The 57,671-nt window shown below is 59.7% G+C and carries 50 protein-coding genes (1 of these 50 running past the window's edge); 16 read left to right on the plus strand and 34 right to left on the minus strand.

Translation table 11 applies throughout. The features are described 5' to 3' along the window. Nucleotides 1–251: 251 nt before the first annotated feature. Nucleotides 252–2,393, plus strand: a complete 2,142-nt coding sequence (locus tag ACVZTU_RS11320) for an AAA family ATPase (protein WP_482400410.1) — start codon at nt 252–254, stop codon at nt 2,391–2,393. Between the two features lie 60 nt (nt 2,394–2,453). Further along, nucleotides 2,454–2,663 (plus strand): hypothetical protein, encoded by a 210-nt coding sequence (locus ACVZTU_RS11325; RefSeq protein ID WP_482400411.1) that lies wholly within the window; start codon nt 2,454–2,456, stop codon nt 2,661–2,663. Between the two features lie 1,085 nt (nt 2,664–3,748). Here the strand turns inward: ACVZTU_RS11325 and ACVZTU_RS11330 are convergent. The 7 genes from ACVZTU_RS11330 to ACVZTU_RS11360 form a co-directional block, all read right to left on the minus strand. Continuing rightward, the gene (locus ACVZTU_RS11330) at nt 3,749–6,715 is read right to left on the minus strand and encodes a type III restriction-modification system endonuclease (RefSeq protein ID WP_482400412.1); all 2,967 of its coding nucleotides are present in this window, start codon (nt 6,713–6,715) and stop codon (nt 3,749–3,751) included. A gap of 2 nt (nt 6,716–6,717) precedes the next feature. Next, nucleotides 6,718–8,607, minus strand: coding sequence for a site-specific DNA-methyltransferase (locus ACVZTU_RS11335; RefSeq protein ID WP_482400413.1), 1,890 nt, complete (start codon nt 8,605–8,607; stop codon nt 6,718–6,720). Between the two features lie 404 nt (nt 8,608–9,011). After that, nucleotides 9,012–10,316, minus strand: coding sequence for an MFS transporter (locus ACVZTU_RS11340; protein WP_482400414.1), 1,305 nt, complete (start codon nt 10,314–10,316; stop codon nt 9,012–9,014). Then, on the minus strand, nt 10,313–11,647 hold the full coding sequence (locus ACVZTU_RS11345; protein WP_482400415.1) for an MFS transporter: 1,335 nt from the start codon (nt 11,645–11,647) through the stop codon (nt 10,313–10,315). The genes ACVZTU_RS11340 and ACVZTU_RS11345 overlap by 4 nt, the downstream gene beginning before the upstream one ends. Nucleotides 11,648–11,683: 36 nt before the next feature. Next, nucleotides 11,684–12,895: a galactonate dehydratase gene (gene dgoD / locus ACVZTU_RS11350; protein ID WP_482400416.1), complete on the minus strand. Its 1,212-nt coding sequence runs from the start codon at nt 12,893–12,895 to the stop codon at nt 11,684–11,686. Next, nucleotides 12,877–13,491, minus strand: coding sequence for a 2-dehydro-3-deoxy-6-phosphogalactonate aldolase (locus ACVZTU_RS11355; RefSeq protein ID WP_482400417.1), 615 nt, complete (start codon nt 13,489–13,491; stop codon nt 12,877–12,879). Before ACVZTU_RS11355 ends, dgoD begins: the two co-directional genes overlap by 19 nt. Further along, on the minus strand, nt 13,484–14,464 hold the full coding sequence (locus ACVZTU_RS11360) for a 2-dehydro-3-deoxygalactonokinase (RefSeq protein ID WP_482400418.1): 981 nt from the start codon (nt 14,462–14,464) through the stop codon (nt 13,484–13,486). Before ACVZTU_RS11360 ends, ACVZTU_RS11355 begins: the two co-directional genes overlap by 8 nt. Before the next feature lie 76 nt (nt 14,465–14,540). Between ACVZTU_RS11360 and ACVZTU_RS11365 the strand changes: the two genes are divergently transcribed. Continuing rightward, nucleotides 14,541–15,317 carry an IclR family transcriptional regulator gene (locus ACVZTU_RS11365; protein ID WP_482400419.1) on the plus strand — a complete coding sequence of 259 codons (777 nt, stop codon included), beginning with the start codon at nt 14,541–14,543 and terminating at the stop codon, nt 15,315–15,317. Nucleotides 15,318–15,381: 64 nt separating this feature from the next. On the opposite strand, the gene ACVZTU_RS11370 is transcribed toward ACVZTU_RS11365, so the two are convergent. The 10 genes from ACVZTU_RS11370 to ACVZTU_RS11415 form a co-directional block, all read right to left on the minus strand. Beyond that, nucleotides 15,382–16,053 carry a GntR family transcriptional regulator gene (locus tag ACVZTU_RS11370; protein ID WP_410711320.1) on the minus strand — a complete coding sequence of 224 codons (672 nt, stop codon included), beginning with the start codon at nt 16,051–16,053 and terminating at the stop codon, nt 15,382–15,384. Between the two features lie 72 nt (nt 16,054–16,125). After that, nucleotides 16,126–17,814, minus strand: a complete 1,689-nt coding sequence (locus ACVZTU_RS11375; protein WP_482400420.1) for an ABC transporter ATP-binding protein — start codon at nt 17,812–17,814, stop codon at nt 16,126–16,128. Continuing rightward, entirely contained in the window at nt 17,807–18,604 is a 798-nt protein-coding gene (locus ACVZTU_RS11380) for a carbon-nitrogen hydrolase family protein (RefSeq protein ID WP_369864499.1), read from the minus strand. Before ACVZTU_RS11380 ends, ACVZTU_RS11375 begins: the two co-directional genes overlap by 8 nt. Before the next feature lie 12 nt (nt 18,605–18,616). Further along, a complete protein-coding gene (locus tag ACVZTU_RS11385; protein WP_410711317.1) occupies nt 18,617–19,423 on the minus strand; it encodes a creatininase family protein in 807 nt (268 codons plus the stop codon). 42 nt (nt 19,424–19,465) lie between these two features. After that, nucleotides 19,466–20,347, minus strand: a complete 882-nt coding sequence (locus ACVZTU_RS11390) for an ABC transporter permease (RefSeq protein ID WP_482400421.1) — start codon at nt 20,345–20,347, stop codon at nt 19,466–19,468. A 1-nt stretch (nt 20,348) separates the two neighbouring features. Further along, nucleotides 20,349–21,293 carry an ABC transporter permease gene (locus ACVZTU_RS11395; RefSeq protein ID WP_410711315.1) on the minus strand — a complete coding sequence of 315 codons (945 nt, stop codon included), beginning with the start codon at nt 21,291–21,293 and terminating at the stop codon, nt 20,349–20,351. Then, on the minus strand, nt 21,290–22,888 hold the full coding sequence (locus ACVZTU_RS11400; RefSeq protein WP_410711314.1) for an ABC transporter substrate-binding protein: 1,599 nt from the start codon (nt 22,886–22,888) through the stop codon (nt 21,290–21,292). Before ACVZTU_RS11400 ends, ACVZTU_RS11395 begins: the two co-directional genes overlap by 4 nt. A 1,350-nt stretch (nt 22,889–24,238) precedes the next feature. Next, nucleotides 24,239–26,299: a DUF262 domain-containing protein gene (locus ACVZTU_RS11405; RefSeq protein ID WP_482400422.1), complete on the minus strand. Its 2,061-nt coding sequence runs from the start codon at nt 26,297–26,299 to the stop codon at nt 24,239–24,241. A 68-nt stretch (nt 26,300–26,367) separates the two neighbouring features. Further along, on the minus strand, nt 26,368–27,249 hold the full coding sequence (locus ACVZTU_RS11410; protein WP_482400423.1) for a patatin-like phospholipase family protein: 882 nt from the start codon (nt 27,247–27,249) through the stop codon (nt 26,368–26,370). 17 nt (nt 27,250–27,266) lie between these two features. After that, the gene (locus ACVZTU_RS11415) at nt 27,267–29,282 is read right to left on the minus strand and encodes an ABC1 kinase family protein (protein ID WP_482400424.1); all 2,016 of its coding nucleotides are present in this window, start codon (nt 29,280–29,282) and stop codon (nt 27,267–27,269) included. A 152-nt stretch (nt 29,283–29,434) separates the two neighbouring features. Here ACVZTU_RS11415 and ACVZTU_RS11420 point away from each other — a divergent pair, with 152 nt between their 5' ends. Then, nucleotides 29,435–29,662 (plus strand): FitA-like ribbon-helix-helix domain-containing protein, encoded by a 228-nt coding sequence (locus ACVZTU_RS11420; RefSeq protein WP_482400425.1) that lies wholly within the window; start codon nt 29,435–29,437, stop codon nt 29,660–29,662. After that, nucleotides 29,659–30,084: a PIN domain-containing protein gene (locus ACVZTU_RS11425; protein WP_482400426.1), complete on the plus strand. Its 426-nt coding sequence runs from the start codon at nt 29,659–29,661 to the stop codon at nt 30,082–30,084. Before ACVZTU_RS11420 ends, ACVZTU_RS11425 begins: the two co-directional genes overlap by 4 nt. A gap of 102 nt (nt 30,085–30,186) precedes the next feature. Here the strand turns inward: ACVZTU_RS11425 and dctP are convergent, their stop codons facing one another. The 4 genes from dctP to ACVZTU_RS11445 form a co-directional block, all read right to left on the minus strand. Continuing rightward, nucleotides 30,187–31,464 carry a TRAP transporter substrate-binding protein DctP gene (gene dctP, locus ACVZTU_RS11430; protein ID WP_482400427.1) on the minus strand — a complete coding sequence of 426 codons (1,278 nt, stop codon included), beginning with the start codon at nt 31,462–31,464 and terminating at the stop codon, nt 30,187–30,189. Between the two features lie 141 nt (nt 31,465–31,605). Then, on the minus strand, nt 31,606–33,201 hold the full coding sequence (locus tag ACVZTU_RS11435) for a TRAP transporter large permease (protein ID WP_482400428.1): 1,596 nt from the start codon (nt 33,199–33,201) through the stop codon (nt 31,606–31,608). Further along, entirely contained in the window at nt 33,198–33,692 is a 495-nt protein-coding gene (locus ACVZTU_RS11440) for a TRAP transporter small permease (protein WP_482400429.1), read from the minus strand. Before ACVZTU_RS11440 ends, ACVZTU_RS11435 begins: the two co-directional genes overlap by 4 nt. Further along, nucleotides 33,692–34,729 carry a LysR family transcriptional regulator gene (locus ACVZTU_RS11445; RefSeq protein WP_482400430.1) on the minus strand — a complete coding sequence of 346 codons (1,038 nt, stop codon included), beginning with the start codon at nt 34,727–34,729 and terminating at the stop codon, nt 33,692–33,694. The genes ACVZTU_RS11440 and ACVZTU_RS11445 overlap by 1 nt, the downstream gene beginning before the upstream one ends. Nucleotides 34,730–34,839: 110 nt before the next feature. On the opposite strand from ACVZTU_RS11445, the gene ACVZTU_RS11450 reads away from it, so the two are divergent. Next, nucleotides 34,840–35,568 (plus strand): aspartate/glutamate racemase family protein, encoded by a 729-nt coding sequence (locus tag ACVZTU_RS11450; protein WP_482400431.1) that lies wholly within the window; start codon nt 34,840–34,842, stop codon nt 35,566–35,568. Between the two features lie 91 nt (nt 35,569–35,659). Here ACVZTU_RS11450 and ACVZTU_RS11455 read toward each other — a convergent pair whose 3' ends face one another. After that, nucleotides 35,660–36,646, minus strand: coding sequence for a LysR family transcriptional regulator (locus ACVZTU_RS11455; RefSeq protein ID WP_482400432.1), 987 nt, complete (start codon nt 36,644–36,646; stop codon nt 35,660–35,662). Here ACVZTU_RS11455 and ACVZTU_RS11460 point away from each other — a divergent pair. From ACVZTU_RS11460 to ACVZTU_RS11470, 3 genes are all read left to right on the plus strand, one after another. Then, on the plus strand, nt 36,627–37,862 hold the full coding sequence (locus ACVZTU_RS11460; protein WP_101596032.1) for a CaiB/BaiF CoA transferase family protein: 1,236 nt from the start codon (nt 36,627–36,629) through the stop codon (nt 37,860–37,862). The genes ACVZTU_RS11455 and ACVZTU_RS11460 overlap by 20 nt on opposite strands. A gap of 11 nt (nt 37,863–37,873) precedes the next feature. Further along, nucleotides 37,874–39,148, plus strand: a complete 1,275-nt coding sequence (locus tag ACVZTU_RS11465) for an SLC13 family permease (protein ID WP_482400433.1) — start codon at nt 37,874–37,876, stop codon at nt 39,146–39,148. 459 nt (nt 39,149–39,607) lie between these two features. Next, nucleotides 39,608–39,976, plus strand: a complete 369-nt coding sequence (locus ACVZTU_RS11470) for a hypothetical protein (RefSeq protein WP_101595282.1) — start codon at nt 39,608–39,610, stop codon at nt 39,974–39,976. Nucleotides 39,977–40,045: 69 nt separating this feature from the next. On the opposite strand, the gene ACVZTU_RS11475 is transcribed toward ACVZTU_RS11470, so the two are convergent. From ACVZTU_RS11475 to pheS, 5 genes are all read right to left on the minus strand, one after another. Further along, nucleotides 40,046–40,858 carry an aminotransferase class IV gene (locus ACVZTU_RS11475; RefSeq protein WP_482400434.1) on the minus strand — a complete coding sequence of 271 codons (813 nt, stop codon included), beginning with the start codon at nt 40,856–40,858 and terminating at the stop codon, nt 40,046–40,048. After that, nucleotides 40,858–43,314 (minus strand): aminodeoxychorismate synthase component I, encoded by a 2,457-nt coding sequence (pabB, locus tag ACVZTU_RS11480; protein WP_482401752.1) that lies wholly within the window; start codon nt 43,312–43,314, stop codon nt 40,858–40,860. Before pabB ends, ACVZTU_RS11475 begins: the two co-directional genes overlap by 1 nt. Nucleotide 43,315: 1 nt before the next feature. Continuing rightward, nucleotides 43,316–44,197: an SDR family NAD(P)-dependent oxidoreductase gene (locus tag ACVZTU_RS11485; protein ID WP_482400435.1), complete on the minus strand. Its 882-nt coding sequence runs from the start codon at nt 44,195–44,197 to the stop codon at nt 43,316–43,318. A 145-nt stretch (nt 44,198–44,342) separates the two neighbouring features. Beyond that, complete coding sequence (gene pheT / locus ACVZTU_RS11490) at nt 44,343–46,928, minus strand: phenylalanine--tRNA ligase subunit beta (RefSeq protein WP_482400436.1); 2,586 nt, start codon at nt 46,926–46,928, stop codon at nt 44,343–44,345. Nucleotide 46,929: 1 nt separating this feature from the next. Beyond that, complete coding sequence (gene pheS, locus ACVZTU_RS11495; RefSeq protein WP_482400437.1) at nt 46,930–47,973, minus strand: phenylalanine--tRNA ligase subunit alpha; 1,044 nt, start codon at nt 47,971–47,973, stop codon at nt 46,930–46,932. 180 nt (nt 47,974–48,153) lie between these two features. Between pheS and ACVZTU_RS11500 the strand changes: the two genes are divergently transcribed. From ACVZTU_RS11500 to ACVZTU_RS11515, 4 genes are read left to right on the plus strand one after another with little or no spacing between them, the layout of a single operon-like run. Beyond that, nucleotides 48,154–49,785: an acetolactate synthase large subunit gene (locus tag ACVZTU_RS11500; RefSeq protein ID WP_482400438.1), complete on the plus strand. Its 1,632-nt coding sequence runs from the start codon at nt 48,154–48,156 to the stop codon at nt 49,783–49,785. Nucleotides 49,786–49,830: 45 nt separating this feature from the next. Continuing rightward, nucleotides 49,831–50,244 (plus strand): hypothetical protein, encoded by a 414-nt coding sequence (locus ACVZTU_RS11505; RefSeq protein WP_482400439.1) that lies wholly within the window; start codon nt 49,831–49,833, stop codon nt 50,242–50,244. Nucleotides 50,245–50,287: 43 nt separating this feature from the next. Continuing rightward, complete coding sequence (locus tag ACVZTU_RS11510; protein WP_482400440.1) at nt 50,288–51,358, plus strand: DNA polymerase III subunit beta family protein; 1,071 nt, start codon at nt 50,288–50,290, stop codon at nt 51,356–51,358. Between the two features lie 21 nt (nt 51,359–51,379). Continuing rightward, a complete protein-coding gene (locus ACVZTU_RS11515) occupies nt 51,380–51,886 on the plus strand; it encodes a hypothetical protein (RefSeq protein WP_482400441.1) in 507 nt (168 codons plus the stop codon). A 22-nt stretch (nt 51,887–51,908) separates the two neighbouring features. On the opposite strand, the gene ACVZTU_RS11520 is transcribed toward ACVZTU_RS11515, so the two are convergent. Beyond that, nucleotides 51,909–52,568, minus strand: a complete 660-nt coding sequence (locus ACVZTU_RS11520) for a pentapeptide repeat-containing protein (protein WP_482400442.1) — start codon at nt 52,566–52,568, stop codon at nt 51,909–51,911. Between the two features lie 84 nt (nt 52,569–52,652). On the opposite strand from ACVZTU_RS11520, the gene ACVZTU_RS11525 reads away from it, so the two are divergent. Together ACVZTU_RS11525 and ACVZTU_RS11530 are read left to right on the plus strand one after the other, a co-directional pair. Then, nucleotides 52,653–53,024, plus strand: coding sequence for a hypothetical protein (locus ACVZTU_RS11525; RefSeq protein ID WP_482400443.1), 372 nt, complete (start codon nt 52,653–52,655; stop codon nt 53,022–53,024). Between the two features lie 38 nt (nt 53,025–53,062). After that, nucleotides 53,063–53,482 carry a VOC family protein gene (locus ACVZTU_RS11530; RefSeq protein ID WP_172174466.1) on the plus strand — a complete coding sequence of 140 codons (420 nt, stop codon included), beginning with the start codon at nt 53,063–53,065 and terminating at the stop codon, nt 53,480–53,482. Nucleotides 53,483–53,549: 67 nt separating this feature from the next. Here ACVZTU_RS11530 and ACVZTU_RS11535 read toward each other — a convergent pair whose 3' ends face one another. From ACVZTU_RS11535 to infC, 5 genes are all read right to left on the minus strand, one after another. Then, the gene (locus ACVZTU_RS11535) at nt 53,550–53,837 is read right to left on the minus strand and encodes a hypothetical protein (protein ID WP_482400444.1); all 288 of its coding nucleotides are present in this window, start codon (nt 53,835–53,837) and stop codon (nt 53,550–53,552) included. Between the two features lie 148 nt (nt 53,838–53,985). After that, nucleotides 53,986–54,807 carry a TrmH family RNA methyltransferase gene (locus tag ACVZTU_RS11540; RefSeq protein WP_370034751.1) on the minus strand — a complete coding sequence of 274 codons (822 nt, stop codon included), beginning with the start codon at nt 54,805–54,807 and terminating at the stop codon, nt 53,986–53,988. 190 nt (nt 54,808–54,997) lie between these two features. Next, nucleotides 54,998–55,387 carry a 50S ribosomal protein L20 gene (rplT, locus tag ACVZTU_RS11545; protein ID WP_025779787.1) on the minus strand — a complete coding sequence of 130 codons (390 nt, stop codon included), beginning with the start codon at nt 55,385–55,387 and terminating at the stop codon, nt 54,998–55,000. 127 nt (nt 55,388–55,514) lie between these two features. Beyond that, nucleotides 55,515–55,721: a 50S ribosomal protein L35 gene (rpmI, locus tag ACVZTU_RS11550; RefSeq protein WP_062244103.1), complete on the minus strand. Its 207-nt coding sequence runs from the start codon at nt 55,719–55,721 to the stop codon at nt 55,515–55,517. A gap of 100 nt (nt 55,722–55,821) precedes the next feature. Beyond that, nucleotides 55,822–56,472 carry a translation initiation factor IF-3 gene (gene infC, locus ACVZTU_RS11555; RefSeq protein ID WP_229664191.1) on the minus strand — a complete coding sequence of 217 codons (651 nt, stop codon included), beginning with the start codon at nt 56,470–56,472 and terminating at the stop codon, nt 55,822–55,824. 278 nt (nt 56,473–56,750) lie between these two features. Between infC and ACVZTU_RS11560 the strand changes: the two genes are divergently transcribed. Beyond that, nucleotides 56,751–57,122 (plus strand): DUF1844 domain-containing protein, encoded by a 372-nt coding sequence (locus ACVZTU_RS11560; RefSeq protein ID WP_039206663.1) that lies wholly within the window; start codon nt 56,751–56,753, stop codon nt 57,120–57,122. Nucleotides 57,123–57,232: 110 nt separating this feature from the next. On the opposite strand, the gene ACVZTU_RS11565 is transcribed toward ACVZTU_RS11560, so the two are convergent. Beyond that, on the minus strand, nt 57,233–57,671 hold the 3' portion of the coding sequence (locus ACVZTU_RS11565; protein ID WP_482400445.1) for a TetR/AcrR family transcriptional regulator. The gene runs 275 nt beyond the window's last position; the window shows 439 of its 714 coding nt (coding positions 276–714); its start codon lies beyond the right edge, outside the window; it ends in the stop codon at nt 57,233–57,235.

Below are 57,671 nucleotides of genomic sequence, written 5' to 3' on the forward strand. Positions count from 1 at the left end.
ATCACGTCAGACCTTGCCTCCACCACGCCGCCGGAGCGCATCGTGCAAACCGGGCAGCCCATCAAGGCAAGTTCGCGCCCATGATGCACGAAGTGTTTGACCAGCGCCTGACGCCGCGATGACTGCTCGCCTCAAACGTCGGCGCACCATGTCATAGTCTTAGACATCATGCACCTGCATGTTCCTTGGGAAAGCGTTCGGGGCTCTCGATTATAGCCCGTGCCCGAGCGCGCTACACGATGGAGCCGAAGATGACGCTGGTCGAACTGGACGTTTCAACAGCACGAGATGCAAAAGATCCCGACTTTCAGCTCGCCATTCGGAACTGCAACAGCATCAATGAAGCCGCCATCTCCTTGCGGCGTGGTGCCCTAAATATAAAGTACGGACCGAACGGCCTAGGCAAGAGCACCATCGCGAAAGCATTGACATTAAACGCCGAATGCAACGGGGATCTGAAAGAACTTACCCCGTTCAAGCATCGAGCTCAGGAGGAGGCGCCGCTCCCCGAAGTGGCCGGAGCCGAGAGCATCAAGAGCGTACTGACATTCAATGATGAATACGTTTCACAGTTTGTCTTCCGCAATGACGAAGTGCTCGAAAACAGCTTCGAGATCTTCATCAATACGGAGGAGTACCAAGCCGGTCTCCAGCAGATCGAGGCCATCTTCGAGGCACTGAAGAAGACATTCGTCGAGCAAGACGAGTTCAACGAAGCGATTCGCAACTTCGAAGAGCTTCATGAAGTGTTCAAAGTGACTAGTGCGGGAAAAGTAGCGCAGAACAGCAAGGGCGCAAGGGCGCTGCGCATTGGCGGCAAGCTGGAAAACATTCCAAAGCCACTCGCAGGATACAAAGGCTTCCTCCAGAGCGAGGATCCGGCTAGCTGGATTTCGTGGCAAGTCAAGGGCAAAGCCTTCCTTGAGCTCTCCGACAACTGCCCGTTCTGCTCATCAGAGAGCATGGACAAGGCAACAGCGACCCAAGTTTCTGCTGAATACAACTCCACGTCTGTCAAGCACATGAGCCACCTGAGGGACGTGATTAACAGGCTTGGCAGGTACTTCGAGCCTGGCCATCTCGAAAGGCTTAAACAGCTGACGACGTCGATCGTTGATATTACTCCCGAACAAGAGACCTTCTTAGTTACGCTGCACGAGCAGATCGCGACACTTCTGCAGAAGCTGACCAGTATTCGCTATCTGTCTTTTCACGCATTACGGGACGAAGCAGACGTTGCCGGCGCATTGCGAGATATCAGAATTGACCTCTCCTGGATGCCTGCCCTGCATTCCGATACCAGCGAAGCTGTCGTTGAGTCGATCAACAGTGACCTCCAAGTGGTAGAGGAAAAAGTCATCGACATCAGAACGCAGATCTCGCGACAGAAACGCACTGTCAGCAAGATCATCCAGAAGAACCAGCGCGCCATCAACGATTTTCTCAGCTCAGCTGGCTACAAATATAAAGTTCGAGTTAATGCGGAGGGCGATTCGTACCGGATGCTCCTTGAACACCAGGACGTACCCGGTCACCTCGAAGCTGCAGCCAACCACCTTAGCTATGGAGAGCGGAACGCGTTTGCTCTCGTGCTCTTCATGCACCACGTCCGATGGGAGAAGCCAGATTTAGTCGTACTTGACGACCCGGTGTCGAGCTTCGACAAGACTAAGAAGTTCGCTATCCTCCACGAGCTGTTCCACGGTAAGAACAGCATCAGTGACGTTACGTCTCTCTTCCTGACCCACGACATCGAACCGGCGATCGACATCGTGCGCACCGCACCGGTCAGCAAGCCAGCTGTTCACTTTCTGCTGAGCAGAGATGGGATTGTCTCCGAAAAGCCAATTATGGAGGCAGACATCCAGACGTTTTCGCAGGTGTGTGAGGAAAACATCAAGACCGCTTCGGATCCAGTTATCAAATGCATTTATCTTCGACGCCTGCTGGAGGTCCACGGCTCCAGGGAGGGCGGATATGAATTGTTATCGAATCTCCTGCACGTGCGAGAGGTGCCTATTTGGAAGCGTCCCGCCCAGGCGGACGAACCTATGACTTCGTCAGAGGTCGCTGATGCCACCGCCAGCATTAGATCGCACATTCCGGACTTCGACTATTCCCAACTCCTCAGATCTTTGAGTGATCCCAAGGACCTTAGGGACCGCTTCGAGGCTACGGATGTCGGCTATGAGAAGGTCCAACTGGTCCGGGTGATGACTGAACTGGGCGCAGTCTCGTTCGAGGGCGACAGAGTCTTCAGCAAGTTCGTAAAGGAGTCCTACCACATTGAAAACGAGTACGTCATGCAGTTGAATCCCCAGAAATTCGACGCGGTGCCGGATTACGTTATCGCTTCATGTAATGACCTCATTGAGCGTTCTGTAACGCCATAGCCCCGGCACGGCGAATTGCTGAGTCCTGTCTGGAAGTTTGTTCTCCCATAGAATCAGCAAATGGAGTACGACGAGCTCGACGGCCCTGAGGGCACACCGATCCGTGCACCGAAGTACGAGAGCTACAGGACGTGCACCGAGTGCGGTGGCGACTGCTATCCCGACCCCAGCGTCGGTGCAGATGGCCTGGGCGTGCGCATCGCGTTCGTCTGCCCAGAACACGGCGTTCACAGCGTCGTCGATCCATTCGAGGAGGCGAGGGAGCGATGATTGGCGAGTTCTTCAGCATCAGCGCAACCAACATCGGTCACGCTGCGATGCGTGCTGCGAGCAGACCGATTCCTCAAGATGATCCTGCCGAGATGAAGCTGGTGCTGCGCACCGAGAACTCAGACCGTGGAGAGGTCTATATCGAGGTCAGCACGCCGATTGGCTTTCCGGTAACATCCGCGTCAGCCAGGCGAAGGTCTGGGGCATCCTGCGGATCGAGGACTCAGTGGGCTGAAGAGCCACGTGCCAGCGCTTCATCGACGATCGTGCTGAGCAGGGGCGTCAGGCGGTGCCTGAGGGGCTGGCCTATGAGGCTGTTGCGACAGCTGACTGATCAACTAACGGTGAGCCCGGGCACCGGTTTCGGGTCAATCTGAACCGTTGCCGGGCCGAAGGTCCTCTTCCCGCGAGGGTGCGGCTGCAGCGTGACAGTCATAAAGAAGTCGATTACGCGGCGCTTGGTCATCAGGTCAGCCTCGTCGAAGGCGTTGCCCGGATCCCGAACGTCTAGCACTCTGGCGCACGGACTTGTGCTCTACCTCGGAGCGGGCAACTGCAGCCTCGACTCGAGCAAAAAGCCGACCATTGTCGGTTGTCAGATCAGCCTCACCGTTCGCCGTCACCATCAACAGGCCGCGGTCCTGGGACACGTCGATCCAGTCCCCCAGGCTGGCGGGGTTGACTGGTAAGGTGGTCCAAGTCCCAGCAGATGATGGCATCGAAGTAGGCGGCCATCTCGTCGTAACCCGGTCGGCGCTTGGTCTTGTCGGTGACCGACTTGGACTGATCGACGTACTTCTAAAACCTCCCACCCTCGGTCGCTGTCGATCTTGAGGCAGTCCTCACGCTGGCCGTCATTGGCCAGCCTATCCATGTTGCGGTCGCGAGAGTTGCGGAGGTACACAGCAGCCCAAGTCTTCGTTTTTGTCACGGATACGAGGGCAACTGAGATGGTGTTACATCACGGAACGCGAGCCTATTTCGCGCACAGGTTTCGCTAACTGCTTAGCAAGAAGCACCGGCAACCATCCTGTGACGGCTTACCGGGGCTTCGCTTCCGAGGCGGAGGTATGAATTGAAGGAGCTTAGGTCAACAGCTGCCTAATGATTTCCGCAATGTCCTCACGCTTGACCTGATCTTTGAACTTGACGTCGAAGCTGTCCGACTTCATCGACTCAAAGAACTTCGCCGCAGCCTTCATGCGAAGTTTCTCGTCTCCGCGCATCACGGAGTGGGACTCCACGTCCTTGGTTTCGATGACGAAGTTGAGTGAAAGCTTCCCATCGTCTCGCTTTAGTACGTACATGAAATCGGGACTTGTGGTGCCGCCGAAGTACAGCGGAACCCTGATCGACTTCCGTGGAATCTTGCCGTAGACGACGACTTCATCGAGCTTCGAATCTCGAATATTGTCCCGCTCCTTAGGGGAGTCGTAAACGAAGGCGTCGTAGAGAAACTTGTCTGGCACGTTGGCAGCGTCGTCACGATGCACGCCAATATTGCCTTGCACGACGCTCTCAAGAGGAGCACCGTCAGCGTCGGTCAACGCCGTGCCGTTCACCAGCCCATCGATGCGAGAGTATGAGAAGCGCTCAATGAACTCCTGCTGCATCCATTCGGAAAACTGAGCAGTAAATTCTCCAAGGGTCGCCTTGTTGAAGAAGTCCGTAGGGAGCGCGGATTTCGCATTAAGACGGATCAGCCCGGCGTGGATGCGATCGGCGGGGAGATACGTTTGAGAGAAGGCGAGCTTGAGCCATTCGCCGTACGGCATCGTCTCCGTTGCGTCGAAAACTCTCTTCGTTTCCGATTTTATGGCGAGCCCAGCGCTCTCGTCTTCGACCACTATGTCCTGGGTAAACCTGCCGGTGAGCTTCCGGAAAATGCCAGATTCAAGCACCTTGTCGATGCACGCGTCGATTTCCTCGGATGACAACTCATCGAGACGAAGATAGTACTTCGCGTTGACGGCTTCCCACAGCTCCTTGAGTTCGCTGTATCGATTGGCGCGGATTCCAACCTTCGTAGGACGACCGTCGGGGCGGATCTTGTCTGGCTTGAGTCCAGCCTTGTTGAATCCCGGGTAAGCCTCGTACAGCTCGTTCTCGCGACCATGCACAACGTTCTTGTCGGAGTCGACGAGCCCCTTGGTCAGCAGCTCGATGAATAGAGCGGTCTCGTCAATACCGAGGTCAGCTGCCACCTTCGGTAGAAGATCCTTGATAAGTGCCGGACTAACAGCAGCATCGGCGTTGATCTCAGACACCAGCGAATTGGCGAACGAACTTTCGGTGTAGTCGGTGAGGTACGTCAGGTAGAATTGTTCGCCTGCAAGGCGTGTGCCCTTGGCGTCGACAGGTAGGCGAAGTCCACGACCGACTTCCTGGAGCTTCGAGATCTCGGATCCCGAAGACCGCAGCTTTACGATCTGGAAGACGTTGGGGTTGTCCCAGCCTTCGCGAAGCGTCCATTTGGAGAAGAGGAATCGTCGCGTGTTCAGCGTTCCATTAACTCCATTGAACGACAGCATGGCCTCCTTGTTGCGGAGAATGTCGTCAACTTCAGCCTTGATCGCTTCATCAGACGTCGAATTATCGGCAGCGAAGTATCCGCCGTTTGTCGCTGGTACGTCCGCAAGCGAAGCCTTGAGGTACTCGACGTACTCCTGTGCTACGGGCGACGTATCTTCAACACGCTTGTCGATCTCAGTTCGGAGCTTGGAAGCGAGAAGTTCCTCGAAACGAAGTCTGAGATGACCGCTGGTACCATCGCCGCGGTATGATTCGATCGAGTCGACGAAGAACAATGTCAGCGTCTTCACACGGTTTGCCCGCCGGAAATTTTCCCACTCAACTTCGAAGTGGTTCTCCAGCGCCTGCTGCATCATCAGGCTCTGATAGGTCTCCGAGTAGACGCGAGCAGCCAAGGTGTCGCCTGTTGCGAGAATTTGACCGTTCGAGAGTGTCACACCCGATTTGATGGCCGCATGTTCAGTCTTGCCGATGGACTCAACGGTGATGCCGGCGAATGCCCCATCGGCAATCGAGAGGGACTCCCCTAGATCAAACGTGAGTGGCTTGCCTGTGTCGAGGTTCTGAAAGGTTGCCTGCTTCGGCTTACGCGCTGACAGGCTCGTCAGCTTCAACCGCGTCGTCTCCCCCGTCGTATCGACCGGGTACTGGATAGCCACGCCCTTGACCAACTGTTCGTTGAACGCTTCAACAGCGCCGAGGTTGAAGACAAGGTTGTTGTAGTCAGTCTTGCCAGTCTTGTCGATCTTCGGGAAGGTGGCACCGAACCGGAAGATTGCCATAGGCTGGATCTCGTCGAGGATCGCCCGGTACGCCTTGTTCTCGCGACGAAATCGGTGCGGCTCGTCCATGATCACGATCGGGCGGGTCTGCCGCAAAGCATCGTAAGGCACGCTCGCTGTGCCTAAGACTGTCTGGTCATAATCAGTGGCCATTGTCGCTTTGGAGAGCAACATTCCGTCAGTCATCAACAGCGCCGAGATTCGCCCGCGCGAGAGACGTGAGCTATGTGCAAAGCTCGCTATGGCGCTGGGGAACATCTTGCGACCCTTGGACCGCTTTTGAGGATCAAGAACGTCCAACTGGAGATGCTGTCTACCGCCATAGGCATCCGCGAAGTACTTGCCAGCGTACTCAGACTGCATGAAGGACTTAGTGCCCTCCTTGATAGGAGTCGACGGCACCATGACGATGAACTTGGTGAACCCGTAGAGCCGATTGAGCTCATACATGAGCTGCGTATAGACGAGCGTCTTCCCGGTTCCCGTTTCCATCTTGGCATCTACGCCAAGCACACCGTCATCAACACTCCCCCGCCACAGGCGCGGTATGGCATCAAGCCCGTCGATCACGCCAGACTGGATCTCCGAGATGTTCTGAGCGATCTGGGGATCTGTCGGGTCGAACGCGATGTTGGCCTCGGCAAGTGTGTTGGTATCCAGTTCAACACCGTCGAAGACGCGAGTCAGCGCGGCAAGGGCTCGTTGCTGATGCTCGAGAGTCTGTAGTCGGATTTGCATCGTCAGAATCGCTCGATCACGGAAACGGTGCGACCAGACTTAAGCGAGGCGAGGTTCTTCTTGAGCTCGTGCATAACAGAGAACGTCACCGAGTAACCGAAAACGACGAGCCTGTTCAGATCAAGCTCGCCTGTCTCGAGCTTGGAGACGAGTTCGAGAACATCTCCACTCGTCAGACCAGGGGTGATGGCGTACCCAGAGTCGCCGCAGACACTGAGCTCATAGGTGGACAGCTGTAGCCGCTGCACTTCGGGATTCAATCCGAATCCGTCACGAAGAAGCCATGTTGACAGGGCTACATCCTTGCCGGGGGTGCCGTTGAGGTCGAACTTCGACGTAAAGTCGCCAGCAAGGAGCGTGCCGTCTTCGTTCGGGTTGAAGGCCTGAAGTTCGTCAAGGGTCTTGGCGCTCGGCTCTTCCAAGCGGAAGAGTTTAAATCCGTAGTCGACGTCAGCATTGGTTTCAGCCATAACCTTTGCTGCAGCTTTCGTGATTCGTGCGCGGCCGATCTCGTCGATTTTTGCGTATCCGGCTTTCGCCGCGGCGCTTTTAGGTGCAACATCTTCATCCAGCTGCACCATAATAAACTTCCGCCTCCCTGGAGACTTGCCAGATGCATTGAGCTGCATTACCGCATCGGCTGTGCTGGCCGACCCCGAGAAGAAGTCAAGAACTGTGGCATTTTCAGCCTTGAGGGTGGCATATTCCACAAGTTGCTTTACGAGACCAACGGGTTTGGGGTGAGAGAAGATGTCAGGCCCGAGTAGTGCTTCCACCTCGGATGTGCCGTCTGCTGTCGTCCCAACATTCAGGAGCAACGAACTCGGAGTCTTAGTGTCCCCTTTGGCAACACGCTCCTTGTAGAAGAGCTTCCTCTGCGGCCGACTCACGCCCTTCTTGCCGAACGCGATTCTGTTGTCGGCAAGGAGCGCGGCCATTGATTGCGAGTTAATTGCCCACGAGCGACCTGCTGACGGCCAATGATCTACGCCAGTTTGCGGGTTGGTCACCTTGTACATCGTGTCACCTCCCGGCTTGTTCGCATCAAGCGGAACAAGCTTCCACGGACCGCGGGGATCATCGTCGGGATTTGAATATTCAGCTATGTCTAGCACATCTCCCCAAATCGACAGCTTCAGCCGATCTTTCGCATACAGCAGTGTATGGGTGTGATTTTGGGAAAACTCGCGATCATCAGAGATAGATCGCCGTGATTGCCAAATCAGGTCCGACACAAAGTTCTGTTCTCCAAAGACCTCATCGCAAAGCAGCTTCAGATTAGCGCTTTCGTCGTCACCGATGGAGATGATGATGATGCCGTCATCGGCAAGGATCTCTTGGGCCAACTCGAGGCGAGGGTACATAAATGTTAGCCACGCGGAATGCGAAGACTTTCCTTGGAGGTCGGCAATTCGCTGAGCCTCATCTTCGCCGAGGCCTATCTTCGCAACTAGGTCGCTTGGGGTGAAACCAAAATCGTCGTTGTAGACGAAGCCGTCCGATCCGGTGTTATAGGGAGGGTCGATGTAAATACATTTGACCGAATCCCCATATGACCCAAGGAGGTGCTTGAGCGCATCGAGATTGTCTCCGACAATGTAGAGATTCTCGGATGCCGCGTTGACACCCTCGGAGTTGTGCTCGAGGTCCGGCACCACGACAGTCTCCGTCTTCGTCGACGTCAGGTACTTGGCGTATGACTTACCGAGGAATTTGAGCTCGTACCCCTCGCGGGTCAGGTTCACCTCGCCAGCGCGTAGCGCTCCCTGGAGGCGGTCGATCATGAAGTGACCGTCCCGGTCGAAGTACTCGGGCAAAGCAGCACGGAGACGGTCAACCTCGAAGTCCGTGGGAGTCACCGTTGCGTTGGCGTCATGGGCATCGCGAATCATCAGGCGCTCACTTCTTGAATCCAGAGGTTGTACTGTGCCGGAACTCCACCTCGTGCCCGTTAGGCATCTTCGCTACCGCTCCTCGAACTAAGGTCCAATTCCTTAGCCAACTGTATATGAACAAGCACGCTCAATCTCACCAAACCATGCTCTCATTGCAACGGATCGCGCCCGCGTGCGCGCAAAGCTGTCGCGGGCGCTTGGATTGTTCGCTTGAGTAGACTTACAGAGAAGGACTTCAAATTTATGCTTTGCACCAAGTCATCAGGATGACAGGCTCCTCCAAAGACGAGTTGCCCCCTATGAGCCTGATTCTCAACTGTGTCGCTCCGTGGGAAGTTCTTCAGTGAGCGTCCGTCTCAGAACAGACGATTGAGTCGTTCGCTTTATATCTCTACGACCAGTCACTCCTCCACCCGCTCAACCTTGCCCACCAGGAACACATACGACAGCACACCGACGATCGTGACTGCGGCCATGTAGACGAATGCCGGGGCGAAGTCGATGTCGGTGACGAGGAAGCCGATGACGATCGGGGTCGCGATCGATGACAGGTTGCCGATGAAGTTGAACATGCCTCCCGTCAGACCCAGCAACCGTTCCGGTGCCAACGCTGATACCAGCGACCAGGTAATCGAGGCGAAGCCGTTGCCGAAGAATGCGATCGACATGAACACGATGACGAGAGCTGACGAGTCCGTGTAGTTGGCGCCGAGCATGAACACCGTCATCGCCAGACCGATGATGATCGGCAGCTTTCGTGCCGTACCCAGTGACAGCCCCTTCTTCACCATGAGATCGGAGACCCACCCGGAGAGCAGCACACCGACGAGCGCTGCAATGAAAGGCAATGACGCCATGAAGCCTGACTCGATGTAGTCCATTCCGCGGTAGTCGACGAGGTAGGTCGGGAACCAGGTGAGGAAGAACCACAGCGTCGAGGTTAGGCAGAACTGGCCGAGGTAGATTCCCCAAAGCTTCCGGCGGGTGAGCACGACCTTGACGTCGGACCATTTAAGCTTCGGCTTGGCCTCCTTCTTCACACCCGTCTCGACATCGACCAATCCCCCGCCCGAAGCGATGAGATCGATCTCGGCCTGGTTGACTCCCGACTTATCGCGCGGCTCGCGGTAGACGAACCACCAGATCGCAGCCCAGATGATGCCCACAACACCGGTGAGGATGAACACCCAGTGCCAAGTGAGCACCGTCTGCAGCCACGACAGCACAGGGGTGAGCAGCGCCAAACCGATGAACTGACCCGACGTGTAGAAGGCGATGACTCGTCCGCGTTCGCGTTCGGGGAACCACGCGGTGGCGACCTTGTTGTTGATGGGATAGGCGGGCGCTTCGAAGCCGCCGACCATGAGCCTGAGGATGATGAGGGCGACGAAGCCGCCAGACATTCCCATGAACAGTGTGGCCAAAGACCACAGGACGAGGCACGAGGCATAGAGCACGCGTGGTCGCACGCGGTCGACGAGCCACCCGCCGGGCAGCTGCATTGCCGCATAGGTCCAGCCGAACGCAGAGAGCAGCAGACCCTGCTGACCTGTGGTGAGATCAAATTCCTGGGACAGTGCCGGCATTGCGATGGACAGGTTCGCCCGGTCCATGTAGTTGATGACGACCGTGATGAAGAGCAGAATCGCGATGATGTAGCGGATCCGTGTGGGACGAGTGGTGACTGCAGTGTCGAGTTTCGTCATGACGTCGGGTTTCCGGTTTCTGTTGGGCCGCTGGTCACACGTATCGGAGCCCGCAGCAGGAGCAGGTAGGCGATTCCCGCAATTACTGCGACGACGGCGCCCAGGAGGAAGGGAACGAGGTATGAGTCTGTGGTCGTCACCAAGACTCCGGTGAGCCAAGGCGAGAGTGAACCAGCGAAGTAGCCGCCGAAGTTCTGGATAGATCCCAGTGAGGCGACGCGACTACCAGTGACGACATCAGCAGGGATTGACCACCCCACGGCGCTCAGTGCTCCGCAGAAGAACAGTGCAAGGCTCATCGCCGACAGTTGGAGAACAAAGTGACCGGTGGTCACTCCGACAAGGACTGAGCATACGGCGAGTGCGCCGCCATAGATTGCAGCGATCTGTCGTTTGCAGACCAGAGGAGCTAATTGGTCTCGCATCCGCGAATACTTCGTGGTGAACCAGCCGCCGAGGATACCGCCGATGCCTCCGACCGCGAATGGAATCGCCGTGTACCACCCCAGTGCGGCATCGGCCACCGAGTAGATGTCATTGAGCATCAGGGGCAGAAAGGTCACGAAGATGTTCAGTGTCCACACGACGGCGACGAATCCCAGCACCATGGCCCACGTCTGGGGCTTGGTGAAGAGCTTCAACCAGGGGATGTGACCGGTCGGGGCATTGTCGTCTTCTTCTCGAGCTCGGATGTGCTCGAGTTCAGCCGCCGAGACCCTGCGGTCATGCTCCGGGGAACGGTAGAAGACCCAGAAGCCCACTGCCACGATGACACCGAGCACACCGAGGATGACGAACATTGCTCGCCAACCGAAGCCCATAATGAGGAAGGTGAGGATCGGCGGAGCGACGGCGGGTCCCCATTTGCTTCCCGAGTCGTAGACGCCGACTGCAGCTCCGCGCTCTCGGGGTGGGAACCACTCGGCGACTATCTTCGCTGAAGTAGGCGATACTGGGGCTTCGAAGACTCCGAGCAGGACTCGTGACACCATAAAATGCCACATGTGGTGGCCAAAAGCCATCAGCGCAGTGGCGATCGACCAGAGCCCCAACGCCATGACGTATACCGGCTTCGCACCGAGACGATCGGTCAGCCATCCACCTGGCAGCTGAAAGAACGCGTATGTCAGTGAGAACGCAGTACCCAACAGCCCGATGTCCGCGGCGGTCAGACCGAGTTCGTCGATCATGTGTGGAGCTGCGATCGACAGTGACGATCGATCCATGTAGTTGATCATCATCGCTGCGAGCAACCATCCGAGGATCCACCACCGGGCTCTTCCCGGTGAGGCTACACGTCGCGACACCGTAGCTTCAGTCTTCGAGCTCATCGTTGAACACCCTTCTCTTCTACCGATCCCATCCCGTCACCATTCCGCGAAGGAGCCGTCGGCGTGACGCCAGATCGGGTTGCGCCACCGGTGGCCCTCAGCCGAGCGCTCGATGACGTACTCCTCGTTGACCTCAATGCCCAAACCGGGGCCGGTCGGGATCGTGATCATGCCGTCGTCGTAGTCGAACACCGACGAATCGGTGACGTAATCGAGCAGATCGTTGCTCGTGTTGTAGTGGATGCCCAGGCTCTGTTCCTGGATGAAGGCGTTGTAGCTGCCGGCATCGACCTGCAGGCAGGAGGCGAGTGCGATCGGCCCCAGCGGGCAGTGCAGTGCGAGTGCCACATCGTAGGCTTCGGCCATCATCGCAATCTTCCGCGTCTCTGTGATGCCGCCGGCGTGGGAGACATCCGGCTGGATGATGTCGACGGCACCGGAGGCGATCACCTCGCGGAAGTCCCACCGAGAGAAGAGTCTCTCCCCCAGCGCGATCGGTGTCGGTGTGTTCGCCATGACGTCGCGCAGTGAGCCGAAGTGTTCGGAGAGCACCGGTTCTTCGATGAAGAGCAGCCGGTAGGGTTCGAGTTCTTTGATGAGGACCTTGGCCATCGGCTTGTGCACGCGACCATGGAAGTCGACACCGATGCCGAAATCTTCGCCGGTGGCCTCCCGGATCGCCTGGACGTTCTCGATGACCTGGTCGACCTTGGTAAAAGAGTCGATGAACTGCATTTCCTCGGTGGCGTTCATCTTCACGGCGGTGAAGCCGCGGTTCTTCGTCTCGAGTGCGGCTGCCGCGGTGTCGCCTGGACGGTCTCCGCCGATCCACGAGTACGTGCGGATCCGATCCCGCACCTTCCCGCCGAGGAGCTGATGCACAGGTTGGCCAAGCGCCTTGCCCTTGATGTCCCATAGCGCCTGATCGATGCCGGAGATCGCGCTCATGAGAATCGGCCCGCCACGGTAGAAGCCACCGCGGTACATGATCGTCCACAGGTCCTCGATGTTCGCAGGATCCTTGCCGATGAGCAGGTCGGAGAGCTCATCAACGGCGGCGGCGACAGTCGCTGCCTTGCCTTCGATGATGGGTTCGCCCCATCCCACGATCCCTTCATCGGTTTCGATCTTGAGGAACAGCCACCGAGGCGGCACTGTGTACGTCGTCATCGACGTGATCTTCATTGGTCTGGCCTTTCGTTCGGATGTTGTCGTTGATGGAGCGGTGCTCAGTTGGTGCGAGCCCACGCCGAGGCGATCGCCTGGGCCCGGGTGCGGACGTCGTCGGGGCGGTCGCCTCGGCGATAGAGCGAGGACCCAAGGCCCAAGCCAGCTGCTCCGGCGTTGCGCCATTCAGCTGCGTTGTCGGCTCCTACTCCCCCGACGGGGAAGAGTTCGGTGCCGGCAGGCAGCACTTCGCTCCAGGCCTTCATTCCGCTGATCCCCACCGCCGAGGAGGGGAAGAGTTTGACCTTGGTGGCGCCTGCCTTGATGGCAGCGAACGCTTCGGTCGGTGTCGCTGCTCCCGGGTACGGGGTGAGGCCCATCCCGAGCGCGGTCTGGATGACTTCGGTGTCGGTGTCGGGGGCGACGATGATGCGGGCACCGGCTCGCTCGCAATCGCGGACCTGATTGGCGGTGAGCACGGTGCCGGCACCGATCTCCAGGTCGTTGCCGAACCGTTCGACCAGCGCGGCGATCGAGTCGAGGGGGTCGGGCGAGTTGAGCGGAACCTCGATGGCGGAGAACCCGGCGGCGACGATGCCCTCGGCGATGTCGAGGACTTCGTCGGGGCGGACACCGCGGAGGATGGCGATGAGGCCGGAGGGGACAGTTTCAGGCATGAGTGTGCTCCTTGGTCGGTACGAGGCCGGATTGTTCGGCGATGCGAAAAAGACCTGTGGCAGCAGCGCGCGGATTCGCGTTGATCGTCTCTCGGCCCGCTCGGTGCAGTGCGCGGGTGTAGCGCTTTGTCAGATCTGTGGTCCCGCAGACGATGACGGGGGCGCTCGCCTCGGCAACCACGGTGAGCTGGTGGGCTACCTCGGCGCCGATGAGCATTCCCGAGAGGTAGTCGTTGACTTCTTCGGCACGCAGACGCCCGTCGAGAGCCCAGGTTCGGGCGGAGAAGATTGAGGACGTCAATGCGGCGGGGTTGTCGCCTCCGACGTTCAGTCCCCAGTCGAAGGCCTCGGAGTGGAAGCCAGCGGTGGGTTCGGCGAGGCGGCTGAGGATTGATGAAGTGCTGAGCAGGCCGAAGAGCTCTCCGCTCATCGAGGTGGTGAAGTCGGTAACTCGTTGTCGGTGGCAGCTCACCCATTTGGTATGGGTACCAGGGAGGATCACCGTGCTGGGTTCGGTCTGTTCTGTGTCGAGGAGGCCGAGCAGTTGCGTCTCTTCCCCGCGGATCACATCGGGAGCAGTCGCCTTGGTCGGAGTCTTCTGCAGGCCGGGCACGATGTGGAGGTCACCGGTCGTCAGTTCGACCGTTGTCAGTTGCCCGCCCATGTCGCTGAGGTCGGCGGGCAGGTCGAGGTAGCCTGCCTCGGCGACGCCTTGGGTTGAGCCGATCATTCCGCAGGCGAGCATCGGCAGGGGGCCGTAGGTGGTCAGCCAGTCGCCAACCGCGGTTTCAGCGATTCGGGAGAAGTCGCCTCGGAGATCTGTGGTGTCGGAACTGACGGCCATGATGCCGTCGGAACCGTTGCGTTCTGCGAGGACTTGTCCGTCGCTGCCGATGAGGAAGGCTCTCAGCGAGCTCGTTCCCCAGTCGAGGCCGATCATCTGCGGGGCCTCGGGTGGTGCCAGATTTGCCATAAGAGCCACTATGGGCACGTGTTCCATCATGCGCCACCGGTGTCCCTATATGTGGGAAGGGTGACATACTGGGGTGATGATCGAGGATTCTGGAACTGTTATCGGCGAAGCCATTCCGCAGGGCACTCAGACCCTGGCCAGAGGGCTGCAGATCGTCAGCGCCGTGGCTCATGGCTCGACGACGCTGAAGTCGATCGTTGATTCGACGGGTATCGGTCGGTCAAGTGCACACAGGATGATCCAGCTGTTGGTGCAGATGGGGTATCTGCGGCATGGGTCGCCGGGAGAGTTTCGGCTCGGGCCGACGCTGATCGAGTATGGTTTCACCGCGCTCAATCAGGATCCGCTGCCGGTCGTAGCCAGGGAGAGCCTAGAGGCGTTGGCTGAACGGACTCAGGACACGATCCATCTCTCGGTCGAGGATGGTGAGTCGGTGCTCTATCTCCATAAGATCCCAGGTACCCGTGGGGCCGAGATGCGCTCACGCATCGGCCATAGGATGCCGATGACACGCACCGGTGTCGGCAAGGCGCTGCTGCTTGGGCAGGATGACCGGTGGGAGCGTTTGTTCGTTGCAGAGAACCCTGGTGCGGACTCCGCTGCGGTGGATGCATTCGTCAAGCGGATGCAGGGCTACACCCGCGACGGAGCCTCACTCGATCTCGAGGAGAATGAGCCGGGGATCCGGTGTGTGGCTGCTCCGGTTCGGGACGGCAGCGGGGAGATCGTCGCCGGCATTTCGCTGTCGGCGACGCGTCCGTTCATGCCGAAGGACCGAATGCAGGCGCTGGTGCCGGTGATGAAGTCGGCTGCGCGGGAGATTTCGGTGAAGTTGGGGTATCGGCAGGGCTAGATAATCGTTAAACAGAGTCCCAGCTGTAATGCGCGTTCCACACCCTGCTCTCGAACTTGGTCGATCAGCCTTCATCCAACGAGGCGAGGATACGCTCAGCCGGTCGAAGATGTTCAGAGAGAATCCGTTTGAACTCACCTTCGTCGAAACTGCGCCACGCATCTATCATTGCGACGTGGTGCTCGTCGTACTTCCTTATGAGGTCTGGAAATCGCATCCCGGTCTCGATACTCACTCGTTGCTGCCTCGATCTGAGGAACTCATAAGTCTCAGACAGAACCGAGTTTCCTGCAGCGCTGACGATTGAATAGTGGAACATCCAATCTGTCTGAGAAGCAGCTACTCGCAGTTCTGGGTCGAGAGGCGACTCATGTTGGGCAGCAGTAGTTCGCAACCGGTCTTCCAACGCGGATAGGGCCTCGTCAGTCACCGAAATCTTAGTCTCGCAAAGTAATTCAATACTTCGCCCCTCGATCAGTCGGCGCACTTCATAGACCTCGAGAAGCTCTTGGGCCCCGATGCCTCTGACCTGTGCTCCATGGCGAGGGGTAAGAGTGATGTACTTCTCTGCCGCGAGTTGATTGAAAGCCTCTCGCACTGGAGTCCGAGAAACACCGACAGCTTCGCATACTGTCGATTCCTCGATGTAATCATGACCGTGGTACACACCCGAAACGATGGCATTTCGAACCCAGTCGAATGCAAGCGAACGCGCCAGCGGCCTCTTTGCCTCCACCAGGTTCTCCCTTCATTCCCGTCATCTCGCGGCTAGTCTTGATAGATTCTAAGCCCTAGATTGAACTCGCTGTTATCGCGAGTTCACCTCAGCAAACGCTTGCCTCCTCTTCTTCTGCGCTGCAGGGTCCGGTACCGGCGCAGACAGCACGAGTCGACGGGTGTACTCGTGCTCGGAACGGTTAAGGACATCTGACGCGCTTCCGAATTCAACCAGACGACCGGCTCTGAGTACCGCGATGCGGTCGGCGAGTTCTTCCACCACGCCAAGATCATGAGTGATGAACAAACACGAGAACCCGAGTTCATTCTGCAGTTCTTTGAAGAGATCGAGAACCGTCGCCTGTACCGAAACATCGAGTGCTGAAGTCGGCTCGTCCGCAATGAGCAGACGCGGCGAAAGGATGAGAGCCCGGGCGATGCCGATGCGTTGGCGTTGCCCGCCCGACAGTTCGTGTGGGTACCGTTCCACCCATGAGCTGGGAACCCGGACTCTTTCAAACATTTCCTCCACCCGTCGACGAACCTCCACTGAACTCATTTGCTTGTGCAACTTCAACGGTTTCGCGACGATTTCTCCAAGAGTCTGTCTCGGGTTCAGCGACGAAGCAGGATCTTGGAAGACCATGCTGAACTCACGTCGTTTTGGTCTGAGCTTCCGTGAAGATAATGAGGTGATATCAGTTCCGCACACCGACACGCTCCCGGAACTTGGCTCCAGCAACCCCATGGCACAACGGCCGAGTGTGGACTTTCCGGAGCCTGATTCACCGACCAATCCGACGACTTCACCTTGCTTCACATCGATCGAGACATCCTCGACAGCTTTGAAGTCTTCGGCTCCTGCCCTGCCAGGGTAAGTGATCTCGACCTTGTTGAAACGCAACACACTCGATTCAGGGGAAGCCTCTGCGGAGCTGCTCAGGTCTGCAGAGGCCTTGTGTTGAGTCTTACCTAGGTGAGGTACTGAGTTGAGGAGGTTCTGAGTGTATTCCGCCTTCGGAGCGCCAAAGAGGTCCCCCACCAACGCCTCCTCCACAATTCGTCCGTCGCGCATGACAATGACGCGATCCGCGAGGTCGGCGACCACACCCATATCGTGGGTAATAAACAGGACCGATGCGTTCAACCTTGCGCCGAGATCTCGGAGCAGTTCAAGGATTTCGGCCTGCACAGTGACATCAAGCGCAGTTGTCGGCTCGTCCGCGATGAGTAGATCCGGATCGCAACTGACTGCCATAGCAATGACTATTCGTTGCAGCTGACCACCGGATAATTGGTGAGGATAGTGGTGGATCCGACGTTCGGGTTCGGGAAGCTGCACCAGATGAAGAAGTTCGAGCGCTCGGCGTTGCGCGTCGTTCTTACTCATTCGACTGTGAGCGCGAATAGCCTCGACGATCTGTTCGCCGATCGTGTACACCGGGTCCAGCGCGGTCATCGGTTCCTGAAAGATCATCGCGATCTTCTGGCCCCGCAATTGTCGCAGTTGGTCGGAACTGAGTTCGAGAAGATTCAGCCCGTTGAATTCTATCCTGCCGTGCACCCGAGCATTGGGAGGAAGCAGACCGAGAATAGCCATCGACGACACGGACTTGCCGGAACCAGATTCGCCGACAATTGCGAGTACCTCACCGCGATTAACGGTATAAGACACGTTATCGACTGCAGCCGCCCCCTTACCCGACATTTCGAAGCTGACCGAGAGGTCGTCCACCTTCAGCAGAGTTTCACGTTCCAGACGATCGTTTTCCTCAGGCATGTTGTCTCCGTGGAATCACTTCGAACCTGCGATTGTACAACCCAGGATTGAGCGACCGAGTGCGGGAGACGAGATCGATATCGATGTCCACCGTCCCGAACGAGTTCCCCGTACCCAGGTCCGTCAATTGCAGGCCCATGGGGTCGAAAGCGGCGGAACGACCAATCGATCGTTCTCCGGATTCCCCACTTCCGACGATGAAGAAGCTGTTCTCAATGGCTCTCGCTCTCAGCAGGGTCAGCCAATGTTCTTCTTTGAGAGCACCTTTCACCCATGCAGTGGGAACCGTCACCAGTAGACTTCCCTTATCTGCCAGAACTCGGAAAATCTCAGGAAATCGCAGGTCATAGCAGGTTGCCAATCCGATCCGCACACCGTCGACATCGATAGTGACCGGTTCGGCAGGGCCGGCGATCACCTTGTCCGACTCCCTGTCGGAGAAGGCGTCATAAAGATGGATCTTGTCGTAGGTGGCGACGATTTCACCCCCGGACGCTACGAAGAGTGTGTTCTTCACCTTCGTCTCATCTCCTGGAGTAAACGCACCAGCGACGATTGTCACTCTGGTCTCCGATGACGCTTTCGCCAGCGCGCTTCCGAAACTTCCGTCTGGATCTTCGACTCGTCCAACCAATGATTCGTGTTTGTCTGGAAGCCGGATCATCGCCGCCTCGGGGCAGACCATGAGCGTCGCTCCTTCGGCCGCTGCGCGGTGAGCATCGGCGACAATATGCGCGGTGTTCTCAGCAATCGTGGGACTGGCTGCAAATTGTGAAATTGCGACCTTCATGTCATATCTCCTTCAGTTCGTCGCCGTATTACGGTCATATTCCCGGACGTACTCGGCACAGAAGCCCATCACTCTGCGAATCCATTCAGCTCCGGTAGCCTTGTCGGCAACGCTGACATCTCCGGTGACTCCGTTCTTACTGACTTCAGAGAAGTCCCAGTAGACAGTGCCCGGTACGGTATAGTCTCCGATCTTCGCGTCGGCATAGCTCAACGGTGTCCAACCCGACTCGCTGTTCAAACCGCCGGATTCCGCCTTCGACATGTCGACCTGCTCGGGGAATATCGCAAGCATCGCGGACAGCTCAGGCTCAGCACCGTGCCCATAGACCGCAGCTGCATCGTCGTAGACGTCTCGCATCAAGCCGTAGCCCAATTGCCATGGGTAGACGTGACCGATGAGTACACCAAGGTCCCTCCGACAATCAACTGCCGCCCCCGAAACTGGGCCGACGTTTCCACCGTTGTTATCGACGAGAACGATTCGTTTGAAACCCGACTGCACAAGCGATTCGATGATGTCTCGGACTACCGCTTTCAGCGTCTCGGCGCTAAGGGAAAGATTTCCCGCGAACCCGCGAAACGTCGGTGAATGGCCGTAATGCAAGGCCGGCGCCACTAAGGTGTCGACTTGACCATCAGTGAGCTCCGCAATCTTGTAGGCGGCCCATTCTGCAACTATGGAGTCTTCGTGCACCGGAAGATGCGGCCCATGCTGTTCGATGGCTCCAATCGGTACTAGTACGACTGGATTGCGATCTGCAGCTTCTGCGACCTCGGTCCAGCTCAAGCGGCCCAAGCTCTTGGAGTTGTCAATCATATGAGTTCCTTTCAATTGGTTATCGTGAGTGAGTCTTGAAGGTCAGCGAGCGAAAGCGCGCCGAGGATCGAGAACGTCCCTGAGCCCGTCACCAAGAACATTGACTGCGAGGACGATTGCGATGAGCAGCAATGATGGATAGATCAGCATCGTGGGCTGTACTTCGAGGAAGTCTCGGCCAGAAGCAATCATCGTGCCCAAGGAAGCGAGAGGCGGTTGAGCCCCCAATCCAAGGAAGCTCAGTCCCGCTTCGACCTGAATTGCGAAGCTGAGGCTCAAACTCGCTTGGACAATCACGGTTGACATCACGTTCGGCAGGATCGTCCGGGTGATGATGCTTGCAGTCGTCGTGCCGTTGACGCGTTCCGCGTCGACGTACTGCGCGGATCTGATCGCTACGGATTGCGCATAGACGACCCGAGTGAATCGGGGAACATAGAGAACGCCGATGACGATGACAACGTTGATGAGATCCGGACCGAGGATGGCGACAGCTGCGATCGCCAAGATGACGGCCGGAAAGCTGAGAAGAATGTCCGACCCTCTCATAATGATCGTCGACGTCCATCCACCGAGGAATCCTGCCACCAGACCCAGTCCGACCCCCGCCACCAGGGCGATGACGACCGCTCCGACGGCGACAAGCATTGATGTGCGCGTTGCGATAATCAACCGCGCGAGAACGTCTCGTCCGAAGTCGTCAGTGCCGAGCAGGCCGTCCTGAGACAGAGGAATGCCGACCTGCTCCCGATAGGTGATCGGATAGATCAAAGGCCCGAGGAGAACGACGAGCACGACGAGGATGAAGAAGACTCCGCTGATGCATGTGCGGGGGTTCTTAATGAGCCGGCGGACGATTCCGCGGGAGACCGGGCCGGTCTTCTCCACAAACTCTGTTGAGGCGAGGGCGAGATTATCGGCCATTTCAGAAGCTCTCCGTTCTCGGATCGAGAAGACGAATGACAATGTCAGCGACCAGGTTGACCACGATGACGAAGACCGATGCGCTGAGTACGACAGCTTGTATGACCGGATAGTCGCGGTCGGTCACCGCCTGCATGAGCATGGAGCTCATCCCTGGCCAACCAAATATGGTTTCGATGAGAACCGTCGACCCGATAAGCGTTGCCAACTCGACGCTGGTGATCGACACGACAGGCACCAGCGCATTTCTCAAGGCGTGATTGGTGATGACTTTTCGTTCGATCACGCCTTTCGCTCTGACTGTGCGTACAAAGTCCGCGCTAAGGGTCTCTAGCATCGCCGATCGAGTCATGCGCATAATCACCGCCGTCGACGTCGCTGCGAGCGCAACGACAGGAAGGATGATGAGCTGGAGGTGACCAACTGGGTCCGCGAAAAAGCCCACATATCTCTGAGGGGGCAGAATCGGCAGCCACACCGAGAACACAAGCAGCAACAACGTACCGGTGACGAATACCGGCAGCGATATTCCGAGAACCGATCCGCCGGTGATGATGTGATCTAGTGCACGGTCATTGCGAATGGCCGCAATCCGGCCGAGAACCACTCCGACAATGATGGAAACAAGAATCGCGAGGACAATGATTTCAAGTGAGTTGCCGAATCGAACGATCAGGTCTGGGGCAACGGGCCGACCGCTGATCAGTGACACTCCTAAGTCACCTGTCAGAAGATTCTTCCAGTAGTTGAGGAACTGAATAGGGAACGCTTCATCCAGGCCCATGGTCGACCGCATGGCCGCTACTTGATCATCTGTGGCGTTCTCACCGAGCACAGCCCGAGCCGCGTCACCCGGAATCAGTCGAATGAGCAGGAACACGATCGTCGCGACGATCACGAGCTGGATTACGGCGAGCCCGATCCTTCTGACTACGAAATTGGTCATCGCTCTTCCTCCAGCCAAACTCCACGCAAGCTGACCTGGGTCCATGCCCCCTTGGGCGGATGAGAGAAGCCACGCACGTATTTGTGGGAAGCTTCGCCCTGGATCCGACGGAGCGTATACGTCAAAGGCATCTCATCGAGCACTCGTTTCTCGACCTCCATGAAGAGTTCATTGGAGAGGCTCGTGTTTTTGGAACGCCTTGCTTCCGCAAGGAGGTCGTCGGTGCGCTTGTCATTGAAGTCCATGAACTTCGCCCACCGGCTGCCTGAAGCTACAACCTCGCTCAATGCAGCGGGATGCCCGAATTTCAGCGAGGTTCCCCAGGCGAAACTCGGATACTTCTTCGCTTCCACCGTCTCTTGGAAGGAGAGCCATTCTTGGCGAGTCAGCCGAGGGTTGACCACAGATTCTTGGAGAGATGGCAGCATCGCTTCAGCCGGCCTCGAAATGACTGAGTAGCTGCTTGTAGTGATGATGCTCAGATCCAGGTCATCTCGACCAGCCTTTCGAAGGAGGTGTGAAGCACGTTCAGGGTCGTATTCGACCGCGCCTTCGAGCTGTGAGGCATATGGTGCAACTTCGTCAGGAACAAGGCCACCGGTGATCGGTCGACCGTGCCCTAAGAAGGCGGTTTCTAGCGCAGCGTCACGATCAATACTGCATGCGACTGCCTGCCGCACTCGTTTGTCGTCGAACGGTGGCCTTGACGTGACGAACCCGAGAACTCCAAAGCCGAAGACGCTATCCGAATAGACCTCGAGCTGTGAATTGTTCTCTATCACATCGACGTGAGTCGAGGGGATGTAGTCGATCATGTCTACAGTCGCGGTGCGTAGTGCAGTCACTCGCGCGTAGTCGTCTTCCATCGGCGTGAACTCGATAGCGTTGAGATAAGGCAACTCGGGGACGAAGTAGTCGTCGAATCGTTCAATGACGATGCTCACGCCAGGAACCCTCTCGACAAAGGTAAAGGGACCTGTCCCCATCACCTCCAGGAGTGGATCAGCGCCCGATTCGATCCATTGTTTGGAGATCACGTTGGCGCAGGGGTCAGCTAATGCGAACGGGAACGCCCTGTCAGGTTCTCTGAGAGTGAAGACGATCGTGTCCGAGCTCGATGCATCTACACGTTCAACAGAGCGAAACAACGGTGCGGCAGTTGACGAGGTATCAGGATCGATGATCCTACGCATGGAGAAGACCACGTCGCTCGCCGTCATCTTCGATCCATCGTGAAATCGGACATCCGTCCGGATCTTCACTCGATATGCGGTGTCCCCTGCCCAGCCATGTTCAAGAGCGAGATCCGGAACGATCTCTCCATCAGGGTCGTATTGGAGCAGTCCGTTATAGAGCATCTGCCGAATCACATCGGAAGCCGCGCCCGAGCTTACGTGCGGCTCAAAGTTCACCGGTTCCGTTGATAGGCCGTAGTGGAGGACTCCGCCTCGATTTGGCTCACCGTTTCCGGTGGAGATGTCGTTCCACGAGTCTGGATAGTTGGCGACTGCGCCGCAACCGGCAAGGGCAAATCCCATACCCGCTGTTCCCGCTGCGGTGAGCACGCTTCTTCTTGTAAGGAATTCTCTGGTCATTGAGACTCCGTCGTATGCGTCGTTGCACTGCGAATACGTCGAGTATACATGGCGCATTCTCGGAAGATCAATGACTTTCTTGTTGCTTTTATCCGACCGGAAACTCGCACTCATGCACGTGAGTTCTAGACCGAGATTCGGCGGCCTAGTCCTCACCCAGCTGCTTCACTATAGGCAAGCTATGAGCCGCTGTCAGCGGCCAGCTGTCGTTAGACGAAACAACGCTCGCTGGATTCAACTTCGCCTAGGTTTGGAGCTCGCCGGTCGGAGGCTAACCTCGAGAAGTATTCGACGAACAGGTGCGAGTGATTGCTGGATTCAACACCGTCGAGTTCGCGAAGTTCAAGCAGCGGGGCTAAGAGCCGCTCGAGTCCTGTCCGGTCAGATTCCAGCGACTAGAGCCGTCGGAACTTTCGAGCGGATAGCCAGGTCACGGAAACAAGACAACCCGTACGACGCGATATTGGGCCCCGTAAGCGGAGTACCGAGTGGATCGCGTATCCGTGTGGGGTATATGGGCCCCTGTCGCAAGACCGGAGGCCTGTTCGTAACTCCAGTTTCTATGCTTCCAACAAGCCCGAATCGGCCCAATTAACGCCGGTACTGTTGAGCCGATCTAACGTGCCACTCTACAAAATTGTGCAATAGCTCACGATGAAGTAAACGCGTTCCGATAGTTGCTACGAGGTTCACCGAATGCGATCCGCAATTCGCCGACGATAATTGAACAGTCGTTCGCAAGCGCCCGGGTCATCGGATAACGATCTCCGGGCGGGTGATGCCCTACGGCAGCAAAACATCTAAGGCACCGAGGGCATCCACCAAATCGCTGGCCCGAATCTCATCGACTGACAGAAATTACATGTTCTTACCATTCGCGAAGTAGTGCTCTCCACCACCGTAGTCAGCGTTTATGTCGAGCTTGATGAGCCCGCGAGTGTCGACTTTCACACCTTTGGGGAACTGATTTGAACTGTCCGTCGACAGGTTCAACGACTGGCGGTTTCCGAAGATGTCTTATAACGATGACCTCATTTAGGATGCACCGACGTCCCAGTGTCTATTCTTATGGCGATCGCCTAGCAACCTTCTCCACCCGTGCCCGTCACCGCTGGGCACGTGTTAGACATTGTCCTGATGCGCGAAAGAACGGACCTAGATAGTCGGCGGGCGGGTCAGACTGACAAAGAATTGTTAACAGCAAAGTCGAGGCACATAGGTCGTTACGTACCTGATTACCTAGTTCGGAGACCACCGTCAAGCCTAAAACTCGTCGACTGCCTGCACCGACTACGAGCGTTGCCTACTCACACATCTTTGGTGCAGATTCTGGATCTACCAGAATGGTTCTCATTCCTCCTCCAACAGTTCCAACAGTTCTTCGGACCCGAGTTTTTGTTCGGGATCGGCATGTCCATCGACGACCTGTATGCCGTCAAGCCGTAGGAGCTCAACGGGATCTCTCTTATCGCTTGGGTCGCTCCAGCGAAAATTCGCCGCGACCCTACCGTCAAAAGTGAGAACTCGATACGGCTTAAAGCACTTGGGGCAGGTGGCTAGATGATTTGCCATCGGCTGCGCGCTGGTACCTACCGCTTCAGCAAGGTTGTCATAATTGGTCCAATAGCCGCTGGGAATGGCTCCGAGAATCGAGTGCGCGACTGACCAGTCGAAATTCCGAGAGTCCGCGAACTGCTGTCGGAAGCTCTCCAATTCTTCACTGTTGACATCGGGACGCGACCAGATCTTTAGCGAACGATCCGCCAAAGAGTCCGCTCTCTGGATGATTTCGTCCTCAGTCCACCGGTCCAGTTGTCCGATTCCTGCGTTGAGTCGCAGAGGGCTGTCTCGAAATCCGCCTTCTATGTCTCGCTTCTCACAGAAAGGCCGATCGGAGTATTCCGGATTATAACCGGTGAGGGTTAAGTTCCCCAATGTGTGGAGATATCGTTCGTGAATATTTTTCCATTCACTTCCCAATGCTTCCTGCCATGCTTCATTTGGATTCTGAGGCATGATGTGTTCCACCGTGTACTCTGAGGTGGCGACTTCCTCTTTGCGGCCGTCATTCTCAAGCTTCCGAAAGAAGTACATCTTTCGCTTGAGACTATATAGGTCCACGTTGACAAGGGCTTCCTTGAACTCACCGTCCGTCGGGAACCGCCGGTAGTCGGGAAAAGTGAGCAGCCGTGCACAGACGCTCTTGGCGTAATCCGACTCGTCAATGACGTTTTCCAAAGTGGCAAAAGTCTTGTTGAGGCTGTTGGTTGGAATAGAGCAAATAGCACGGCGGAACACATAGGAAATTATAGCGTCCAGTATAACTATGAAATCGCTCCGTCGTAGGCGACCGTCGGAATAATCAGAGTACGCGCGGAGGAGGAAAGGATGGACCACCCGGGCAAGCAGATCTATTTCCGTGAAGCGGGACAAGAGTTCTCGATCCTTTTCACGGCCGAGAGCCATGGCCGCGAAGTAGCTCGAGTACTTACTGAAATCTACGACGAGCGCTTCTCTTGAGATACCTTTCGCCTCGAGCTCGAACGCATAGTCCTTGAAAGCTTCGTACATAAGGTCGCGTCGGGGGATCGAGTGCGTTGGACTCTTCAACGTCAGGTAATGACGAACAAACTCGTCGAAGCGACTCTCGTTGTCTCCCTGGTAAAAGCGCTCCATCGGGTACCAGTATTGCTCGTAGAGCCGTGTCTGACTGGCCGGCTCGAGATCCATGAGCACGAAGTTCCGAATCAAGTCCGCTTGAGATAGCTTCTTTCCTGTCGCGTTCATTGACTCGAATACAAGCTGCGGATCGTCTCGTCCACGTGTCAGCGAAACATCAACGACAACTAACTTGTCGAGCCCACTGCATACGTCGGCGAGTGACGCGTCTGACGTTCGAAGCTTCTCCAGAAAATAGCGGAAGTTGGAAATGACACGGGAGTCCGATTCCGGCAGTACAGAGTTCTGGATCACCGACTTCAGCGCATCCCTGTCTCTTTGGGTAAGGATGAGCTTGAAGTACTCATCGCCGGAGTTGTACTGGTTCGTGAGGTACAGTCCGCGAATCTTTGCTGGCGAGAATCCTGTTCGGGGTTCCCTTTGGCCTTCAGGCAGTTCGTCAAGATAGGACGCGAGGGCGGCCAAGAGCAGTGTCACTGTAGTTACGCGTTGCTGTCCATCGATGATGAGATTCGGTTCGCGCGATGTGGCAGTACCTTCGTCCCGCTCGATGTAGACGATGGAACCGGTAAAATGATTGACCAACTGCGATCTGGAACCTGCCCGGACGATATCCGACCAGAGCTGTTCACATTCATTCTCATCCCATGAATAGACACGCTGGTAGATCGGTACGACAAAGCTCTCGGACTTTTTGAGTAGTTCGAGAAGGTTGGTATCAACAGCTTTCATCTGATGCCCTCGCAGTGTGTTATCGATAGCTATTCGATCGTCAGGATACTTTAGGGCGAGCCCGTTAACTACGCATTTAAGAATTCGAGCATCGCTGGCAACTCTCTCCTAGCTTGTGACAGACCCATACGATGAGCTGCCGCAAGCCGCGAAAGATCGCGGGTGCTGTTCTCGACGGGCATGCGGTCGGGAGCGAATACGTGCGCTTTGCCTTCCTCCTCGAGGGCAAAGATACGTTCGCGGGTTTCGTTGTACCGCTTCCAACGGGTCAGCAGTGCGTCGGCCAAAGCCGGATACCTGCGGAATATTCCCCGGTAGACCGCTGGGAATCGCTGCGGAATTTTACTGTATGAGCGCTCCTGGGTCAGCACGATGACGAACTTCTCGAAGCCCTCGCGCTGAGCCTGACTCAACGCGATTCCGCCGTCCTCCCCCATCGCACCGTCGACGTAGACGTGCCCATCAAGGTGCACAGGCGGCATGACAATCGGCATCGTCGATGACGCCTGCACACGGATCATCAAATCGTCGATGTTCGGGGTGTCCTTCTTCGACCACACCGCCTCTTCGCCGGTCTCGGCGTCGAACGCGATGATCCGCATGTCACCAGTGCTTGCCTCGTAGGTGTCCCAGTCGAACGGCAGAGCCTCATCGGGAGCGCCCGCTCGTTGGTAGATGTACTCGCCGTGGAACATTCCCTTGCCACGGGCGAAGTACCGCCACCCGCCGAATTCTTCTTCTTTGGCGAACTCGACGAAGGACCGGCGGGCGCGCCACTTGTCGCCTGACAAGTAGTTCACTGCGGTGGATGCTCCGGCACTGATTCCAGCGACCCAGTCAAACGACAGCCGTTCATTGAGCAAGACGACCGCCATCGCACTGGTGAGCGACGCTCGCATGCCACCGCCTTCGAAGATGAGTGCGGTATCGCTGATTCGCGTCGTCTCCACTGGCTCCGTCACTTGACCTACCCCAGCCCTTCCCACGTCATCCGCTGCCTGAGCGCTGGAGCAAGAACCAACGCCGCAATCACACTACCAGCCAGTAGCATCCACGCGCCGAAGTACGTGAAGAGTTTGAGCTCAGGAGCCAGCGCCGGCCCGAAGTCCGCGGCCATGAGGATCACTCCACCGAGGATGAGCGCGGTCGAGACGATCACCTGGATGAACTGCTCGACGGTCGAGACCAGCAGGTTCTTGATGGTCGCAATGTTCAGCCCACTCGTGCCGACGTCGAGAGTACCGTCTTGCAGATGACCGGCGATGCGAGAGATCTGGCCTGGCAGCTCAGCGATCTGCGGTGCAGTCGCCGCCGCGTAGAGCGTCATCTCGTGTCGGTCGACTCCCAGTCCCCCGACCTCACGCAGCAGCATCTTCCCGTTCTGCGTGACTAGGGCCAGCAGGTTGAGTTCCGGCACCAGACGAGTAACCGATCCCTCGAGGGTACTGATAGCACGGAATGCTGTTGCTACCGAGGCCGGCATCCGGAAACCGAAGTCGACGACGAAGTCAATGAGCTCGCCGAACAGCGCCGCCGAGGTTGAGCCCGGTGCCCCGTCGCCGTACTTGAGCATGATCTGCCCGATCTCACGCTGTAACTCCCGCAGGTTCACCTCGCTCGGCGTGCCGAGCAACTCGAGGATGGCCGCGGTCGCGGCCTGCGAGTTCTGCGAGTCGAAGGCCATGAGCAGCAAAGCGATCGCTCGGCGGTCGCGTTTGTCGATGCGCCCGACGGCACCGAAGTCGACGAGGCCGGCACGGCCCGCGCTTGAGACGACGATGTTTCCAGGGTGGAGGTCGGCGTGGAAGATGCCCTTCCCGAGCACCTGTCGGACGACCATGAGGAAGAGGTCCTGGGCGATCTCTCTGCGCGCGATCTCGGAGAGGTGGTCGACCACCTCGGCGCCGTGGGACAGAGGGGAACCCTCAACAAGGTCCATGACGATGACGAACTCGCCGGAGAGCTCCTTATACACGTGCGGGATATGGACAACAGAATCGGTCTGCGTCGTCGAACGCCCGGTCTCGTCGGCGAGGCGGAGGGCTTCGATGTGGGCGAGCTCGCCGCGGTAGTCGAGCTCGCCCTGCAGTGAATCGACGAAGCTGCGGGCGAGTTTCGAGATGCCGATCTTCTTCGCCCAGTCGGTGGTGCGATCGAGGCGGTCGGCCAGGGTGAGGACGATATCGCAGTCGGCGCGGACCTGTTTGCGGATCTTCGGCCGTTGCACCTTGACCGCGACCACGCGGCCTTCCCAGGTCACGGCTCGGTGGACCTGAGCGACGGAGGCACCGGCGAACGGTTTCTCATCGAACTCGGCGAACACCTCGGCGACGGGTCGGCCCCATCGGGCTTCAAGCTGGTCCTTCACTTCGGCGAAGGGAACGGGCTTGACCCCGGCTTGGAGGGTTGAGAACTCCTCGACGAATTCGTGCGGGATCATGTCACCGCGGGTGGCGATGAACTGGCCGAGTTTGATGAACGTGACCCCCGAAGCGGCCAGGGCGTCACGGGTGGTGGCTGCGATCTCTCGGAGAGAGACGCGCAGGGTGGGAATTCGCGGTCGGAGGTAGCGGGAGAGGCCGAATTTGATGAGGATCGACTGGATCTGGGCCAGGCGGTTGACGCGGCGGTACCAGGTGGGGATCTTCGGTGCGTTGCGGATGAGTGAGCTCAGGGTGCCCGAGGGCATGATGAGTTCGATCGCCAGCAGGACGAACATCTGGATGACGATGAACCAGGCGAAGAGCAGCAGGAAGACCATGATCGCCGGGAAGCTCATCGACAGGTTCGGGTATTGGTCGGATTCGGAGATGCCGAGGAGTTTGTAGGCCTGGAGGGTTATGGGCCAGATCGAGAGGCCCATGATGAGGGAGACGATGGTGTTGCGCGCGGCTCCGGTGCCGGTGAGCATCATCCGTCGGACGAGGAATCCGACGATGAGCGCGCTGAGGACGCCCAGTCCGATGGTGTAGAGGATCGTCACCCGTCAGCCCTTCCGTCGACTTTGTCCTACGCGATCACCAGCCTAGTTGATCAGGGAGTAGGTTCGATTGAGAGTTTGCGGTGGATCGGAATAGCTCTCTTCCGATCACGCACCGACAGCGATATCATTGTAGTGATATCAAAGGAGGAGCCGTGGAACAGATTCTCATTCGCAATCTGCCGGAGGGCACCAAAGCCATATTGCGTAGACGAGCAGCTGCTCATAACTCAAGCATCGAGGCAGAAGCCAGGGAAGCTCTTGCCGTAGGCATTGCGGCCGAGGAGCCGACACTTGTCGACCTCATCTCGATGAGCACCGATGCTCACGTCGAGTTCGAGCCGAAGCGCCTTGGCCTGAAGGCACGTAGAGCAGAGCTATGAACTTCCTTCTTGACACGAACGTCGTGTCAGCTCTGCGAGTACGAGGACGAAATCCGGAGGTCGAAGCCTGGTCGAGTTCGGTGCCCGCTCAAGCCCAGTTTGTATCAGCCTTGAGTATTTCCGAGATTGAACGTGGCGTGACTGCAAAAGAACGCACAGATTCACAGCAAGGCAAGATTTTGCGAATGTGGTTCGAAGAAATGCTCCTCCCCGGATTTGCGGGACGCATTCTCCCCTTCGATCTACCTGCCGCCCGTGCACTGGGCTCATTCCGCGTGCCCGAGCACGCGCCACTCGACGACGCACTCATTGCTTCGATCGCGGTTGCTCACCACATGACTGTCGCTACCCGCAACACTAAGCATTTCGAAGCGCTGGACGGAGTGCAATTAGTAAATCCGTGGTCGGGCTATTCCAGCTGATCCCAGCCTTGTTCGCACAACACAAAAGCCCTGTTGAACGGTGGACTATTCGCCATCCGTTCAACAGGGCCTTTTTAAGTTCGGGCCTAGCCCGCTACGGTACTACTCCGGCCGATGCTCGGCCATGACCTTCTCAAACAGCTCGTCGCCGAGCTTGTCGTACGAAGCGTCCTCCGGGTACCACTCGTCGAGTGAGGCGAAGTCACCCTTGTCGTCGTAGCCAAGCTCAGACACTGACTTTGCCCATTCGGTTCCAGCGGTGTCCAGCGCCTTCGGCGCATCGGTGACGCCAGCCTTTTCAGCGGTCTTGTCCGACAGTTCCTTCGCGTACTTCGCCATCTGCTTCTGCACGTCATCGTCGAAAGGCTTGACCGAACCGTCGTTGTCCTTGGCCTGCTCAACGGCCTGCGCCTTCGCTCCGATGACGACCTCCATCATCGTGGCGAACGTCGTCGACATCGAGTCGAAGATGACCTGCTGGTATGCCACCGGCAGCTCCGAATACTTCTTGCCCGCCGTAATCGCACCCGCCGAACGTGCAATGCCCGCGTCCGATGCCACACCGATGTTCGGGGCCACCTCGAAGGTGCCGGCCTCGACGTTCGGTGCCAACTGGCCGAGATCGCAGTCGACAGTTCCGCGCTGCAGCGCCTCATAGGTCTCCGGGAACGACAGCGACACCGGAGTCGCGCCCAGATCGGTCACCTGCTTGCCAGCGGCGGCCGAACCGACACGCACCTGCTTGCCCTTCCAGTCATCGAGCGACGTCATCGGCTTCGAGCACATCGTCGAATACCCACCGGCGGCGAGCATCGGAATGAGCGGGACGAGGTTCTTCTTCTCAAATTCTTCAAGCACTTCGGGCGTCTCCCACGCCGCCTGCACACCGGCCGCGTTCGCCGCCAAGTCACTGGCCACGGGCGAGGACGGGAGCGTCGACATGGCCGTGCCGATCGCGTCGAACGCCGGGTACTCGGCCGGGGTGTACGACGGCAGAGTGAACGCGAGGTCGACGCGACCATCGGCCAGGGCATCATCGACGTCGGCGTAGCTGGCGATCGCCTGACCCCACACGATGTCGACGGTGATCTTCCCGCCCGAGCGCTCCTCGATGGCCTTCTTCACGTCCAGACCATTGGGTGCGAGGATTGATTTCTCCGACATCGCCGACGGCTGGAATTTCAGCGTCACCGGGTCGAGGTCGGCCAGAGCCTCATCGATCTCGTCCTGCGAGGCGTCATAGGCGAAGCCCTCCCCCGCGGAGTCACCCGAACCCGATCCGTCACCGCCGACGGATCCTGCGCATCCGGCCAATAGTGCCAGCGATGCGACCGCCGCGATGGCCTGGGCGGGGCGTGCTGCCGTGCGGATGCGCTTCATGGGACTCCTTTGAGCGAAGGCTGAGAATTCCCTCCAATCATATGTCTGAATGAGGTCACCCTAACCATGAGTCCGCTCACACCCCGCGGCGGCCACCCAAACGGTGCAGTGCACGGTTGGGCAGGGCCGCCTCGGCGAGGGTTATCCGGACATTCCCCCGCTGGTGCGGCTGATCAGGTCGGGCAGCCATTCGGTCATTCCGGGCACGGTGACCATGAGGATGAGGAAGATGACGACGACGGGCAGGAACCACAGCAGAGAGATGAAGATGTCGCGCAGGCTCACGCTGTGGCCGAGGTTGACCTCGGGGTTCTTCGCCATCGAGTGGACGATGTAGGGGATGATGCCGACCGGCGGGGTGACCATGGCGAACTCGCCGAGGAGGACGACGAAGACTCCGAACCACAGCGGGCTCACACCCATCGTCTCGAGGGTGGGCAGGAGGATCGGGATGGTCAGCAGCATCATCGACAGGGTGTCGAAGAACATGCCCATGACGATGTAGAGGACGATGAGGACGAGCAGGAATCCGATCCGCGACAGTCCGAGGTCCGTGATGAGGCCGGTGAGGATGGGGGCGAGTCCGGTGATGGCGAGCAGGCTGGTGAGCATGGTCGCGCCGATCATGATGAAGAAGATCGCCGAGGTGGCCGCCACTGTATCCATTGCCGAATCCGCGACCTTCCGCCACGGTTGTTCGCCCCGTTTTTCCCATAGACACAGCAGGAGCGAGCTGAGCGCGGCGGCGGCTCCGGCCTCGGTGGGGGTGAAGATGCCGGAGAACATGCCGCCGAAGAGGACGACGAGGATGACGGCAAAACCCCAGACGCCGGTCAGCGAGGTGAGGCGGTCGCGCCAGGTGGTTGTGGGGCGGGTGGTGTTGGCTGCTGTGGTTGTTGGGTTTTGGGTGTTCTGGCCGCGGCCAACGAGTTTCGGTGCAATGATGCCGATGGCGAAGATGAAGGCGGCGAAGCACACGGCGAGCAGGATTCCGGGGACGGCTCCGGCCATGAGGGCGGCGCCGACGGGCACGGAGGCGATGCCGGCGTAGACGACCATGAGGATCGAGGGTGGGATGAGGTTGCCAGTCATGCCGGAGACCATGATCGTGCCGACTGCCATGCGGCGGTCGTAGCCGGCTTTGAGCATTTCGGGGATGCCTGCTCGGCCTAGGGCGTAGGTCATGCCGATGGTCGAGCCGGTGACGGCGGACAGTCCCGCCCCGGCGAAGGTGGTGCCGATGCCGATGCCGCCGGGCAGCCAGGAGAACCAGTGGTCGGCGACGCGGTAGACCTTGCCGGACAGACCCGATTGGGTGAGCAGCATGCCCATGAAGATGAACATCGGCAGCACGCTCATCGACCAGTCGGAGACGGCGCTGAATGGGGCGGTGGCCAGGATATTCATCGTCGCCGGGATCCCGGACACGGCGTAGACGCCGATGATCGAGGGCACGGACAAGGCGATGGCCACGGGCACGGAGAGGAAGAGGAGGACGAGCATCATCCCGATGCACCAAGCTCCGCCGATCGCCGCGGACGGGCTGGTGAAGAGACCGATGAGGCAGACGGCGACTAGGCCGAACCCGATGGTCAGGGCGAGGGCACCGGGGCGGTCGCGGCGGGAGCCAATGGGGAACAGTGCGGTGGTGTTCGCGGATTGGGTGCCGGTGATGTTCGCGCTGTTCGTGTCTTCTGGCGGCAGGGGTGTACCAGTGAAGTCGGTATTTGCGTTCATTTCTCCTCCCCTGCTTCTGCGCAGTGGCGGAGGATCGCGACGGCATCGAGAATATAGAGCACGGTGAGGAGGACGAACACGATCGGCACGAGGTAGTACACGGGCCAGGTGATGACATCGGAGACGTCGGCGGTCGATCCAATGGCTGTGTTCTCCAGTGCCTTACCCAGCCCGAACCAGGCGAAGGCGATCGACACGAGCGCACCGAGGATGCAGGCGAAGACCGTGAACACTGCGGCGGTGGCAGGTTTCGCCCGTTCGATGACCATGGTCACCGTGATGTGTTCCTTCTGCAGCTGCGCGGCCGGGATTCCGAGCAGCGCGACGATGGGGAGATACCAGTATTCGACGATCTCGTTGGTGCCGTAGAGCGGGGCGTGGAAGATCGACCGGGCCAGGGCGTGGGTGACGATGTGGAGCATCATCACGATGATCGCCGCGGCCGTGGTAACCGTCAGCCACCTATCGAGGACTTTGGTGAACGTACTCATCAGGAGTCACTGTAGCCGTCGGTCGAGGTGCTGGCGGTAGTACCGGTCGCTGCTGCTTTCGCTTGGGTGCCGGTTTCGACGTCTGTCGCACCGCCGCCGATGACGTCGGCGGCACGCAGTGCTTCAATCAGGTCGACAATCTCGGAGGCGGCTACCAGTCCGTCGGGGATCATTGCGGTGACGCGACGGGCGCCCGCCTCGGCAAGGGCGATGGGGTCGATGCCCGGGACCTGAGAGTAGCGGCGGGCGCTGCGAGGAAGCAGTGCGACACCGAGTCCGTTGGAGACGAGCGATTGGATGGCGCCCGGGTTGTCGGTGATGTGCCGGGTCCGAGGTTCGAAACCGGCGGTGCGGCAGAGGCGTTCAGCGGTGGATCGGCAACGCACGCATCCCATGATCCACGGCAAGTCGGCAACATCATTGAGGTGTTGGATCTGCCCGGCACGATTCCAGCGTTCGGGAACGAGCAGGTCGAGGTGGTCGGCGCCGAGGTCGACGGTGATGTGTCCGGCGAGCTCGGGCGGGGTTTCGTCTTCGTGATGGAAGAGGAAGGCGATGTCGATGTCGCCGTCATCGAGCAGGCGCAGCGATTCGGGCGGTTCGGCCTCGGAGACTTCGTACGAATGGTGAAGCGGCGCGTCGGTATTTGTGCCCGCGTTTGCCTCGAGCCTGCCGAGTGCTGCAGCCAAGGGGCCGATGACGAAGCTGGGGAATCCAGCGAGCCGGACATTGCGTCCGCCGAGGCCGAAGGCTTTCGCAAGATCGTTGCGCAGTCCCGTCACCGAGGTGGCCACCTCGTTGGCACGGATGCGAGCGAGTTGGCCGGCAGTGGTCAGACGAATGCCGCGTGGTGTCCGGTCGAAGAGGGTGACGCCGAGGTCCTTTTCCAGCGCATTCATGTGTTGGGACAGTGCCGGTTGGGACCAGCCGAGGGCCCGGGCGGCGGCACCGATGCTGCCGGATTCGGCGATGGCGCCGAAGATGAGGAGGCGTTTGGGCTCGCCGAGGTCGAGAGCCTGTTCGAAGACAGTAGCCATAAGCCCAGCTTATGCCACAGCAGAGGGAACTGGGCCTACCGAAGGCAGATGATGCGCACCACACTGGAAGTAGTCGCGTTGAAGTCATTGCCAAGTTGAGGAGTTGGAGTATGCGCAGGATCGGTCTGCTGGGTGGAATGAGCTGGCATTCGAGCATCGAGTACTACACGAAGATCAATGATGCAGTGGCCAAGCAGCTCGGTGGTCACCATTCCGCGCAGATCCTGCTCGACTCGTGCGACTTCGCCGATATCCGGGAGCTGCAGGAGGCCAACGACTGGGCGGGCAATGATGCGTCGCTCGTCTCGACGGCACAGCGTTTGGTCGATGGCGGTGCCGAGGCTGTCGCGATTGCCACGAACCTCATGCACAAGTGCGCCCCGGCCATTGAGGCAGCGGTCGATGTGCCGCTCATCCATATCGTCGATTCGATCGCGACAGTGGCGAAGCGTCAGGACTATTCGACGCTGGCGGTTCTGGGCACGAAGTGGACGATGCTCGATGACTTCTACACGGGACGACTCGAGGAGCAGGGAATCCGGACGCTCGTTCCCGATGAGGAGACGTGCCTCGAGGTCGATCAGATCATTTTCGACGAACTCACGCAGGGATTCTTCACGGATGCTTCGCGGGCACGCTACGTCGAGATCATGAACGACCTCAAGGCCCGCGGCGCCGAAGCAGTGACACTGTCGTGTACCGAAATCGGCCTACTAGTTCCGCCAGAGACCGCTCCCCTGCCGGCCATCGACTCCGTTGATGCTCATGTTGCCGCAATCGTCGAATGGATAATGGCGGAGGCGCCTGTGGCTTCGCTAGTCTCCAGCGCCGCTGTTTGACAGCAGAGCCCGCATCCCGGTGGTGGCCCGTCCCACCTCATCGAAAGCGTCCGCGGGACCAAGCACAGTCCCAACACTAATAGTAGACTGGCTATGCAATGACGAGCGCTGCCCCTTGCTCTTGGATAAATCGGCGGACGACAAGTGCTGACGCTGAAGGCTGACTATCAGTTCGGTGGACCAGGCAGATCTCAAGCGGAGGCGTATCCAACAGCGGCACCCATGTCAGTGCATGGTCATGGCTTGGGAAATCAACCGCGGCCAGGACGCCGATTCCGGCACCGTTCTTGACCATCACTCGCACGGTCCGTGCCGATGCCGCACGCACGACCACGTCGGCATCAGGCAGTCTGCTGACAATCTCCTGTCCGATTACGGTGCCCGGCCGCATCGCCACAATCGGCCACGACTCAAGATTGCTCCATCGGATCGCGCGCATTTCGGCAAAGGCATGATCAGCCGGTACAACGACGCCCAATCCGACTTCGGCGACTTGGGAACGCGTAATCCCATGTGGCGGCTGAGTCCTGGGCGCGGACACAATCCCGATATCGAGGGCACCGTTCAGCACCTTGGATTCCACCTCAGCTGAACTAGCCTCAGTGATTTCAAACCTCAGGTCGGGATGTTGCTGCAGAAGTCGCGATGCCACGGGAGCAATCAGCACCTCAGCCAGCGCAGCGATTGACCCTATAGCGACTCGGCCTCGAAAGGTTCCGCTCACCTCGGCCGCCATTCGGTGTATCGCTTCTTCTGAGGCGGTCAGTCTTCTGCAGTAGGGAACAATGCTCCGACCTGCTTCTGTCAATCGCACCCCCAACTTGCTGCGGGTCAGAAGGACGACGTTGAGTTCCTCTTCGAGCAGAGTCACCTGTTCTCGCAGCGTTGGCTGGCTCACCTGGCAACGTTCAGCCGCTGCTCGAAATGACCCTGTATCGACTGCGGCCAAGAAATACCGCGCGCGCTCAACTCGCATTCGATAACTATAGAGGTTTTTCCTACCACAACCGAACGGCACACGCTTCTTCCCATCAACGCATTCGGCGTCGAAGCTATATATGACTGATGCCTTCGGCATTGCTCTCACGACGACGTGGAAGGAAATACATATGACAAACCAGCCCTTATCGGGTATCCGTGTCTTGGATCTTTCGACAATAATTGCTGGCCCTCTGACAGCTTCTCTGCTCGGGGACTTTGGGGCCGAGGTCATCAAGATCGAGCAACCCGGCGCCGGAGACCCTGCTCGCCGATACCCTCCTCTGGTCGGCGATCTTTCGGCCGCGTGGGCGATGCACGGGCGGAACAAGAAGAGCGTCACGGTTGACCTCCACCATGCCGATGCAGGTGAATTGGTCGGAAAGCTGGTTCGAAACGCCGACATAGTCGTGACGAATTTCAGGCCCTCCACGTTGAAGAAATACCGAATCGATTTCGACGATCTCACACAGTTCAAGAACGACCTCGTTATGGTGCATGTCAATGCATTCGGCCGCACAGGTCCCTACGCAGATCGTCCTGGATTTGCCCGTGTCGCGGAAGGTTTTGCTGGTCTGACATATCGCACTGGCGAATCGGACGGCCCACCGATTTTCGCCGGCTACCCCGTCGCTGACGGAGTGACCGGAATGTACGGCGCATTCGCGGCTATGCTTGCTCTGCGTCAGCGCGACTTGACTGGTGAGGCCCAACTCGCCGACATTCCACTCTACGAGCCACTCTTACGCATGATGGAAGACTTCATTGCTGATTACAGCGTGACCGGTTCCAGCGTCGAGCGACAGGGAAACAAGAATCCGCACATCAGCCCGAACAACCTGTATCGCACACGAGATGGCCAATGGATCGCGATCCCTGCATCTACGGACCGCATGTGGGAGCGCCTCGTGAATGTCATAGGAGACACGGATCTGGAAACGTACAAGTCAATGACACAACGACTCGAATATCGCGATCAGATCGAGGCAATAGTTTCGACCTTTGTCTCATCTCATGACGCTGATGAACTGCTGGAGAAGTTGAGCGCCGCCGGTGTGGCTGCCGGGCCGATCAATTCCGCAGCGGATGTATGCAATGACCCACACATTCGGCATCGAGGCTCAATTGTTGAAGTCGATGATGGATTCGGCGGCACTCGGCTCGTGCAAGCCCCGGCCGGGCGATTTTCGGGATTCGCAAGCACACTCGGAGGTCCACCGCCAGCACTTGGGGAAGACACCGACGTCGTGTTGCGCACGCTGGGCAATCTGACAAATGAAGAAATCTCCGTGCTTCGTACGAGTAAAGCGATCTGAAGGACCGGCCGATGAACATTGCAGATGTATCCATACTCGTACTCGTCCTTTTGTTTGTAGCGACGATGCTCAAGGGCTTCAACCTTGGGCTCGGCTCTCTGGCCGCGGCGTTTGGTGTCAGTGCTGTGGCAGGAATGGAGGCCACAGAGGTCATCGACGCCTTCCCAGGCGACTTCTTCATCATGATCGTTGGAGTCACCGCACTCTTCGGAGTCGCTCAAATCAACGGAACGCTCGATTGGATGCTCGACGGAATACTCCATCTTGTCCGAAGTAACGCAACACTTGTCGCTCTGGTCCCCTTCCTTGCAGGTGCACTCCTGACAGCATTCGGAACATTGCCGGCAGCAGCTACCGCGATCGTTGCCCCGATAGCTCTAGGACTGTCGGCGCGCTACGGACTGCCTGCCTTGATGATGGCTGTCCTGGGAATCATGGGAATCCTCAGCGGGCTGTTATCTCCTCTCGCGGTGTTCGGCATTTCCGCAAAGCAACAGATTGACGCGTCCCAACTCCTCGTCCCCGACCACACCCCCATCACGCTCTTAGGAGGATCGATGCTTGCTGGGGTGCTGGTCTGCATCGGCGCTCTCGTTTATTCGAGGGCTCGTGGCCTGCTGCCGAAGGGACAGCTCGGTCACCCCGAGGTGCCGCTGGGCCCTTCCGGAGGCGGAGTCGCGACCCTCGTCAAAACGTCTCCGCGCACGAGGGATCTTGTCACCACGCTCGGCGGAATCGGACTTGTACTGGTTCTAGCAGTCGGGTTCGACGCCAACATCGGCCTACTTGGCGCAACTGTCGCCTGTTTGCAGATGCTGGTGCTTCGCATGGAACCATCGGAAGTCGTTTCCAAGATCCCGTGGTCGGTCATACTACTGATCGGCGGACTTCTGACCTACATCGGTGTCATGCAGAGCCAGGGTGCCTTCGAACGGATTAGTCAGCTGCTGACAGTCGAGGGCTCTCCCATGATTTCGCTTCTACTCCTCTGCTACATTGCCGGAATCACATCGTTTGCAGCGAGCTCTATCGCGGTCTTTGTCACGGTCATGCCACTGATTCCGAACGTGGTTGCTGCTGGAGTTTCACCAATTGGAGCAATCCTTGCCGTGGCACTAGCTTCAGTCATTGTGGACATCAATCCGCTGGGCATTACAGGCGGTCTGATTCTCGGTTCCGCCGAGGAAAAGGTCCGACCCAAATTGTTCAGGCAACTGCTTGCCTATGGCTTGGCCTCGGTAGTCGTCGGCCCATTGATCATCTGGGGGATCTTCGGATGGTGGTGAGGACCCGAATGTAATCCCGTCTTTTGAGGAGCTATTGCACGATGCAGTGGTGGAGGCCCATTTGAGAAAGTTTAGCCCTCACCACTGCTTCGGCTTTTCGTTGCGATGAGCCGATCAGGTTCTCCCGTACGTGCGCACAGGCTCGTAGAAGCACCGGCTGGACACCCGCAACAACTAAATTCTCTTCAAGTGCTGGCTGCTCTCACGCATAAGTCCGATCATCGGTGATGGCACTGCGCGAACGGTCTTGAAGGAACTTGAGCGCAACCAACGTGATGACCGCCGAGATGAGGCCAGTTGCCCCTCAGACCACGACGCTTCCGGTCGCCCCAGTGACCGAAGATCGCCGCGCCGACCGGGCGAGCAAGGAATCCGACGAAGCATGTGGCGAAAGCAGCGACACACTTCCGTGGTCAGCGCGGACCGCCGTCTCGGAATCTGCCAGGGTAGAGTCGCTGCATGTCGAAACCACAGCGAGCGAAGGCACGCCGCGCCGCCAGTCGTGCGTTCATCGTCATCACCGCCGCGTGGCTGGTCGGGGTATTCGGACTCATCATTGCGTGGTTGCTGGCCCCAGACTCACTCCCGGAGGGCCAGTGCAGCGGACTGGGCTTCGGCTGTACCCTCACACCACGCGATTCGATCCAATTCGCTGGTTTCTTCTTTGCCCTGCCGGTCACCATATTCTGGTTCGTTGCCGGAGCGATCGCCACGTCTCTTCTCGGACGGTTCAGCACGCTCAGCTGGCGGTGGATCGCACTCATCTCTCTCGGGATCTGCATGGCAACAGGTGTTCTTGCCATTGGTGCGGTAGTAATACTCTTCTAAGGCGTCGTCAGATCTGAGTCACGTCTGTTTCCGCTCCATCTCGGCCCCACCGAGTGTCCTTGCGACCACTTAACTGCGCAGCGGCCGACGAGCTGATTCCAACCACAAACGCCATTGAATGAATCGCTCTGGTTCTTCGCCGAGCGGCGAAACATCCCGGGTTCCACTAGGTGCGTCGACGAACTCTCTCACTCGTCGGATCCCGTGCAGCGCATTGACCAACCACACGTCGTGACCGACGAGCTCTTCGGGAAGCACCCGCCGAAATTCGACCGGTATCGACCGCGAGCGAGCCTCGTCCAGAATCATCGCCGAGGTCACTCCCGGCAACGCTCCCAACTCAGGCGCCGGTGCACACAGAGCCTCGTCGTCCCACCACAGCAGACTCGTCGTCGCGCCTTCGATGACGAAGCCTTCGTCGCTGAGCAACACCACCTCGGAACAGTCATGGTCGGCACGCGCCTGCGCCACCAGCCGACCGAGCAGACCGATATCCGGTCCCTTGCGGCCAGGAATCGTGCGGGGATCAGGAAATGACGGGACGCGCACCCGGAGCTCGCGAGTTCTCTCCGGAGCCGGTCGCAGTCGGAGGGCCAACACAGGCTCGACACCCACAGTCGGTTCAAGGACATCCACGCGCGGGAACCACTCCCCCGTCGCCGGGATCTGCTCGACCACTGCCGCCCAGAAATCATCGGTGATCGCATTGCCCATCCCCACCTGAGAAGCCGCATCACCGAACCGTGCCCGATGGCGATCGAACGCTCGTACCCGCCCGTCTTCAACGAACCACGAATCGGCAGCAGTCAATGTCCAGGAGTTGAGATCAGCCGTCGGCGGCTCGAAACGGCGATCCTGTTGATTCCACAGCCACACGCTCATCATTCGATCCCTCCCGAATATTCGGTCACAGCGGTATCGGCCGGTCCGACCTCCTCGGCGGGAATCATGGTGTGGAAGTCAACATTGCCCATCTGTTCGGCTGAATGGGTGCTCGTCGCCAGTTCGGACGGAACATCAGAATGAACGACGTCTTCGTCGGGGAACTTCGCTCCACCGAGCAACCTCAGCACCGGTGCCGCCTTCACCACGGTCTCCGCATACTCCTCCTCGGAGTCGGACAGCGCGACGATCGCTCCACCGACCCCATACCTCAACTTCTCGCCCTGGACGACGAGCGTACGGATGACGACGCTGAGATCGACGGCACCGCCGAGAGAGAAATACCCGACGGCTCCGCTGTACACCCCACGCGGGCCGGCCTCGAGCTCTTCGATGGTCGTCATCGTCCGCAGCTTCGGCGCCCCAGTCATCGACCCTGGTGGGAACGCCGCCCGCACACTCGCCACCGGGCTAGCATCCTCGGCCAAGCGTGAACTGACCGTCGAGACCATCTGATGCACCGTCGCATACGACTCGATCCCGAACAACGTGTCCACCTGCACCGACCCCGGCTCGGCCGTGCGTCCGAGGTCGTGCCGCACGAGATCGACGATCATGAGATTTTCCGACCGATCCTTCACCGAGGCGGCCAGCTCAGCCTTGATCGCTTCATCCTCGGCCGGTGTCGCTCCCCTGGGCCGAGTACCCTTGATCGGCTTCGACTCCACCCGGCCGTCTGCGCCAATCCGCAGAAACCGCTCAGGTGAGGTGCTGAGAATCACCGCCTCTCGCGTGCGGATGAACGCCCCAAACGGCGTCGGATTGTCCTCACGCAGCCGCAGATACATCTCCAGTGGTGACGCATGCGGATCGACGGTGCCCTCGAGCATGTTCGTCAGACAGACTTCGTAAGTCTCGCCATCGGTGATCTTCTCTTGCACTTGGTCGATGAGGTCGAGGTACTCGTGCCGACTGTTCCGTGCCACGAGGTTTGGATCGCGGCGTTTCGCCGGGTTTGTGATGTCCGCCTTCGCCGAGGCGGTGCTCGGTTGGTGAGTCCCAGTGACCTCATCAGTGGAGATCGATGCAATCCGTGTGCGTGTGTGGTCGAGCCAGTCCTGATTAGCTGCGTGGCCGGTTGGATCGTCAGCCTGACGCAGTGCCAGAAGGTGGATGCGCTCGGTGTGGTGGTCGAGAACGAGTGCGCGGTCCAGGAACATCATGACGGCGTCAGGCAGGTCGGATTCGCGCTGGTTCGGCGAGCCGACCTCGGCCTTGAGCTCGTAGCCGAGATAACCGACCCACCCAAGGCGGAAATCGAATGGCAGATCGTGGCTTAAGGCGCTCAAGCCGGGAAAAGTGGATTTGATGCCTTGCGCTTCTGTTCTTTCGCCGGTCACCGCAACGGTCGCGCTTGCGAGTTCGGCTTCGAGCCAGTCAAAGAATCCGGACGACTCAGTCACATACTCTGACTCGTCACCGGCCGAACGCACTTCGACTACCCCTTCCGGTACCGAGGCGGTCGCTACTCTGCTCAGCGGACCGGACGGCGCACCCATGATTGAGAACCGCGACGAGTCGTTGCCAAGTAAGTTTCCGTCGAGCCAAACTGCCTCAGGTTCGTCACCGAAGAGCTCGGCGAAGAGACGTTCGTCGGTGAATGTCTGAGGGAGAACATCGGTGTCGAGAATGTAGTGGTGCCGATCGTCAGCAGGGTGGGGAGTCGCTTCGGACCGATTGAGCGCTGCGCACGTCCCTGCAAGGAGGTCAGATTTCGAGACAATCTCCTCGCCATCCCACGCCTCATTGACCGAACCATCATCCTGATGCTCAGTCCCCCGGTTCCATGCCACAGTAAGCTCGGCGAATTTCCGCAGCAGGGTCCGAGCCTCATCGGAGGCGATCGATTCCGGATGGAACTGGACTCCCCATTGTGGCCTGGACCGATGCCGGAGCGCTTGGATGACTCCGTCTTCGGACCACGCTGTTGCCTCCAAACAATCGGGCAAGTCGGTCACTGCGAGGGAGTGGTACCGCACCGCCGAAAACGGCGAGGAGATACCGGCGAACAGCTCGGTCTCGGCATGCCGGATCGCCGAGACCCGACCGTGTCGAGGCTCCGGAGCGTGCGCCACGACTCCCCCGTGCACGTGAGCAATCCCCTGGTGGCCTAGGCACACTCCGAGCACAGGGATCGAGGAATGCTCGATCACCTCAGCGCAGATGCCGAAGTCAGCGGGTTTCTCCGGAGTTCCCGGCCCTGGGGAGATGACGACATTGTCGAACTCGTCGAGCACGCACAGCTCGAATTCTTCCCAGTCGTTGGGCACGAGCGTCGGCGCACACTCATTCACCTCCGCGAGGAGATGGAAGAGATTGAGGGTGAACGAATCGGCATTGTCGATGAGCAGAGTCCGCAGCGGCCGCGTCGCTCCCGACGGCCCGTCCGGAACCATCTCAGCCAAGCACCATCCGACGGTTCGCATCCGACAGTCCGCCATCCGCCTCGGCGAGCAGCGACTCCTCCGTATCCGCACCTGCACGGACGTACCGGCCGGTGAAAGCATCCAGCGTCCCCGAGGCCAAAGCCACAGCCAGATCGGTGACCTGCTCGGGTGAGGTCCAATCATCACCCTGGCGGAAATCATGGACCGGCATCGACTTCGTCATGGTCGTCTCGACGACGCCGGGGGCCATCTCGAAGATTCGCAAGCCCTTGTCGTGGCCGAAGTGAACGACCGAATCAGCAATACGGAACAGTGACGCCTTCGAGGCCGAGTACACTGCATACGCCGGCGTGCCCTTCGCCCCCGATCCCGAGTTGAGGTCGATGATGCGGCTGGGACGGCCGGTCGCCTGGGCGCCCGCCATCAATACGGGTGCAAAGACGTTGATCATGAGCGCGACGCCGAGCACGTTCGCGTCGACGACGTCCTTGAGGCTCTCCGGATCGGCATCCCAAAGCGGCCCCTCCGTCGATTCGATGCGCCCGGCATTATTAATGAGCACCTGCAGGCGCTTGCCCGTCGACTTCTCGAGCCCAGCGACAGAGTCACGCAGCTGGTTCACTGCAGTGATGTCATCGGTGCGCAGACCGACACCGGTCACCGCTCCCCCGGTCGCCTCAGCGATCTCATCAGCAGCAGACTCTGCCTTTTCCGCCGAGGTGGCCGTCACGATCACGTCGTAGCCGGCCTTTGCGAACGCCTCCGAGAGGTGGCGTCCGATTCCGCGGGCACCGCCGGTGATGAGGGCGATCGTCTCTGATGGGACCGCAGTCGCTTCTGTTGCAGAATCGCCGGCAGGCAGGTTCGTTCCGTAAGGCAGCTTCTCGGTCATGTCAGATCTCCTCGTGAGCGATGGGGGTACAGGTGGTCGGTGGTGCTTACTGTCTGGGTGCGCTCTGCCGCGATGCTCGGAGCGAATACAACAGAACCCGGTCGAACCACTGTATCGGTCGACCGGGCTCTGTGAGGCACTGTTCTCAGCTGCGGACTTCGGCGCCGTGACGTTCGGCGGCCAGCTTCGTCGCCGCCTCGCGCATCGCCGAGGCCTCATCGGCCTTGAGCGTACGATCCGGGGCGCGGAACGTCAGGCGGAACGCCAGCGACTTCTTGCCCTCGGGCAGCTGGTCGCCGGTGTAGAGGTCAAAAGTCTCGAGCAGTTCGAGCTCCTCCCCTGCACCTTCGCGCAGCGTCGCGGCCAGAGTCTGCGTCGGCAGCTCGGCATCGACGATGAGCGCAACGTCCTGACGCGACACCGGATAGGTCGACAGCGCACCGTCCCAGGCACGCAGATCCTCCTGAGCCAGCAATGCGTCAAGATCGATCTCGAATCCGACCGTCCGTGCCGGCAGGCCGAGGTTCTCGCACACCTTCGGGTGCAGCTCACCGGCGTGGCCGAGAGTCTGCCCGTCGGCAAGGACGAACTTCGCAGCCCGTCCCGGATGCCAGGGAGCGATCTGGTCGGCCTCGACGGTGACCTCGAGGCCGTTCGTCTCAGCGATCCGACGGACGGTGTCGATGACGTCGGTGGCCTCGGCCTTGCGGCCCTTGCCCCAGACACCGGGCATCTCCGCATTTCCGGAGATGATGCCCGCGTAGTGGTACGGCTGGTGCGGAACCGAAGCGTAGATCGCCTCGAGCTCGTCATCGCTCGGGTGGTATCCGGGCAGGTGACGCGGTCCGGGACCCTCAGGCAGTCCCGCCGAGGTGGACACGAGTCCGGCCTCGAACAGTGCCACGTCTTTCGCCCCGCGGCCCTGGTTGCGGACAACGAGGTCCACCAGCGTCGAAAGCAAGTTGGTGCGCATGAGCGGCAGGTCTTCGGACATCGGGTTGGCCAGGCGCACGTGCTTGCGACGCACATCATCGGCCTCGAGCCGCAGCTGATCGTCGCGTTTGTCGTTCGTGAACGGGTACGACAGCACCTCGGTGAACCCGTCGGCTGCCAGCAGGTTCGAGATCCGACGGCGCGTCTTCTGCGCTACCGTCAGACCATTGCCGGCCCGAGCAGCCGGCTGAACGGACGGAATCCGGTCATAGCCGCCGGTGCGAGCGACTTCCTCGATGAGGTCGACAGTGTCGGTGATGTCCGTGCGCCAACTGGGCACGGTCACGGCCAGACGGTCCTTGCCGATGACATCGACGGTCGCGCCGATGCCTTCGAGCAGTCCGGCCACCTCGGCGGTCGTGTACTCGACGCCGACCAGCGAGGCGACGCGTTCGACCGGGAGTTCGATGATGGTCGCCTCGGGAGCCTGCCCGACCTGCGTGGTCGCAGGGCTGAGCGTTCCGCCGCCGAGTTCGACGAGCAGGTCCGCGCAGCGACGTGCGGCCACAGGCCCGAGCCTCGGGTCGACGCCGCGTTCGAAGCGACGCGAGGCCTCCGAGGACAGTTTGTGGCGACGGGAGGTGCGGGCAATCGAGATCGGGTCGAAGTGAGCGGCCTCGATGACGACATCGGTGGTCCCAGCATGAACTTCGACATCGGCCCCGCCCATGACCCCGGCCAGTCCGATGATCTTCCCGCCCTTGCCGCTGGGTCCATCCCCGCGGTCGGTGATGAGCAGATCCTCGACATCGAGTGTGCGCTCGACATCGTCCAGAGTCGTGAACTTCTCTCCCGCACTCGCACGGCGGACGACGATCTCGTCGCCGAGCAGCGCGGTGTCGTAGGCGTGAAGCGGCTGGCCGAGTTCGAGCATGACGTAGTTCGTGACATCCACGGTCAGGCTGATCGGACGCATTCCCGCCTGCTGCAGGCGACGCTGCATCCAGAACGGGGTCTTTGCCTGAGGATCCAGGCCGGTGACCTGAAGGGCAGTGAATTGGTCACAGCCGGTCACCTCGTTGATGGGGTTGTTGTCCTCAACCGACACCGGGAAGCCACCGTCGGTGGCCGCATTGGTGGGAGCCACCTCGGCGGATCCGATATCGGTGAACTTCTGCCCCTTCATCTGCGCATATTCGCGTCCGATGCCGCGCATCGACAGCTGGTAGCCGCGGTCGGGGGTGACGTTGACGTCGAGGGTCACCTGGTCGAGGCCGAGCAGGGCGATCGCGTCGTCACCGGGCTCACCGGTCAGGCCAAGGTCAGTCAGGACGATGATGCCGTCGTGGTCCTCGCCGAGGCCGAGTTCCTTGGCTGAGCAGATCATGCCATCGGACTTGTGGCCGTAGGTCTTGCGAGCAGCGATCTTGAAGTCACCGGGCAGGACTGCTCCGGGCAGGCAGGCGACGATGAGGTCACCGGGCACGAAGTTGTGGGCACCGCAGATGATGCCGCGGCTGGGCACCTCGGGACCGGGCTGCGGGTCCTTCGGATCATCCTGGGCTTCGTTGTGTTCGGGGCCGACGTCGACACGGCACCAGTTGACGGTCTTGCCGTTCGAATGCTCTTCCTTGACGAGTTCGAGCACCCGTCCGACAACGAGTGGGCCAGTGATCTCGGGTCCGAAGAAGTCCTCTTCCTCGAGACCGACGGCTGCGAACTCGGCAGCGAGGGCATGGGGATCGGTCTCGGCTGGGAGATCGACATAGTCGGCCAGCCAGTTCAGTGGGACGCGCATATCAAGCCTTCATTCCGAAACGGGCCGAGAAGCGCACATCGCCTTCGACCATGTCATGCATATCGTTGATTCCCTCGCGCAGCATCAGTGTCCGCTCGATGCCCATGCCGAAGGCGAAGCCCTGGTAGACATCAGGATCGATGCCGGCGGCGCGCAGCACATTGGGGTGGACCATGCCGCAGCCGCCCCATTCGATCCATCCGGGACCGCCGACCTTGTTGGGGAACCAGAAGTCCATCTCCGCGCTCGGTTCGGTGAACGGGAAGAAGCTCGGGCGCAGACGGGTCTTCGACTCGGGGCCGAACATCTCGCGGGCGAATCCGTCGAGGGTGCCCTGCAGGTTGGCCATGGTCAGGCCCTTGTCGATGGCGATGCCTTCGATCTGGTGGAAGACCGGAGTGTGCGTGGCATCGAGCTCATCGGTGCGGAAGGTCTTGCCCGGACACACCACGTAGAGCGGCACACCGCGCTCAAGCAGGGAACGCGACTGCACCGGTGAAGTGTGGGTGCGCAGGACGAGGCCGGCCTCGGGTGGGTCGACGAAGAACGTGTCCTGCATCTGTCGAGCCGGATGGTCGGGCCCGAAGTTGAGCGCATCGAAGTTCAGCCACTCGGATTCGATCTCGGGACCTTCGGCGACCTCCCAGCCGAGGCCGACGAAGTAGTCCGCTGCCTGTTCCTGGATGAGGCTCAGCGGGTGGCGAGCGCCGAGGCGGCGACGGTCAGTGGGCAGGGTGACGTCGATGGCCTCTTCGATGAGCACGGCCGCATCGCGTTCGGCTTCGAGCTCTGCCAGACGTGCATCGTGGGCCTGCTTGACCGCTCCCCTGGACTTGCCGACGATCTTGCCGGCGGCGGCCTTATCGGCCTTGTCGAGTGAGCCGATGGCTCGGTTGGCGAGCGCCAGCGGGGCTTTGTCGCCGGTGTGGTCGATCTTCGCCTGCTTGAGCTCGTCGAGAGTCGTCGAATCCGCAAAAGCCTTCAGTGCCGCGTCGACGGCCTGCTTCACGGCCGACTCGTCCAAGGGGTCGAGTTGGTCTGTCATCAATGTCCTTTTGTCCGTACTTGCCCGCAGCTGAGGGGACGTCGTTTCTCTTCGTCAGCAAGTCTATCGCCTCCCCCGGCTGGGCCCAGGTCGGGTCCGCTGGGTGGGTGGGCCGCCTCGGTGCCGGTTGTGTGCGGTCGGTCATAGGGTTCGAGCCGACAAAAGCGTAGTGTCGGGCACATGACGACACAACGTGCATCAGATGTCATGATCAGAGCTCTGGAGAACGAAGGCGTCGAACGGATCTTCGGGATCCCCGGTGAGGAGAACATCGATTTCATCGACTCCCTGCGGCGGTCCTCCATCGAGCTCATCCTCACCCGCCACGAACAGGCCGCCGCGTTCATGGCCGCCACCTATGGGCGGCTCACCGGCAAGCCCGGGGTGGTGCTGACGACCTTGGGACCGGGGGCACTCAACCTGGCGACCGGGGCTGCGTACGCCCACCTCGGCGGGATGCCGGTCATCATGATCACCGGGCAGAAGGGCATCCGCACGGCCGAGCAGGCGGCGTTCCAGATGGTCAATACGGTGGCGACGATGGACCCGCTGACGAAGGTGAGCAAGCAGATCACCTCGGCGGCGATGATTCCGACAATGGTCCGGGAGGCGTTCCGCGCCGCTCAGGCCGAGCGTCCGGGACCGGTGCACCTCGAGCTGCCCGAGGACATCGCGGGGATGCCGGTCGACGGTTTCGAACTCATCGAACCGCATACGAACGGTCGGCCCGTCGCCGGGGATACCGCGATTGCGAACGCCGCGAACGTCGTCAAGGAGGCGAAGAACCCGCTGCTCATGCTCGGTGCGGATGCTTCCCGGGCTTCCTGCAGTGAGGCGCTGTCGCGTTTCGTCGCCCAGATGCGCATCCCCTACGTCACCACGCAGATGGGCAAGGGATCGGTGTCGGGGTCGTCGGATCTGTACATGGGCACGGCGGCCCTGACCTCCGGTGACTATGTCCACGACGCGATCGATGCGGCCGACGTCATCGTCACCATCGGTCACGATACGACCGAGAAGCCGCCGTTCACGATGGATGAGACCGGGCCGACCGTCGTCCACATCGGGTACCGTCCCGCCATCGTCGAGCAGGTGTATTTCCCGCAGTTCGAGGTCATCGGGGACCTGGCGCCGTCCCTGGACAAGGTCGCCGAGGTGCTCGGCGGTCCCGTACCCACTGCCGAGGCGCTCCTGCCGATGCGCGATGAGATCCTCATCAAGATCCACGAGGGAGCCGATGAGGAACGGTTCATCCCACAGCGGATCGTCCAGGAGGTCCGCGACGTGGTCCCGACCGATGGGATCGTGGCCCTGGACAACGGCATGTACAAGATCTGGTTCGCCCGCAACTACCGCACGACCAGGGCGAACACCCTGCTGCTCGACAATGCACTGGCGACGATGGGAGCCGGGCTGCCCTCGGCGATCGGGGCGAAGCTGACCTACCCGGAGCGTCGGGTCATGGCCGTGGTCGGCGACGGTGGGTTCATGATGAACAGCCAGGAGATGGAGACCGCTGTGCGTTTGGGTCTCGATCTTGTTGTCGTCATTCTTGAGGACAACGCCTACGGCATGATCCGGTGGAAGCAGGCCGCGGACGGATTCCCCGACTTCGGGCTGACCTACGGCAACCCCGACTTCGTCAAGTACGCGGAGTCGTATGGGGCCACCGGCACCCGCGTCGATGATGTCGACAGCATCAGCGATGCCCTGGAGGATGCGTTCGAGTCCGGAGGAGTGCACGTCGTAGTCGTGCCGATCGACTACTCGGAGAACAAGCGCGTGCTCATCGACGAGTTGGGGAAGCGGTGAGGCGCTGTCTTCGGCAGTTCAGGTCCTGATCGGGCCAGCAGTCGGTTGACGCGTTCGCGGACTTTCACGATTCTGCTGGGGATCTCCACGCTCTGTGCGTGGGGATCCCTCGGCCGGATCATCAAGGCACTCATGCGGGACCGGCCGGTCGATTCACTGCTCTGGGCCATGTTCGGGGTGGCGGCAGCCTCGGCGATCGTGGTCTGGTCTGTGTTTCGGGCGCGCGGTGTCAGGCTCGAGGTCAGGAGCTTCATCGGCAGCGTTCCGTTGGGAGTTGTGCTGCTGTGCTCGCTGGTGGGCGGGTTCGTTCTGCCATCGCTGTTGGTCGGCAGAACAGATGTCATCGACGTGGCAATCACCGCGATCGTCATCGCTGCGATCTGCGGTGGAGCGATGCTGTACCTGCGCAGGACCTACTTCACTCCCCCGGATAGTCCCGAAGGGTTGGACGACAAGTGACAGGAGTTGACCTTCAAGTCGGTTGAGACCGGACAATGTTCGAGTGACTGATTCTGAATTGATGCCGATCGGCGCCTTCGCCCGAATAGTGGGTCTGACGGCGAGCGCGCTGCGATTCTACGACGATGCCGGCATCCTCCGCCCTGACCACGTCGACGCCCAGACCGGATATCGCTTCTACAGTGAGGAACAGATACACACGGCCGAGAGACTGCGGGAGCTTCGCGAGCTCGGAATGCCGCTGCCCGATGTCTCTCGGTTCTTCGCGGCCGAAACTGCGTCCGATTCTGCGGAATCGCTGCGGCTCCTGAATGACCATATGCGCAGGGTCTCGGCTGACAACGCGCGATTGCACCACGTGGCCGCACGCCTCACCCAGTCTTTGCAATCGAAGTCTTCGGCATCGTTGTGCGCTCTCCCAGGGCCCATCTTCGCCGCAGCAGTCGACCAGCTTCTGGCCACTACCACCGACGATCCCAGCTTCCCCGTTCTCAACGGGGTTCGCCTCTGCGTCGAACCGGACGCACTCGCATTGGCGGCGACGGACCGCTACCGCTTCGCCAGTCGTACCCTGGTGCCGAGCCGGTCTGCAGGTACGACGTGGGCAGGCACCGTGTCCGGCGATGCTCTTCGGAACACCGTTTCGATGGTCCGCAGAAGCCCGACAGTGACTCTCGCGGCTCACGAAAGTTTCCTGCACCTCGTGCTTGAAGACGGCACCGTGCACCAGTGCCCATTGATCGATGAGCCATTTCCGGATACCCACGACTTCTTCGAGTCCCTGCCGACTGCAGTCCACCACTGCATGGTCGACCGCAGGCAGCTGTTGCGGACGATGGAACAGCGGCCGTTGGAAAAGCTCGGTTTGCGACTCACCTCGAGCGGGATACAGGTTCTGGCTCCTGATGACGTCCCCGATCTCGAAGGCACGGGTGATGACTCTGAGCTGACTCTCTGGTTCGAACTCACGACACTGCATCCGGCGATGACCAATGCGCTCGGAAACGATCTCATCCTCGACGTCTCTGCGTCGGATCAACCCGTCATCCTGCGCTCAGCTGAGGACGGAGACTTCACCACCATCATCATGCCGTGCCAGGCGCCCGCCCACTGATACAGACAGGAACAGACCACCATGACCTCTACACCAGCCGCACCCGATCCCACGATGGAGACGATCGGCCGAGCCGTCGAACTCGGGAGAGCAGGTGACGCGGACACGGCTCGGCGCCAGCTAGCCGACCTCTGGCAGGAGGTCGGCCCCTCCGGCGATCCCTTCCATCGCTGCACACTTGCGCACTATCTCGCCGATCTCTACGATCACCCAGCCGAGGCACTCATCTGGGACATTCGAGCTCTCGACGCCGCTGCTTCGCTCAGTGATGAACGCGCGCAGGCACATCACCAGTCGCTTCAGGTCGCCGGCTTCTATCCCAGCCTCCACCTCAATATCGCCGACAACCTCCGTCGGCTGAGTGCATTCGATGCCGCACAGGAGCACATCTCTCGCGCCGAAGAACGCAGTGTCGCATTGCCCGACGATGGTTATGGACGAATGATCCGCACCGCGATCGAGGAAGGAGGTGCTGCCATCGACCTGCGCGATACCGCTCGCCGCGACTCGGCGCACGGCGGTTCGTAGAACGACCGGCTTCGGGCCCTCCTCACTCCACGGTGATGCCGAGTTCCGAGGCGAAGAGTTCGGCGAAGAGCATGAGCTGAGTGTCGTCGATGGTCGCTCCGCGCAGCGAGTGCACGCCGGAGATCTTGTGCGGTTCCAGCCCCCGAATGTCGACGTTGCCGAGAGCGGCGCCTTCGCACTGGAAGACTCCGACGCTGCTTCCCGGAAATGCGACCCGGCTGACCTTCGCCCGGTCGAGGTCGATCTCGTCGATCTTGCAGTCGCGGAACTCGACATCGGTAAGCTTCGACCCACGCAGGTTGAGGTAGGAGATACGGCAATTGGTGAATCGCACCTTCTCCCACACGCTGTCATAGACAACGCCGGCACCGATCCGCGTTCCAGAGATCGTTGTGTGCAGTAGGTTCCCACGGGACATAGTCCACGTGTCGGCGCGGCAGTCCGTAATCTCCGTGCCGGAGATCCTGGCCCCGGTGAGATCGACCGGTACGTCGACATCGCCGAAATTGAGGTTCGACCATCGACAGTCGAGGAACGTCGCTTGGGTGGCATCCGCCTCGGCGAGGTTGAGATCGGTGAACTCCATGCCTTCGAGGAACTCCTCGGGATCGATATCGCAGAGGTAGCCCTGGGCAAGCTCTCCAAGGGTGATCTTCGGTGGTCGCGGCGTCTCCGTGGTCATGCGCTCACCCTAATCGCTGTCGGTGACATACCCCGTCGTTGCGAGTTCACCCGAACGAAAACCCAACTTGTTATCGTCGGGAGCATGGATACGCGGCCACGCTCGCCCAATGACCGCAGTGCACCCTACGCGATTGCGTTCGCAGCCGGCGGCGTGCTCGCGGTTGTCTACCTCGTGATCCGCCACCTGCACTCTCAATACATCGGCTGTGCTGGAGTCGACTTCGGGTGCGGCGGAATCGTCAGTGATCTGTTCTTCGGAATCGGAAGCTTGTTTCTCGGGTTTCTAGTTGTCCTCGGCTGGGTGGCCACTGCGGTGATCGCACCATCGATGCTGAATCAGCTCCGACCACACACGTCATGGTGGTGGCGTGGGCTCACCGCCACTGGATTCTGTTTAGCCGTGGCCGTCGTGATCATGGTGGTCTACGGCGGAATAGTGACGTATTCGGAATAAGGCTGAGCGATCGACGTCTCCCCCACTAGACTGCAGTCATGAAGCCACTGACAACGATCCTGTCATTGCCCGTCGCCGACCCGCAGGCCACCGCGAACTTCTACGCCGATGGACTCGGCCTCGAAACCGACGGTGTGGAGGACGGCATCGTCGCCTTCGAGCTGCCGAACCTCTCAATCTTCTTCATCACCGCCGACGAATACGGTCAGTACCTCGAGCTCTCAGGCCAGCCCGGTTCGAAGAATCCGGTTCCCGGCGCCAGCATCATCTCGTGTGCATTCGCTACGCGTGCTGAGATCGACGAGGTGCTTGACCGTGCTGTCGCCGCCGGTGGATCAGCCGATCCTGGTCAAGATGTCGATGGCTCGTACATGGGCTACTTCGCTGACCTCGACGGCTACATCTGGGAGCTCGTTGCCAATGAGCAGACGGCGAAGGCCGCAACTGCGGCGGAATAGTTTTTACGTACCTGTCGGACGGCCGCGGAGGGCATTCGCGCACGATGAGCGCACAGTCGTCCGCGTCTCAGCGGCCGCGGGAAGCTGAGACTTCTGCCGTCGCCGTTTTCGGGACATCGACGAAACCGAGTCTCTTCACCGCCGAGGTGTAGACGACATACTCTTTGATGAGTGCAACAGGCACCGTCACCGTGAACAGCAGTTGCGGTACCGACGGAGAGGCCCCCGTACCGAAATCGAGTACCCAGAAAATACACGCAACAGCCGAGAAGACGACCACTGACTCGATCGCTTCCTTGAGATGATGGCTCCGCAGCGTCGCCAAAGACTTCGGCGCATCGGCAACATCAACCACGCTCGTCTCACCGCCCTGACTGCTGCTGTTAATCGACCAGGTTACTTGTCGCCACAGTAGCGCAGATCACCGCAGAATTGAACCGCTGCCTCAGCTCAGCGAGCCAGTCGAGAGCACCTTCCCCAGACCACCGAGGCCGCCCAGCCCCTCACATCCGCTGGTTGCGAGCACTTTCGTAGATGCACACTCCGGCGGCGGTGCCGAGGTTGAGGCTTTCGGCCGAGCCGTAGATCGGGACGGCCACGGATGAGTCGCACAACTCCAGATCCTCGGTGCTCATCCCCCAGGCTTCGTTGCCGTAGACCCAGGCGGTCCGTGCGGTCAGGTCGAGGCCCGTCTCCCATGGGTGGTGAAGATCGTGGGCTTCGTCGTTCGCGTCGGCTGCGAGCACCTGCAGGCCGCGGGCACGGGCGAGTTCGGTCACCTCGGAGAGTCCAACTCCGGTGACGACGGGAATGTGGAAGAGCGAACCGGCGGTGGACCGCACGACCTTGTCGTTATAGACATCGACCGACGAAGAGGTCAGCACCACGGCATCGGCGCCCGCTGCATCGGCGAGGCGGATGATCGTACCGGCGTTGCCCGGATCGCGCACCTGCGATAGGACGACAACGAGCTGCGCTTCCTTGTCGAGCACAGAGGTCAGCTCCACATCGAGGGCGTTGCACACGGCCACGACGCCTTGTGAGTTCACGGTCGACGCGAGCTCGGTGAGCACCTCGGGTGTGACGATGCTGCACTGCATACGCCCGTGCTTGGCTGTCGAGACGAACGACGGATGCTCCTCGGCGGCCTCCTCGGTGATGAAAAGCTCGACAACGGAGCCCTTGCGCGCCAGGGCCTCACGGACGGCCTGCGGACCTTCGACGAGGAACTGCCCCGTGGCTTTGCGATCACGCCGTTTGAGCAGCTTCGCGGCGTTCTTGATCCGCTTCGACTGAGGCGAGGAGATGACGTCAGGGAGTTTCATGAAACTGTGTTCTCGATCCGTTGGGTGCTGAAGTGGAAGAGTGAGTGCCGAAGCGGCGGAAGCTGAATGAGGAACCAGGCGAGTCCTGGCGAAAAGACCGACGGCCCCGAACCTGAAGTTCGGGGCCGTCTTCGATCACCGAGGCGATCGGTCAGTCACTTAAGTGACCGGAGTCTTGAGAAGACGCTGCTCAGGCGGCGTCGGTCTTCGCTGCGTTGACGTCAGCAGGAAGAGCGTCCTTGGCGACCTTGACCAGGTGCGCGAAGGTGGCCGAGTCGTTCACGGCGAGCTCGGCGAGCATACGACGGTCGACCTCGACTCCAGCGGCCTTGAGGCCCTGGATGAAACGGTTGTAGGTCATACCGTTGGCGCGAGCACCAGCGTTGATGCGCTGTATCCAGAGACGACGGAAGTCGCCCTTGCGCTTGCGGCGGTCACGGTAGCTGTAGACCAGCGAGTGGATGACCTGTTCTTTGGCCTTGCGGTACAGGCGCGAGCGCTGTCCGCGGTAGCCGCTTGCCCGGTCGAGGATGACCCGGCGCTTCTTGTGAGCGTTGACCGCTCTCTTCACACGTGCCACGTGTTACTCCTTTAGAAAGTTCGTATCTGCCGGCAGTGCCGGACTCTGATTCAAGCTGTGGGAGTCGATATCGACTGCCCGTGGGGGTCCCGGAGACTGTCCGGGAAAGGAAGACCCGAAAGGGGTCTCACCTGCCCTTGAGCTTGCCCAGAAGCTTGCGGGCCATGGCGCGGTCGCCGCCGGTGATCTCCTGGTCGGTGGACACGCGGCGCTTACGAGCCGAGGACTTGCCCTCGAACTTGTGCTGGTTGTTCACGCCTTCACGCATGATCTTGCCACTGCCAGTCACGCGCATGCGCTTCTTGGCGCTGCTGTTCGTCTTCTGCTTCGGCATAGTGCCGTTCTCCTTTGCAATTCGTCGCCGGCGTCAACCGCTGGCAACTACTTCACACGCACAGACCAGGACGGACCTGGAACGCGACGTACTTAATTTCTCACGCGTCCGGGCGAGCTGCGTTCTTCTCTGCAGCGACCCGATCGCGACGGGACTTCACCTCGGCGGACTTGCCCTTGGCATCTGCCGATGCCTTCCGGGCCTCCGCCTTGGCGTCAGACTTTGACTTGTGCGGGGCGATGACCATCACCATGTTGCGTCCGTCGACTCGCGGTGAGGATTCGACGGAGCCGAGGTCGGACACATCTTCGGCCAAGCGGTTGAGCAGCTTGATGCCCATCTCGGGACGGGACTGCTCACGTCCGCGGAACATGATCATGACCTTGACCTTGTCGCCGCCTTCGAGGAAGCGGGTGACGTGGCCCTTCTTCGTCTCGTAATCGTGTTCGTCGATCTTGAGACGGAAGCGGATCTCCTTCAGCGCAGTGTTCGCCTGGTTCTTCCGGGCTTCTCTGGCCTTCTGGGCAGATTCGTATTTGAATTTTCCGTAGTCCATGAGCTTGGCTACGGGTGGCTTCGCCTGCGGGGCTACCTCGACGAGGTCGAGGCCAGCTTCGCCGGCGAGATCGAGTGCCTTGCGAATGGCAACGATACCGACCTGTTCACCGTTGGGTCCGACCAACCGGACCTCGGGAACCCGAATCCGGTCATTGATGCGCGTCTCGCTGATGTGTTCACTCCTTTTGCTCAAATGTGGTCGTGACAACGAAAAAGGCTCCCGTTGACACATGCCAAGGGAGCCTGCACACACGAGCAGTACGGTAGACGTACGTTCAGTGAATACACCTCGATCTGGACCCGATCAGACTTTGCCTGACGGACAGACCTTCGGACCCGATCGCTCTTCGCGATCAAGGTGGGAGACAGACTCCGCTTCGCACCAGCTACCAGTGTACTACGCTTCATGACTCTTCGCACATCGAGGCCCTGGTGTGATCGCCGCATTGATTTATATGTCAAGCTTATGGCATGAGTTCTGAAGAATCCGTTCCCGCCGAGGCGATCGCCGACGTTACGCGCGACATCGCCGAGGTCCCCGCTGTCGAGGTCATCACCTCCAGCGCCGTCCATCTCATGTCCGCCGCTGCCGTCAAGTGCGGCCTGGCCGAGGACACCGCCGAAGGCCGCGGTGCCGACCTGCAGGACCTCGACGAGGCCCGCAAGCTCATCACCGCACTGGCCGGGTTCGTCACCGGTGCTGCCACCGTGATCGGCGACCACCACGCCCGCCCGCTGCGCGATGGACTGCGCAGCCTGCAGCTGGCATTCCGCGAGGCTTCGGAATATCCCGACGCCCCCGGCGAAGGCCCCGGAGAGAAGTTCACCGGCCCCGTCCGCTGACTCTCCCCCGCTGACCGTTCAGACTGCGGCCCTCGATCGACGATCGGGGGCCGTTGTCATATCCTCATTCGCCGAGGCGGCCGTGTCCTTGCCCGCAGACGTTCACCGATTCACGCTCCGAGGCGGCCGATCACCTCGGACATGAGATCGTCTTCGACGTGGTCGAATCCCGGCCCGAACTGGCCGAACCGCAGACCGTTGATCAGCCCGATCACAGCAACCCAGATCGTGATGGTCTCCAAAATCACGTGATCGTCATAGTCGAGACCGAGTTCCGCAAGCCCGTCCCGCAGAGGCTGCAGCGCGGCCTCCATCCCTCGCTGCTCTCTATTGGCTCGTGAATTCTTCGCCGCTGATCCGCTCGCTTTCGCACCGCTCTCAGTTGCCACCTCGGTGTCGTTCTGAGTTGCCGCGATCAGCTCCGCGAGCGTCACCATGATTCGAGTCCCCGGCACCACGGTCTCCTCTCGGGGAGCTTCATAACCGGCGATCGGAGTGCCGTAGATGAGCGCCCACCGATTCGGATGACGCCGCGACCATGTAAGCATC

This window comes from Brevibacterium sp. OS20, assembly GCF_056837565.1.

Excerpts from the sequence above, each read along its gene's own strand:
- ACVZTU_RS11320 (WP_482400410.1), top strand. The coding sequence starts at position 252 with ATGACGCTGGTCGAACTGGACGTTTCAACAGCACGAGATGCAAAAGAT.
- ACVZTU_RS11325 (WP_482400411.1), top strand. The coding sequence starts at position 2,454 with ATGGAGTACGACGAGCTCGACGGCCCTGAGGGCACACCGATCCGTGCA.
- ACVZTU_RS11330 (WP_482400412.1), bottom strand. The coding sequence starts at position 6,715 with ATGCAAATCCGACTACAGACTCTCGAGCATCAGCAACGAGCCCTTGCC.
- ACVZTU_RS11335 (WP_482400413.1), bottom strand. The coding sequence starts at position 8,607 with ATGATTCGCGATGCCCATGACGCCAACGCAACGGTGACTCCCACGGAC.
- ACVZTU_RS11340 (WP_482400414.1), bottom strand. The coding sequence starts at position 10,316 with ATGACGAAACTCGACACTGCAGTCACCACTCGTCCCACACGGATCCGC.
- ACVZTU_RS11345 (WP_482400415.1), bottom strand. The coding sequence starts at position 11,647 with ATGAGCTCGAAGACTGAAGCTACGGTGTCGCGACGTGTAGCCTCACCG.
- ACVZTU_RS11355 (WP_482400417.1), bottom strand. The coding sequence starts at position 13,491 with ATGCCTGAAACTGTCCCCTCCGGCCTCATCGCCATCCTCCGCGGTGTC.
- ACVZTU_RS11360 (WP_482400418.1), bottom strand. The coding sequence starts at position 14,464 with ATGGCAAATCTGGCACCACCCGAGGCCCCGCAGATGATCGGCCTCGAC.
- ACVZTU_RS11365 (WP_482400419.1), top strand. The coding sequence starts at position 14,541 with ATGATCGAGGATTCTGGAACTGTTATCGGCGAAGCCATTCCGCAGGGC.
- ACVZTU_RS11375 (WP_482400420.1), bottom strand. The coding sequence starts at position 17,814 with ATGCCTGAGGAAAACGATCGTCTGGAACGTGAAACTCTGCTGAAGGTG.
- ACVZTU_RS11380 (WP_369864499.1), bottom strand. The coding sequence starts at position 18,604 with ATGAAGGTCGCAATTTCACAATTTGCAGCCAGTCCCACGATTGCTGAG.
- ACVZTU_RS11385 (WP_410711317.1), bottom strand. The coding sequence starts at position 19,423 with ATGATTGACAACTCCAAGAGCTTGGGCCGCTTGAGCTGGACCGAGGTC.
- ACVZTU_RS11390 (WP_482400421.1), bottom strand. The coding sequence starts at position 20,347 with ATGGCCGATAATCTCGCCCTCGCCTCAACAGAGTTTGTGGAGAAGACC.
- ACVZTU_RS11395 (WP_410711315.1), bottom strand. The coding sequence starts at position 21,293 with ATGACCAATTTCGTAGTCAGAAGGATCGGGCTCGCCGTAATCCAGCTC.
- ACVZTU_RS11400 (WP_410711314.1), bottom strand. The coding sequence starts at position 22,888 with ATGACCAGAGAATTCCTTACAAGAAGAAGCGTGCTCACCGCAGCGGGA.
- ACVZTU_RS11405 (WP_482400422.1), bottom strand. The coding sequence starts at position 26,299 with ATGAAAGCTGTTGATACCAACCTTCTCGAACTACTCAAAAAGTCCGAG.
- ACVZTU_RS11425 (WP_482400426.1), top strand. The coding sequence starts at position 29,659 with ATGAACTTCCTTCTTGACACGAACGTCGTGTCAGCTCTGCGAGTACGA.
- dctP (WP_482400427.1), bottom strand. The coding sequence starts at position 31,464 with ATGAAGCGCATCCGCACGGCAGCACGCCCCGCCCAGGCCATCGCGGCG.
- ACVZTU_RS11435 (WP_482400428.1), bottom strand. The coding sequence starts at position 33,201 with ATGAACGCAAATACCGACTTCACTGGTACACCCCTGCCGCCAGAAGAC.
- ACVZTU_RS11440 (WP_482400429.1), bottom strand. The coding sequence starts at position 33,692 with ATGAGTACGTTCACCAAAGTCCTCGATAGGTGGCTGACGGTTACCACG.
- ACVZTU_RS11445 (WP_482400430.1), bottom strand. The coding sequence starts at position 34,729 with ATGGCTACTGTCTTCGAACAGGCTCTCGACCTCGGCGAGCCCAAACGC.
- ACVZTU_RS11450 (WP_482400431.1), top strand. The coding sequence starts at position 34,840 with ATGCGCAGGATCGGTCTGCTGGGTGGAATGAGCTGGCATTCGAGCATC.
- ACVZTU_RS11460 (WP_101596032.1), top strand. The coding sequence starts at position 36,627 with ATGACTGATGCCTTCGGCATTGCTCTCACGACGACGTGGAAGGAAATA.
- ACVZTU_RS11455 (WP_482400432.1), bottom strand. The coding sequence starts at position 36,646 with ATGCCGAAGGCATCAGTCATATATAGCTTCGACGCCGAATGCGTTGAT.
- ACVZTU_RS11465 (WP_482400433.1), top strand. The coding sequence starts at position 37,874 with ATGAACATTGCAGATGTATCCATACTCGTACTCGTCCTTTTGTTTGTA.
- ACVZTU_RS11470 (WP_101595282.1), top strand. The coding sequence starts at position 39,608 with ATGTCGAAACCACAGCGAGCGAAGGCACGCCGCGCCGCCAGTCGTGCG.
- ACVZTU_RS11475 (WP_482400434.1), bottom strand. The coding sequence starts at position 40,858 with ATGAGCGTGTGGCTGTGGAATCAACAGGATCGCCGTTTCGAGCCGCCG.
- pabB (WP_482401752.1), bottom strand. The coding sequence starts at position 43,314 with ATGGTTCCGGACGGGCCGTCGGGAGCGACGCGGCCGCTGCGGACTCTG.
- ACVZTU_RS11485 (WP_482400435.1), bottom strand. The coding sequence starts at position 44,197 with ATGACCGAGAAGCTGCCTTACGGAACGAACCTGCCTGCCGGCGATTCT.
- pheT (WP_482400436.1), bottom strand. The coding sequence starts at position 46,928 with ATGCGCGTCCCACTGAACTGGCTGGCCGACTATGTCGATCTCCCAGCC.
- pheS (WP_482400437.1), bottom strand. The coding sequence starts at position 47,973 with ATGACAGACCAACTCGACCCCTTGGACGAGTCGGCCGTGAAGCAGGCC.
- ACVZTU_RS11500 (WP_482400438.1), top strand. The coding sequence starts at position 48,154 with ATGACGACACAACGTGCATCAGATGTCATGATCAGAGCTCTGGAGAAC.
- ACVZTU_RS11515 (WP_482400441.1), top strand. The coding sequence starts at position 51,380 with ATGACCTCTACACCAGCCGCACCCGATCCCACGATGGAGACGATCGGC.
- ACVZTU_RS11520 (WP_482400442.1), bottom strand. The coding sequence starts at position 52,568 with ATGACCACGGAGACGCCGCGACCACCGAAGATCACCCTTGGAGAGCTT.
- ACVZTU_RS11525 (WP_482400443.1), top strand. The coding sequence starts at position 52,653 with ATGGATACGCGGCCACGCTCGCCCAATGACCGCAGTGCACCCTACGCG.
- ACVZTU_RS11530 (WP_172174466.1), top strand. The coding sequence starts at position 53,063 with ATGAAGCCACTGACAACGATCCTGTCATTGCCCGTCGCCGACCCGCAG.
- ACVZTU_RS11540 (WP_370034751.1), bottom strand. The coding sequence starts at position 54,807 with ATGAAACTCCCTGACGTCATCTCCTCGCCTCAGTCGAAGCGGATCAAG.
- rpmI (WP_062244103.1), bottom strand. The coding sequence starts at position 55,721 with ATGCCGAAGCAGAAGACGAACAGCAGCGCCAAGAAGCGCATGCGCGTG.
- ACVZTU_RS11560 (WP_039206663.1), top strand. The coding sequence starts at position 56,751 with ATGAGTTCTGAAGAATCCGTTCCCGCCGAGGCGATCGCCGACGTTACG.